General features: G+C 69.5%; 39 protein-coding genes and 1 pseudogene (1 of these 40 running past the window's edge). 27 read left to right on the top strand and 13 right to left on the bottom strand.

Annotated features, from left to right (window positions below):
* The 9 genes from IPG61_12795 to IPG61_12755 all read right to left on the bottom strand — a co-directional run.
* A protein-coding gene (locus IPG61_12795) for a hypothetical protein (protein MBK6734933.1) crosses the window boundary here: on the bottom strand, window positions 1–512 show its start. The gene continues 631 nt to the left of window position 1, outside the view; only the first 512 of its 1,143 coding nucleotides appear in the window; its start codon is at window positions 510–512; its stop codon lies beyond the left edge, outside the window.
* Between the two features lie 179 nt (window positions 513–691).
* The gene (locus tag IPG61_12790; protein MBK6734932.1) at window positions 692–1,798 is read right to left on the bottom strand and encodes a hypothetical protein; all 1,107 of its coding nucleotides are present in this window, start codon (window positions 1,796–1,798) and stop codon (window positions 692–694) included.
* A 183-nt stretch (window positions 1,799–1,981) separates the two neighbouring features.
* The gene (locus IPG61_12785) at window positions 1,982–2,968 is read right to left on the bottom strand and encodes an NHL repeat-containing protein (GenBank protein ID MBK6734931.1); all 987 of its coding nucleotides are present in this window, start codon (window positions 2,966–2,968) and stop codon (window positions 1,982–1,984) included.
* Between the two features lie 308 nt (window positions 2,969–3,276).
* Entirely contained in the window at window positions 3,277–6,411 is a 3,135-nt protein-coding gene (locus IPG61_12780; protein ID MBK6734930.1) for a cytochrome c3 family protein, read from the bottom strand.
* A 29-nt stretch (window positions 6,412–6,440) separates the two neighbouring features.
* Window positions 6,441–7,766, bottom strand: coding sequence for a peptidyl-prolyl cis-trans isomerase (locus IPG61_12775; protein ID MBK6734929.1), 1,326 nt, complete (start codon window positions 7,764–7,766; stop codon window positions 6,441–6,443).
* Window positions 7,763–8,827, bottom strand: a complete 1,065-nt coding sequence (locus IPG61_12770; GenBank protein ID MBK6734928.1) for a hypothetical protein — start codon at window positions 8,825–8,827, stop codon at window positions 7,763–7,765. Before IPG61_12770 ends, IPG61_12775 begins: the two co-directional genes overlap by 4 nt.
* Window positions 8,827–9,420, bottom strand: coding sequence for a hypothetical protein (locus tag IPG61_12765; protein MBK6734927.1), 594 nt, complete (start codon window positions 9,418–9,420; stop codon window positions 8,827–8,829). Before IPG61_12765 ends, IPG61_12770 begins: the two co-directional genes overlap by 1 nt.
* Before the next feature lie 54 nt (window positions 9,421–9,474).
* Window positions 9,475–11,676 carry a hypothetical protein gene (locus IPG61_12760; protein MBK6734926.1) on the bottom strand — a complete coding sequence of 734 codons (2,202 nt, stop codon included), beginning with the start codon at window positions 11,674–11,676 and terminating at the stop codon, window positions 9,475–9,477.
* A gap of 199 nt (window positions 11,677–11,875) precedes the next feature.
* Complete coding sequence (locus IPG61_12755) at window positions 11,876–12,730, bottom strand: hypothetical protein (GenBank protein MBK6734925.1); 855 nt, start codon at window positions 12,728–12,730, stop codon at window positions 11,876–11,878.
* Between the two features lie 319 nt (window positions 12,731–13,049).
* Here IPG61_12755 and IPG61_12750 point away from each other — a divergent pair, with 319 nt between their 5' ends.
* The 7 genes from IPG61_12750 (at window position 13,050) to IPG61_12720 (ending at window position 26,357) form a co-directional block, all read left to right on the top strand.
* Complete coding sequence (locus tag IPG61_12750; GenBank protein ID MBK6734924.1) at window positions 13,050–13,547, top strand: hypothetical protein; 498 nt, start codon at window positions 13,050–13,052, stop codon at window positions 13,545–13,547.
* A gap of 20 nt (window positions 13,548–13,567) precedes the next feature.
* Window positions 13,568–18,298 carry a HAMP domain-containing protein gene (locus tag IPG61_12745; protein ID MBK6734923.1) on the top strand — a complete coding sequence of 1,577 codons (4,731 nt, stop codon included), beginning with the start codon at window positions 13,568–13,570 and terminating at the stop codon, window positions 18,296–18,298.
* Window positions 18,295–19,014 carry a DUF4159 domain-containing protein gene (locus tag IPG61_12740; GenBank protein ID MBK6734922.1) on the top strand — a complete coding sequence of 240 codons (720 nt, stop codon included), beginning with the start codon at window positions 18,295–18,297 and terminating at the stop codon, window positions 19,012–19,014. The genes IPG61_12745 and IPG61_12740 overlap by 4 nt, the downstream gene beginning before the upstream one ends.
* Before the next feature lie 11 nt (window positions 19,015–19,025).
* Window positions 19,026–22,700 (top strand): hypothetical protein, encoded by a 3,675-nt coding sequence (locus tag IPG61_12735; GenBank protein MBK6734921.1) that lies wholly within the window; start codon window positions 19,026–19,028, stop codon window positions 22,698–22,700.
* Between the two features lie 77 nt (window positions 22,701–22,777).
* Entirely contained in the window at window positions 22,778–24,778 is a 2,001-nt protein-coding gene (locus tag IPG61_12730) for a tetratricopeptide repeat protein (GenBank protein ID MBK6734920.1), read from the top strand.
* Window positions 24,779–24,834: 56 nt separating this feature from the next.
* Window positions 24,835–26,067 carry an asparagine synthetase B gene (locus tag IPG61_12725; protein ID MBK6734919.1) on the top strand — a complete coding sequence of 411 codons (1,233 nt, stop codon included), beginning with the start codon at window positions 24,835–24,837 and terminating at the stop codon, window positions 26,065–26,067.
* Between the two features lie 104 nt (window positions 26,068–26,171).
* Window positions 26,172–26,357 carry a hypothetical protein gene (locus IPG61_12720; protein ID MBK6734918.1) on the top strand — a complete coding sequence of 62 codons (186 nt, stop codon included), beginning with the start codon at window positions 26,172–26,174 and terminating at the stop codon, window positions 26,355–26,357.
* Between the two features lie 73 nt (window positions 26,358–26,430).
* On the opposite strand, the gene IPG61_12715 is transcribed toward IPG61_12720, so the two are convergent.
* Entirely contained in the window at window positions 26,431–27,240 is an 810-nt protein-coding gene (locus IPG61_12715) for a CPBP family intramembrane metalloprotease (protein MBK6734917.1), read from the bottom strand.
* A gap of 112 nt (window positions 27,241–27,352) precedes the next feature.
* On the opposite strand from IPG61_12715, the gene IPG61_12710 reads away from it, so the two are divergent.
* The 11 genes and pseudogenes from IPG61_12710 (at window position 27,353) to IPG61_12660 (ending at window position 43,411) form a co-directional block, all read left to right on the top strand.
* Window positions 27,353–28,108 carry an HAD-IA family hydrolase gene (locus IPG61_12710; GenBank protein MBK6734916.1) on the top strand — a complete coding sequence of 252 codons (756 nt, stop codon included), beginning with the start codon at window positions 27,353–27,355 and terminating at the stop codon, window positions 28,106–28,108.
* Window positions 28,105–29,829, top strand: a complete 1,725-nt coding sequence (locus IPG61_12705) for an NAD(P)H-hydrate dehydratase (GenBank protein ID MBK6734915.1) — start codon at window positions 28,105–28,107, stop codon at window positions 29,827–29,829. The genes IPG61_12710 and IPG61_12705 overlap by 4 nt, the downstream gene beginning before the upstream one ends.
* Window positions 29,826–30,835 (top strand): annotated as a pseudogene (gene tsaD, locus IPG61_12700) (tRNA (adenosine(37)-N6)-threonylcarbamoyltransferase complex transferase subunit TsaD). Before IPG61_12705 ends, tsaD begins: the two are co-directional and overlap by 4 nt.
* A gap of 229 nt (window positions 30,836–31,064) precedes the next feature.
* The gene (locus IPG61_12695; GenBank protein ID MBK6734914.1) at window positions 31,065–32,084 is read left to right on the top strand and encodes a response regulator; all 1,020 of its coding nucleotides are present in this window, start codon (window positions 31,065–31,067) and stop codon (window positions 32,082–32,084) included.
* Between the two features lie 11 nt (window positions 32,085–32,095).
* On the top strand, window positions 32,096–34,369 hold the full coding sequence (locus IPG61_12690; protein MBK6734913.1) for an HD domain-containing protein: 2,274 nt from the start codon (window positions 32,096–32,098) through the stop codon (window positions 34,367–34,369).
* 28 nt (window positions 34,370–34,397) lie between these two features.
* The gene (locus IPG61_12685) at window positions 34,398–34,787 is read left to right on the top strand and encodes a response regulator transcription factor (protein MBK6734912.1); all 390 of its coding nucleotides are present in this window, start codon (window positions 34,398–34,400) and stop codon (window positions 34,785–34,787) included.
* Between the two features lie 9 nt (window positions 34,788–34,796).
* Window positions 34,797–37,427 carry a GAF domain-containing protein gene (locus IPG61_12680; GenBank protein ID MBK6734911.1) on the top strand — a complete coding sequence of 877 codons (2,631 nt, stop codon included), beginning with the start codon at window positions 34,797–34,799 and terminating at the stop codon, window positions 37,425–37,427.
* Between the two features lie 90 nt (window positions 37,428–37,517).
* Window positions 37,518–37,892 carry a response regulator gene (locus IPG61_12675; protein ID MBK6734910.1) on the top strand — a complete coding sequence of 125 codons (375 nt, stop codon included), beginning with the start codon at window positions 37,518–37,520 and terminating at the stop codon, window positions 37,890–37,892.
* Between the two features lie 95 nt (window positions 37,893–37,987).
* Complete coding sequence (gene priA / locus IPG61_12670; protein ID MBK6734909.1) at window positions 37,988–40,132, top strand: primosomal protein N'; 2,145 nt, start codon at window positions 37,988–37,990, stop codon at window positions 40,130–40,132.
* 143 nt (window positions 40,133–40,275) lie between these two features.
* A complete protein-coding gene (locus IPG61_12665) occupies window positions 40,276–42,612 on the top strand; it encodes a hypothetical protein (GenBank protein ID MBK6734908.1) in 2,337 nt (778 codons plus the stop codon).
* 64 nt (window positions 42,613–42,676) lie between these two features.
* Window positions 42,677–43,411, top strand: coding sequence for a T9SS type A sorting domain-containing protein (locus IPG61_12660; GenBank protein MBK6734907.1), 735 nt, complete (start codon window positions 42,677–42,679; stop codon window positions 43,409–43,411).
* Between the two features lie 8 nt (window positions 43,412–43,419).
* Here IPG61_12660 and IPG61_12655 read toward each other — a convergent pair whose 3' ends face one another.
* The gene (locus tag IPG61_12655) at window positions 43,420–44,550 is read right to left on the bottom strand and encodes a 3-dehydroquinate synthase (protein ID MBK6734906.1); all 1,131 of its coding nucleotides are present in this window, start codon (window positions 44,548–44,550) and stop codon (window positions 43,420–43,422) included.
* A 270-nt stretch (window positions 44,551–44,820) separates the two neighbouring features.
* On the opposite strand from IPG61_12655, the gene IPG61_12650 reads away from it, so the two are divergent.
* The 7 genes from IPG61_12650 to IPG61_12620 all read left to right on the top strand — a co-directional run bounded on the left by IPG61_12650 (window position 44,821) and on the right by IPG61_12620 (window position 51,999).
* Window positions 44,821–45,402 (top strand): 2-oxoacid:acceptor oxidoreductase family protein, encoded by a 582-nt coding sequence (locus IPG61_12650; protein ID MBK6734905.1) that lies wholly within the window; start codon window positions 44,821–44,823, stop codon window positions 45,400–45,402.
* Entirely contained in the window at window positions 45,399–45,707 is a 309-nt protein-coding gene (locus tag IPG61_12645; GenBank protein MBK6734904.1) for a 4Fe-4S dicluster domain-containing protein, read from the top strand. The genes IPG61_12650 and IPG61_12645 overlap by 4 nt, the downstream gene beginning before the upstream one ends.
* A gap of 25 nt (window positions 45,708–45,732) precedes the next feature.
* Window positions 45,733–46,908 carry a pyruvate ferredoxin oxidoreductase gene (porA, locus tag IPG61_12640; protein MBK6734903.1) on the top strand — a complete coding sequence of 392 codons (1,176 nt, stop codon included), beginning with the start codon at window positions 45,733–45,735 and terminating at the stop codon, window positions 46,906–46,908.
* A 15-nt stretch (window positions 46,909–46,923) separates the two neighbouring features.
* On the top strand, window positions 46,924–47,865 hold the full coding sequence (locus IPG61_12635; GenBank protein ID MBK6734902.1) for a pyruvate ferredoxin oxidoreductase: 942 nt from the start codon (window positions 46,924–46,926) through the stop codon (window positions 47,863–47,865).
* Window positions 47,866–48,206: 341 nt separating this feature from the next.
* A complete protein-coding gene (locus IPG61_12630) occupies window positions 48,207–50,804 on the top strand; it encodes an aminotransferase class V-fold PLP-dependent enzyme (GenBank protein MBK6734901.1) in 2,598 nt (865 codons plus the stop codon).
* Between the two features lie 120 nt (window positions 50,805–50,924).
* Window positions 50,925–51,407: a MarR family transcriptional regulator gene (locus IPG61_12625; protein ID MBK6734900.1), complete on the top strand. Its 483-nt coding sequence runs from the start codon at window positions 50,925–50,927 to the stop codon at window positions 51,405–51,407.
* Entirely contained in the window at window positions 51,400–51,999 is a 600-nt protein-coding gene (locus tag IPG61_12620) for a YceI family protein (GenBank protein ID MBK6734899.1), read from the top strand. The genes IPG61_12625 and IPG61_12620 overlap by 8 nt, the downstream gene beginning before the upstream one ends.
* A gap of 67 nt (window positions 52,000–52,066) precedes the next feature.
* Here IPG61_12620 and IPG61_12615 read toward each other — a convergent pair whose 3' ends face one another.
* On the bottom strand, window positions 52,067–53,215 hold the full coding sequence (locus IPG61_12615; protein MBK6734898.1) for a methyltransferase: 1,149 nt from the start codon (window positions 53,213–53,215) through the stop codon (window positions 52,067–52,069).
* Window positions 53,216–53,356: 141 nt separating this feature from the next.
* On the opposite strand from IPG61_12615, the gene IPG61_12610 reads away from it, so the two are divergent.
* Entirely contained in the window at window positions 53,357–54,688 is a 1,332-nt protein-coding gene (locus IPG61_12610) for a UTP--glucose-1-phosphate uridylyltransferase (GenBank protein MBK6734897.1), read from the top strand.
* 130 nt (window positions 54,689–54,818) lie between these two features.
* On the top strand, window positions 54,819–56,516 hold the full coding sequence (locus IPG61_12605) for a response regulator (GenBank protein ID MBK6734896.1): 1,698 nt from the start codon (window positions 54,819–54,821) through the stop codon (window positions 56,514–56,516).
* A 49-nt stretch (window positions 56,517–56,565) separates the two neighbouring features.
* Here the strand turns inward: IPG61_12605 and IPG61_12600 are convergent, their stop codons facing one another.
* Complete coding sequence (locus IPG61_12600) at window positions 56,566–57,528, bottom strand: crotonase/enoyl-CoA hydratase family protein (protein MBK6734895.1); 963 nt, start codon at window positions 57,526–57,528, stop codon at window positions 56,566–56,568.
* Window positions 57,529–57,671 lie beyond the last annotated feature (143 nt).

The raw sequence follows: 57,671 nt of genomic DNA, 5'->3' as shown, positions 1-57,671 counted from the left end.
TTCCCGTGCGGGTCGTGGCAGCTGGTGCAGCCGAGTGCGGCGGACGGAAAGGTGCCGCCCGGGGCGCGGTTCCAGCGGCTGTCGGCGGCCAGGCCGAGCGCCGGCGAGACGATGCTGTGGCCGGCGGCCTCGCCTGCCAAACGCGGAGCGGGGGCCGTCGCGTCGTCGTTGAGGTTGTCTTCGAGCAGGAAGACGAAATTGCCGGCTCCCAGTTCGCGGGGGGGATTCAGTGGGTTCAGGCCCATGACCCCGCCGTCGCCGTGGCATGTGAGGCACAGGTCGGTCGATGAGGCGGCCAGCAGGAGGGGGCGCAGTCCGTCAAAGGCGACCTGTCCGGGAACGGCATCGTGCATGACGTGACAGCGGGCGCAGGAGCCGACGCCGCCGTCGTGGAAGGCCGTGGCTGCGCCGGGCGAGGTGGGGACGGCCAGGCACGCGAGAACCGACAGCACCACGCGGGCAATCGAGTGTGTGCGTCGTGCTGGAGCGATTGTCGGTTCCAGGAATCGCATCGGCACATATCCGTCGCGTGAAAGCGGCCCAATTCGCGGCGCCCGGGAGATGGGGGCCTGTCCGTGACCATCCTTATCATACCATGCCGCCGGCGCGGAATCCAGCGGCTGCCCGGAAGAAAGGCCCCGCGCGATTGCTCGCGCGGGGCCCCGGGAATCGCAGTCAGGCGTGGCGTGACTTAGTGGGTCGCGCCGGCGTGGTCGAACTCGTCCTTGGCGTGGCACTTGTTGCACAGCGAGCGCTGGTTGGCCACGAAGGTGTAGTTGTAGTACTTCCGGTCGACGTCCGTCTGGATGAAGCCGACGTCGGTCGTCAGCGGGTGCGACAGGGAGATCAGGTTGACGGCCATGTCCCAGCGCGCGATGTCCGCGAACGGCGAGGCGTGCGCACGGTGGCAGGTCAGGCACATGACTTCGTCGGTGCCCGTCGGGCCCTGCGTGTAGTTCGCGGGGTCGGCGGTCGCCAGGTCGACCGAAGCGGCCTCGAAGGGCACCAGGCCCCAGTACGACGTGGCGGCATCGCCGCTGCTCAGGTCGTCCGAGCTGACGTACGCGTTGTAGGTCGCCGCGACGGTCGAGCCCATGGAGCGGGTCGGGTGCACGAAGTTGGCCGTGTTGTTGTCATGCAGCGTGGTGTGGCAGTTGGCGCACCACATGCTCATGCCGCTCTTGTAGATCGTGTGGTCGGTGTTCGTCTCGACGCCCGGCTGCGTGCCGTAGGTGTTGCGCGAGTTGCCGAGGGCCAACGGGGCCGCGTTCGTGAACGCATAGCGGGTGCCGTCGTACTTCGGGCCGGCGCCGGCGCCGTACAGCAGGCGGAAGTTCGTGTTGCCGTGCGGGTCGTGGCAGCTGGTGCAGGCCAGGCGCGAGCTCAGGAAGCTGCCGCCGGGCGCGTTGGCCAGCGTGGCGTCCTGCGCGATGCCGCGGGCCGGCGAGATCACGTTGTGGCCGTGGCTGTCGCCGGTGCTGCTCAGCGTCGCGCCGCGCGACACCCAGCTGAAGGTGCGGGTGACCCAGTAGTAGTCGCCGCCGGGGCCGAAGCCCTCGCCGTTCTTGAACTGGCCGTAGCCGGCGTGGCAGCGCAGGCAGGTGTCCGAGGGATTGCCGGCGTTCAGCAGGTAGGCGTTGCCGTTCGGATGAGCGGTGTCCACCAGGGCGCCGTTCTGGCTGTTGTGCATGGTATGGCAACCGGCGCAATAGGCGACGCCGGCGTCATGGAACGCCATCACCGAGCTGGCCGACAGACCGAGCGTCAGCACAAGGGCGATCTTGATGAAAGTCTTCACGAGTGAGCCTCCAAGTGCAAGTTTACTTGTCCCGCGAGACGGGACGTGAACAGTTCGACTACCGGTTGCGGGCCGGGCGCCGGATTTCCGGCCAGGCCTGCGGTGAACGTTCCAACCTCCTCACGTCCGAACGCCTCGTGACTTCGCGATTCCCCAATCGGGCCCGGCCACGGCCGGGCACTTCTATTCAACAGTCCCGGCGGCCAGGACGCTGAATACCTGCACGCGACCGCGATAGCCCTGCGCCACGAAGAGGTGGCCGCTGCCGTCAGTCGCGATCGAAACCGGGTGGTAGAAGGCCCCCGGCGCGTCGCCGATCGAACCGAACTCGCTGATGAATTCCTGATCTGCCCCGAAGGCGAGGATCTTGTGGCGCATCTGGTCGAGCACCAGCAGGGTCCCGCCGGGCCCTTCGGCCACGGCCACCGGCGCCACCATCCGGCCCGGCGACGAACCGAAGCGGCCGAACGTGGACCGGACTTCGCCGTCCTCGCCAACCAGCACGATGCGGTGCAGGTTGCTTCCGGGCACGGCGTAGGAACCGTCAGCCAGTTCGACAGGGCGGCCGAGGCCCATTTCAAGGTCGCCGGCATCGGCTTCGGGTTCGGCGATGACCTTGGCCCACATCACGTCACCGGTGGCCGCGTCGTGCTTGGCCAGCAGTCCCGTCGTGCCGTCGATGGTGACGTAGTTGCCGTCGCGGGCGACCAGGACGTGGTCGGGGCGCCAGTCGTCGCGCGGCGCAGCGGCCGTCCAGCCGTCGGGCTCGCCGTAGACGTCGAGGCGCGCGAGCGTATAGCGCGTCCCGTCGGCGAGCGTGACTCCCAGCAGGCGGCCGGCGTGGTCGATGGCGCCGTCGTCGGGCTGCGAGAGGCCCGCAAAGCCCGTGGTGCGGAAGGTCTCGATGCCGGCGCCGTTGAACACGTGCAGGATGCCGTGCGCGGCGTCGGTCACGACCACGCCGCCCGAAACGACATCGCAGGTGACCGAAACCGGGAGCAACCGGCCGTCTTCGTGCCGCGTGAGATCCAGGGCGCGCTCGTAGCGGAACTCGACGGCAGCGCTGGCGGTACCCGCGCCCAGCACCAGGCAGGCGCCAAGGACGGTTGTTAAGGTGCCAACGTTCCGCAGGGGGAAACGGGCGAGCGCTGTCGGGCGAATCCGGGGCATTTGTCACGCTCGCGTCATGGGCCGGGGTCGCGGGGGCCCCCTGGGAGCCCACTTGGAGGTCTCGAGGGCCTCCTTTTGTCACGGATATATCATATCACACAGGCGGCACATGTCAACCACCACGCTAAAAAAAAAACGTGGAACGCACGTATGTTTATGACTTTCGCTATCAAAATCTAACTTGCTGTCATGTCGACATCTAGGTCACCTGGAAGGCCGACGGCCCGGAGTCGCGGTGATGTCCGCTGCCCCGGGCCGTCCTGCCGGAACCTTCCGGCAAAGGCGTGAAAACGGGTCCGTGCTCCTGATCAGCCCCCTGTCCGCAACTTGTCCGTGTGGCAGCCGATGCAAAGCTTGCCCTCGGGGTCGTCACGCAGGAAGCGGACGAACGAACTGCCATGCGGGTCGTGGCAGCTGTTGCAGGTCATCTTGCGTCCCGTCCGGGGATCGACCGTGTCCTCGCCCATCGGGTGGTCGACATGGTCGCGATAGGTGTGGCAGTTCAGGCACACTTCGGGCGCGGCCTTGCCGTCCACCTCGGCGGGACTCAGGTGCGGGTCATGGCAGGCGGTGCAGTCGCGCCCGTCCACCTGCGGGTGGCGATGGGCGGCCGTGCGGTTCCCGTCGACCTGCTCCTGGTGACAGGTGGCGCAGACCACCGCCTGGCGCGCCGGCAGCAGCGGCGCCACCGGTCCCGTGTGGGGGGCATGGCAGACCGTGCAGGCCTTCTCGCCGACAATCGCCCCGTGCGGCTTCCCTTCCTTCAGGCTGGCCGCCAGGCCGGGGTGACACGACAGACAGAGCGCCGGCTGGGGCTGCTTCGTGGCGACCGCCGTGCCGGCGTGGCAGGCGGCGCAGTTGCCGGCGCCGAACGGCTGGTGCACGTGCTCGTGCGGGAGGTTGGCACGCTTGGCCGCATGGGGCGCGTGGCAGCCCGAGCAATCCGCCTTTTCCACCGGGAACCCGCGATGCTTCGCCGGCAGGGTGGAGGCGGCGTGGCACTTGACGCACAGGACGCTGGGCTCGTCGATCAGGCTCATGGCGACGTTGCTGCCGTGCGGATCGTGGCAGCGCGTGCAGGAGCCGGTCCGCAGCGGGGCGTGCACCACCGGCCACTTCTTCAGTGCCTCGATGGATTCGTGGCAACTCGTGCAGAGCGTCGAAGCAGGCTTGACCAGCAGCTTCGGCTCGGTCGAAGCGTGCGGCGCGTGGCAGGCCTCGCACTTGCCGTCGCGAACCGGCGTGTGGGCCAGTTCAGGTTTCGGCGCCAGGTCGGAGGGCGCATGGCAGTCGGCGCACACATCGCCTGTCCGCTTCGACGGCAGGAGCGCCGGCCCGCGGGCCACGTGCGGATTGTGGCATGACGAGCAGTCACCCTCTGCGAAAGGCGCGTGCACCGTCTGGCCGGCGGCAGCCGGCTCCGGCAGGCCGTCGTGGCACTGCAGGCAGGTCTGGCGCTGGTCGGCGATCGGTGCGGCACCGTCGTGGCACGAGGCGCAGTCGCGGTCGCCGAAAGGCGGATGCGCCGATGCCACCAACAGGCCACGTCCGGCTGAATGGTGCGGCTCGTGGCAGCCCAGGCAGTCCATGCCCTGCGGATCACGCCCGAGATGGCTGGCCGTGAATCCGGCGCTCTTCTCGTCGTGGCAGCCGAAGCACAGCGCAGGCGCAGGCTCGCGCAGGAACCCGGCGCCCTGGCCTCCGTGGGCCAGATGGCAGTCCAGGCATCCGTCGCGGCTGGGCGGGTGGATGGAGGCGGCGTCCTTCGGAGCCGCGACATCCTCGTGGCACAGGGCGCACAGCTTGCCGGCCTCGGCGGAGAGAAGGGCCTTCTGTCCGGACCGGTGCGGGTCGTGGCACGCCGTGCAGTTGCCGGTGGCGACCGGCTCATGGCTTCGCCACCCGGCGCCGGCAGGGCTGCCGGTATCGTGGCAGGCGGCGCAGGTCGCGGCCAGCGGTTGCCGCAGCAGGCCGCGCTCCGGGCCGCCGTGGGGCAGGTGGCAGTCGAGGCAGGCGCCGTCGGCCGCGGGCGGATGCAGGGTGCCCCCGGCCGGCAGCTTGCCGAGGTCGGCGTGGCAGTCGGCGCAGAGGGCCGCGGCCGCCTTCTTCAGCAGTGCGGGCTGCTCCGCGGTATGGGGCTGGTGGCAGGCCAGGCAGTCGCCGCCCTTGGCCACGGCATGAGGGTACTTCGCCAGTGTCTCGAGCTGCACCTTGGTGTGGCAGCTGAGGCAGAGCGTCCCGACCGTGTCGACCAGAAGGGCCTTGCGCTCGGAACTGTGCGCCTCGTGGCACACGGTGCAGTCACGCTTGACCAGGGGCGCGTGGACGACGGCCGGCGGCGTGGCGCCGGCGACCGGCAGGATACCGGTATGGCAGCCGGCGCACAGGACGTTCGTTTCCTGCTTCAGCAAGCCCTTGTTGTCGGCACCGTGGGCACCGTGGCAAGCCGTACAGTCGCCGCCGCTGGCCGGGGCGTGACGCACCGGCCGCAGGAACGACGACTCCTCGTGGCACTCCAGGCACATGCGCTTCTCGTCTGCGACGAGCAGGGCCGGGCGTGAACTGCCGTGGGGCGCGTGGCACTGGCCGCATTCCTTCGCGGCGGCCGGCTCGTGCGGCATCTTGAAGGCCGCAGCCGGGTCGTCATGGCACTGCAGGCAGAGTTCGGCGGCCGGCACAGTCAGTGCGGCACCGCCGGCGGCGTCGGCCGCGTGGCAGGCGGTGCAGTCGCCGTCGACCATGGGCGCGTGCCTGACGGCGTGCAGCAATCCCTTGCTGTCCGAACTGTGCGGATCGTGGCACGAAACACAACCTGCCAGGCCGCCCTGCCCGCCATGCACGCGCGTGAGCTTGGCACGATCGGTATGACAGCCGAAGCAGAGGTCGTCGCCCTCGCGGATGAGCAGGCCGGCGTGGGCCGAAGCGTGGGGATCGTGACATGCCGTGCAGCCCTCGCGCGCGAGGGGCTTGTGGATATTGCGGCGCTGGAAATTCGCGGCCTCGTGGCACGCGTAGCACGACTGGGCGCCGGCGGCCTGCAGCAGGCCCGGCTGCCCCGACCCATGTGGGTCGTGGCAGCCCGAGCAGTCACCCTGCTTCAACGGTTCGTGCACCACATTCCGGCGCGTCACATCCGCGAAGCCCACGTGGCAGGGGAGGCAGAGCTCACGGCCGGTGCCCTGCAGCACCAGCTTGCCGATGACGCCGTGCCTGCGATGGCAGCCTTCGCAGTTGCGCGCGCCGAACGGCTCGTGGGCGTTCTTCGTCGGCGTCTGCTTGATCGTCTCCTGGTGGCAGTCGACGCAATTCTTGGCCTTGAAAGCCCCGGCTGCCAGGGCAGACCCGGCCGGGACCGCCAGCAGCATTACCAGCGCCGCGACTGCCGCGGCACGGGGCAGGCGAAGGGCGGTCGCGCCAGCTGCGTACGTTCCGTTGCGATGCACGTTGATGCCTCCTGCTTGAATCAAGGCTGCTACGGCGCGGCCGCGGGCTGCGGCGCGGCGGGCATTTCGGCGACGACCCGATTGATCGCGGCTTCCGCACCGGGCAGAACGGCGATGGGGGACTCGGCTTCGAGCCGGGCCAGGATCTCGATCATCTGCTTGCGCATGGCCTCCTGGCGCATCGTCGCCAGGATACGGTCGCGGCATTGCGCCAGGGGCAACGGCTGGCCGGGCTCGACCTCGACGACCTGGGCCACGACCCAGCCTTCGGGCACCTCGTACGCATCGGGCGTGAAACCGACCTTCAGGTCCGCCGCCTGGATGCCCATCTGCTCGGGGAACAGCCAAGTTTCGGGGAACGGGGGCGGCCCTTCAACCGTGCGCTTGTCATTGGTCGCCAGCCAGCGCACCGAGGCGCCCTTCAGGATCCGCTCGCGGAGCGCGGCCGCGTCTTCCTTCGACTTCGCCTTCAGGCTGGCGAGCTTCATGCGGGGCTCGGACATGAACTCCGACACGTGCTGACGGTAGTAGTGGGATACCTCGGCATCGGCGGGCGCGAAGTCGAGCTGGGTCAGCACGCGCAGGGTCTCCTCGAGGATCGCGGCGCGCTCGAAGCGCCGGTAGAGCATCTTCATCCGCGGGGCCTGGTCCATCTTCTGCGCCCGGATCTGCCGCGCGGTGACGGCATCGGCCAGGAACTCGCGCATGATCTCGTCACGACGCTGCGCGGCCTCGGGCTTGCCCACCAGGCCGTGGAACTCGGTGAAGCGCAGCTCGCGCGTGAAGTCGGCGACGGTGAACGTGCGGTTGCCCGGCAGGCGGCCGAGCACTTCCGAGCTGTCACGAAGGCGCTTCTGCATGGCAAGGTCCGCCGAACCGTAGTCGAGCGATTTCAGGAGCACGGAATCGACCGACGCGCCCCAGGTCTGCGCCAGACGGTCGAGGTAGGACTGCACGGCCGCCCGTCGCGCGTCACGGTAGTCCGCACGGGTCTCGGGCACCGCCAGGGCCACCGAGTCCAGCAGGGCTTTCATGCACTCCTGGCGCACCACGGACCAGGCCTGGTTGCGCACGACCGATTCCTGGTCCAGGCCCATGCGCAGGCCTTCCTGGACCAGCAGCTGGTTCTGGGTCAGGCGTCGCAGGATGGGTTTGGGATCGTCGAGCTTGAGCGGGGCATTGGCGGAGTTCCGGCTGTTCATCAGCGCGAGTTCGATCTCCAGGTCCGTCGTCGTCAGCGTGTCCGGGCCGACCACGGCCAAGGGCACGATTTCGTCGGCTACGGCGAGCGGGCCCGTGTGAAGGAGGACTGCGGCCGCCAGGCCGCCCAGGAATCGGATGCCGCGTGGGTTCATGATGCCATCTCCTGTAGGAAGCCATGGAAACGCGACCACGCCTCGTCGGCGGCGGTGCGGATCCGTTGCAACGAGGTCAGATTCTTCACCAGGCCGAACCAGCCGTGCACCGTGCCGCCAGGCAGGTGCGTCGAGGTTGTACCCAGCACAAGGCCGCTGCGGAGGTCGAGAAGTCGGAGGCTGAACGTGAACTCGGACAGGCTCGACCGCCGCGCGCCTGCGTTCTCCACGAATTCGGGAGACGGTTGCGTCCGTGCGGTGGCGTCGAACGAGACGATCTCCGGAACGATGGCCCAGGAGACGCCGCATCGCTCCATCAGGACCGCGCGCGCCTTGCCGTCCAGCCGCTCGAGGTTACAGCCCGCTTCGGCGACGGCGCCGGCCACCAGCGCAGGGTCGAGCGGGCGCCAGCGGCCGTCCGCCAGCGCCGTGGCCAGCAGGCTCGATGTCGCAGCATGCGCCGCACGCGGATCGGTTCCCACCGCGCGGGCCGGCAGGATGACCAGCACCGGGCCGGTACCGGCATTCGCCAGCTTCGGCATGGCGTCGCGGAGCGTCGTGGACAGCGCCTTCTGCCAGCCGGCAGGTCCCACTTCCGCTTCCGCCAGCCCGATGCCGAGCAGGCTGCCGTCACTCGTGGCGATCGCGCGTGCGCTGGTCGTCAGGTGGCTGCCTTCGACCTCGAGCGAGATGGCCACGAGAACCGAGGCGCCGGTCCCGCCGGCAACATCCGCCAGGAACGCCGGGCCGAACGATTGTCCCGTCCGCACCACATGCCTCTGTACGAGCGACTCGGTCTGGGCTCGATCGACGACCATCACGCCCTGCGCGTAGAGCAGCGCTGCCGACAGGTCGAGCGAGGCCCGTCGCATCTCGCCCGCGGTGGCGGGCAGCGAGGGAGACGGTCCGCCCGAGAGGTGCACGATGACGGCGGCTGACGTCGGCGCATCGGCAGCGGCCCGGGCCGTCGGAGCGGCGAGCGAAACGGCGAACGCAGTCGCGAGTCCTGCCAGCAGCAGGACCGTGACCGGGCGCTTCCGGATGCCGCCGGCCGGGTGCATCAGAACAATGTCCCGAGGGCCGCGCGCACGTTGGCGCGTGCCACGTCGTAGCTGCTCGCGCTGCCGCCGCCGAAGAGCTTGCGACCCAGCGAGGCGCCATCGGTGCGGACCTGGGATGACCAGACGACACGTCCGGTCTGCGATTCGCACAACTGGTAGGTCGCCGTCACGATCTGCGTGGGGTTGCCGCCGCCGCGTTCGGCGCCGTACTCCTCGACCGTGGCGAAGAAGATCGCGTCGGCCTGCAGGCGCTTGCCGAGCGCCATGACCTGTTCGGGGCTCAGGATGGAGTCCGGGTGCAGTTTCAGTTCCGCCACGGCGGCCAGCATCTCGCCGCGGTCGACGACTTCGACCTCGTCGCGCTCGAGCAGTTCGGTCAGGAAGACCGACTGCACGCGCTGGCTGCCGAAGATGTCCTGGCTCAAGTTGTAGAAGGGATAGACCGCGACGCGCCGGATGAAGCTGAAGTCGACGTCGTCACGGATGAACTGGCTGGCACCGGAGCCGCAGCCGCCGGCCGTCAAGGTCACCGTCATGGCCAACGCGAGGGCCAGCACTGCCCGGAGCCCCTGCCAACGTCGCCTGCTTCGCATCGCTCGTCCTTTCGCATGGCCGATGGCGGCCGCGCCAAAGCTGGGAAAAAACCGTCAGAATGTCCAGTATCCACGGGCCTGGAAGCTGAGCGGCCGGCTTATGCGCCCATCGAACTTCTCGTAGTGCTTCTCCACGCCGGCCGACAGGAAGAGCCGTGGGCGTGCCTGCCAGTCCACCGTGGCGCCGCCGCCCCGGCGCAACTGATCGATGCGCGAGTCCTGATAGTCGTTCGCCTGCAGGGACAGCAGCACGCTGCCGCCCTGCAGCGGAGTCCACGAGGCCGAGTGGCGCAGGGTCCAGTCCCGGCGATCCCGGTCCTGGCTCGTGTACTGGCTCCAGACCGTCAGCAGCGGTGCGATCTCCCAGTGGGCGTCGATCTGCGTCGTGTTGTAGCTGGTGAAGCCGGGACCGGCTTCGCGCCCGACCCAGCGGTTGGCGCGGCTGATGTCCAGGCGCAGCCCGGGGCGGGGGGCGCTGCGGATCTCCGACGTCATCACCCAGCTGTCCGAGTCGCTGAGGCCGGACTCGCTCGTGCGCCAGCCGCGCGTGACGCGCTGGCTGAACGCAAGCGCCGGCGCTGCGCGCCAGGTCGCGTCGGCGGCGACGGACTCGGTCGTGTAGCGCGCATCGTAGTTGTCGTCGGCGACTCGCGACCAGGCGAGACGCGCCGACAGGCGTCCGATCGCCTGGCGCGTCAGGGCGAGCATCTGCGAGTTGGAATCGGATCCGTAGCCTGACGGGCTTTCCTCGTCGGCCCACTGCGCCTGGGCGCTGGCCAGCCAGGTTCCCAGGCGCCAATTCGCGACGGCGCCGTGGTTCCTGCGATCGAGGGTGCCGCCGTCGCCCGACTGCGTGCGCCGGTCGAGCATGGTGTTGAAGCGCAACTGCAGGCGCGCATGCGGCCGGTAGTCGAGTTCGCCCTGCAACAGGGTCCGGTTCTGCTCCTGGCGCGATTCAGGCGGCGTGTCGGTGACCGCCTGCCGCACCTCGAACTCCGTCACGAAGAGGTCGCCCATGGTGGGGCCCAGCTTGCGATCCACGAGCTTGAGGCGGCGGTGCGTCAACGTGGCGGGGAAGGTGATCTCCCAGCCCTGGTCGCCGGTCTCGAGTTCGACGTACCGCGCGCTCCACGTACCCGGCGGCAGCGGCTGTCCCCAGTCGCTGTTCTCCGCGTCGTCGTTGACGTACAGGTCCCATTGGATGATGTCGGCGATGAACGTCAGGCGGCGATCGACGTACAGGAAGGCGGCGTCCATCGCCACCGGTTCGCCGAAATCAAGGTAGATGTTGCGGTAGTCGCCACCGTAGTCGCGGCCGCGGACAGCATTGTCGCCGAGGTTGATCACCGTCGACGTCGTGCGGTCATTGTCGTACAGCGCCGAGACGGCTTCCGGCTGCGCTTCGAGGGGATCCAGCAGCGACGGCGTGTCGTCGATCCAGAAGCCGCCCGCCGTGGGCAGCAGGTACTGCAGGCCCGACGTTCCATCGAAGCGGTCGCGCTGGCGGAAGCGGCTGTGCAGCATCGTCCAGGCGGCACGTCCCCGCCCGTCGGCGAAACCGCGGTCGCCCTGGTAGGTGAACTGCGTCGTCGTGAATGACGTGCGCAGGCCGGTCGTGACCGACCTCAGGTCGACCTGGGAGAGGCGCGCCTGCAGGTTGTCGTGCGCGGTCGCCTGCCAGCGCGCGCTGGCACTGCCGACGGTTTCCCGGTTCTCGCGGTCGGCATCCACGCCGCGGCGCCACGAAGTGCCATGGTTCCAGTTCAGGTCGACGTCGAACGGGCCCCGGCGGGTCGTCGACCACAGGCCGTACTCGAGACTGTCGTCCCGGAGGCTGGGCGCACCCGCTACATCCTGGTCCGCACGGTTGGCCCGGCCGTAGAGGTTTGCCCGCACGCCGGCGGCGTTCCACGACAGGCTGGCGGACGGTGTCTGGACGACAAGGCGGTTGTCGACGGTGGCCCCCGCTGCGGTGCCGGACAGGTAGTCGCGCCGCGCCAGGTACTGGAGCTGGAACGTCGACCGCCCCCACAATTCGCGCATTTCCTCGAGGCTGTAGAGCTCGCGACGGTCGTCGCTTTCGATGGTCTGGTCGCCGGAGCGGCCTTCCTGGTGGGTGGTGCGGATGTCCACGCGCCCGTCGAGGGCCAGCACGGTGCCGGGCACGGCCGTGCCCGCCAGCCAGGCGGCGCAGGCGGCAGCGGCCCGCAGGCGGGCGGCTCGGGCAGACCAGGAGGGGGCTTGCGGCGGCAGCATCGTGGTGTCCGCGGCCTCGGCTGGGGGTCTGTCGCGCCGGGGGCGGCGGCGCCGACCGTCTGCCGTGGGTGCCGCGGTTCGCGTAACCCCTTGTTGGCAGACGTGTTTTCAACTCGCTGAGTTAAAAAATAACAAACAGGACGAAAATAAGCAATCATGAACTTTGGAAACCCTAGCAATATCTGGGGAAATACCGGACCTATTCGACCGCCATCATCGTCGCCATCAGTTCCCGGGGCACGGGCGACGGCTTGGCGTTGCGGAGCTTGTGGCACCCGAGGCAGAGGTCGTAGGGCTGCTCGAAGGGCACGAGCAGGTCGGCCGTGGCGGCCGTCAGGCTATGGCAGGTCTGGCACTCGATGCGCCCGTCGAACAGCCGCAGCCGCGGGTCGAGATCGGTGCGGAGGGTGCGTTCGTCGCTGCCGCTGCCGGCCACGACCGCGACGCCCAGCGGGTGGGTGGCGTGCAGGTTGAACGTGAGCATCTGGCCATCGGTCTCGCGAAGCCACGGCGAGTCCGTTCCGGCGGCATGGCAGTTGAGGCAGCCCTGGCTCGGCGAAGCTTCGGCCAGCTGGGCGGCATCGCGGTGGTAGAGGCCCGCAGCCGTGCGATGGGCGGGCGAAAGGTTGCCCAGGGACGAGCCCTCGGCATGGCAGGCCGCGCAGTGTCCCGGCAGCGCTCCTGCCAGGCGTGCCGCACCGGCCCTGACGTCACCGACAGCCGTCTTGATGAGGCCCGGCTCGTGGAACGAATGGCACCCGGCGCAGTCGGCCGTGGGGTCGCCGTGGAAGCCGAGCGCGGTCCCGGCGCCGCCCGTCGGGCGCTGGCGTTCCCGGTGGCATTCCCGACAGGCCCGGGAACGCGGGTCGGGCCCGGTATCATGGGTCACGGCCAGGGCGCGGATCGCAGCGCGCCCATGGCACATGGAGCAGGAGATCCCGTCGTGGGGATTGGCCGGTGCCGTGGCGGCAGGTCCCGCGGCCGCCGGACCGGCAGCCAGGACCAGGAAGATGGCGGCCGCAAGGGCCTGTTGCTGGCGCACGATGGTGTTCATGCCAGCGGACATCGGCGGTGATTTGTTGTTCTTTAATCATATTTGATGTTTTGGAATCACCTTCTGGACAGCAGGTGTCCCTGAAAGGGGGCAGTGCCGAATCTGCCGGATACTTGGTCCGTCGATCATGGTAGGATAGCGACGCGGAATCCCATGGTCCGCAGGCGTTTGTCGGGCTGGCGGGCTGATGGAAACGGGGCCGGTCTGGCACGTGGCTTGCGATTCCCCGGGTTTCCGGGAAAGTCGGGACTTTCCGCCCCGGAAGGGGTATGACCGGGGCGGGCTGGGGACATCACCTTCAGAGGGGTCCATGCGGGACTTGTCCGACATCGTCATGTACAGGCCCGGCGGTTTCGCCCGGGCGGGGCTGGCCCTGGTGGCCGCCGCCGTGTTGGCGACTGCTTTGCAGCCGGGGACCGCGCAGGGACGGGACGCGGGACGTGACCCCAAAGCCGCCGAGAGCGCGGGTCCGGTATTCGCCCGCATTGCGAGCGCCTTCGAGGACAGCGATGCGGCGGCGCTCGCGGCCCTGGTCCATGGTGAGGGTCTGCGGGTCACGGGCCACAACGAACGGGCCGGCGAGTACAGCCCGGCGCAGGCGGTGTATTTCTTCCGCAATCTTTTCCAGGCGCAGAGGACCCTCGTCTTCGCCTTCCGCAAGACGCAGGATGATGCGGCGGGCGGCTTCGCCCGGGGCATGGCTGACTGGAAGCGCCGCCGCATCGACTCCGAAACGGTCGTCGAGCAGCAGATCGTGCTCAGGCTCGCCCGCGACGACGGCCAATGGCGGCTGGTCGAGATCAACCTGATCCGTTAGCCCACGCCAGGAGGCGACGCTTGAACTGGTCGGGTGTCCGCGCGGCGACCGCGGTCGGGGCGCTGGCTCTCGCGGCGCAGGGCGTCCTGCTCGTGGTGGCCGCGCGCGGTGACGGCGCCCTGACGCTTCCCTGGCGCTGGACACTGGCCGGCCTCTCGTTGCTCGTGGTCGGAGCGGCGGTGGCCCGGCGACGTGAGCGCGGAGCCGTACCGGTGCTGGCCGCGACCTTCGTCTTGGCAGCGGCCCTCGCCAGCGGGGCCCAGAAGCTGGCGCCCCCGGCACGCGTGGACGCGGGAGCAACGGTCGAGGCGGCTTCACGTGCCGGAACTTCCCGCGACGGCGCTTCCCCTGTCGATGCATCCATTGCCGACTCCTCATGGGCGGATCTGGTCCGGAAAATCGAGGCCTGGGGCGACGCACTGGCCCGCGACATGGCCGATCCCGCCCTGGTGCGCACCGGCGGCGCCCATTTCCGCTTCCTGGCTCCGTTGCCTTCGCGCTGGCTCGATGAGGAAGGGGCCGATGCCCCGGCCCTGGCGGCGGCGGTCTGGCGCGACGGCGTGCGCGTGGGCTGGACGCGCCAGGTCGTTCCCCTTGCCGGTGCGGCGCCGACGGCGCCGATGCCCGAGAACCGACTGCTCGCCTATCGCGGGCAGTGGTACCTGCAACGTCTGGTTCCCGCGGCTGACGGACGCCTGCTCGAACTGCAGCTGGCCATGCCGGATCCCGCGGTGTCGTGGCGCGGCGCCCATGTCGTCGTGGAATCGTCCGCACTGAGGGTCGAGCCCGGGGTGCTTGAACGCGACCTCGATGGCGACGCCTCGCCGCTGACCGTGCGCCTGCGGCCCTCTGATGGCGTTGTGCCGGCCTGGTCGCGTGCCCGCGTCATGGCGGCGCTCCAGGGCGCATGGGTGCTGCTGATCCTGATCGCGGCCCGACGCCCCGGCGACGGGCGGGCGCTGCTCGCGGCAGCCTGGATCGGCCGCGCCTTCCTGGCTTCGGCGGACCTGCGCCGGTGGCTCGTGGCGTCGTTTCCCGGCGTGGAGTATCCCACCGCACCGGCCGATTGGGCCTCGCTGATCGATCCGGCCTACTTCGCGACGCCGGTCGCCGCCGGCTGGTTCGCCTCGACCGCGGACGCGCTTCTCACGGCGGCGCTGCTGGCGGTCACCGCCTGGCACCTGCGACGGGTGGCGGGGCCCGACGACGCAGCGGCAGGGTCGACGCCTCGGTGGCGATTCACGCCGGTGGCCGTCGTGGTGGGCTTCGGGGCCCTGGCCGGAGGCCTCCTGCCGGCGTGGCGCTCCCTGGCCATGCTGATGGCCGAGAACGCGAACGCACGCCTGATCGGCCCGGGCGTCTCGCTCTCGTTCCTCACGTTCTGGGGACTGCACGTGGCCCTGCTGCTGGTCGCATTGGCCACGCTGTTCCTCCTTGCCGCTGCCGCGACGCGCGCGCACCGATCGGTCGCGATGCGGCTGCCGTGGCCCCTGGCGGCCGTTGCCGTTGCGTTCGTCGCCGCAGGCGTGGCGATCTGGCCTCTCCGCCAGACGCTGGCCGGGACCTGGCCCGTGGCGTTGCTGGCGGCGGCCTTGTGGGCGGCCGCTGCCTGGGCCGGGAAGGCGCCGGCCGTTCGCCGCGCGGTCTGGCCGGTCCTGCTGCTGATCGCCGCACTGTGGAATTATGCGGCACTGCTGCATGTGCACGAACGGGCGGAGCGCAGCTGGGTCGAGCGCCGTGCGCAGCAGATCACCGAGGCGGATCCCGGTTGGATGCGCTTCCTCGTGCAGAGCGTGCTGGTCGAGATGCAGGAGGCCGACCAGTTCGCGCCCGCCGGACGGCCGTCTGGATTGTGGCGCGACGAGGCGGCCTGGCGCCTGTACCGCGATTCGGCACTGTTCGACCTGACGTATCCCGGGCTGGTCGAGATCCTCGATGACGCCGAGGCTACCGAGAGCCTGTTCGCGGCGGGATTCCTGCGCGACTTCCGCTACGAGACGCTCGCGCGTTCGGAGTGGCTCACCGCCGATGGACGTTCGGCGGAACCCGGCGATGCCATCGCCTTCCAGACCGAGCGACGACTGTACAGCGGCGGCCACGAGGAGATCCTCGTCGCCGAGGTGGCGCGCCGCGCCGGACGCGGATGGCTGCGCGTCGAAGTGCCGCTGCGATCCTGGCGCCTTTCCACCCTGGCTCCCGCGGCGGGCGACCTGGGCAGCCCCGGCGGCGACCGCTATCGCCCGCGCCTTGAGGTGGACCGTCCCGCGCTGCTGCTGCTGGCCGACGATGGCGGCTGGCGCGGCTCCGGGCCGGAGGGCTTCCCTGGGGCCGAGAGCGACAACGTGGTGGCCGAATTGCGCGACGGCCGGCGCGAGTGGGCCGTTCTCCGCGTCGGGCAGGCCGACTGGTTGTGTCGATGGACGGCACTGCCGCCGTCAGCGGCGCGCGCTGCGGGCGAGGGCTTCCTCGTCGGGATCAGGCGCGCGACGCCGGTCGAGAGGCTTCTCGATGTTTCGCGCCTCGTGCTGGTGGACGTGATGCTCATGGTGGGCCTCGCGGCATTGCTGCGGGTCTGGCGGATTCGACGCGGCCGGGGGCAACCGCGCTGGCAACCCGGCTTCCAGGAAAAGTTCGGCGCCGGTTACCTCGCGCTCGGCCTGCTGTTGCTGCTGGTGGTCGGCGTCTCGGTGGACCGGGTGGGATATGACCGCGTGCGCGCCGAGGCGCGCCAGCAATCCCGCGAAGGCCTGGCGATGGCCCTGCAGCAACTGGGCGGCCTCCTTTCGGATGAAGCGCGTGCGCTGGCCGACAGTGGTCGCCTCGACGACCTCGCGGATGGGAGTGCCCGTGCTGCAGGGTCCGCGGATCCCGACCTGGATCGTGTCTCCCTGTTCCGAGACGACGGGAGCCTGCTGTTCGACGGCTCCGCAGGACTATCCGGCGATGATGCGCGCGAACTGCTCGAGGCGGTGCGATCGGCGCCCGTCGTCATCTTGCGTGACGACGATGATCTCCTGGCGCTGGTGGCGGTGCCTGTCGCGCTCGGCGGCAGCCGCGACGGATCGCGGGCAGAGGGGCCGGTCGGCGGCCCCGGGCATGGCGGCGTCGTGAACGACGGCGTGCTTCTGCTGCGGCAGCGGCTCGACGGCGCGCTGGTGGCGGGCCTGGCCGAGATCCTGCGTGGCGAAGTCACGGTCGGATTCGACGGGATGCCCGTGCTCGCCAGCCATGCCGAGGGACTTTTTGCGGGCGAGCGCGCGGCGCTGCTGGACCCGGGCCTGATGGCGACGCTGTTCGATCATCCGCAGGGCCCCGGCCTCGCGTCGCCGCCGGGCCGGCCCTTCGCCTGCGATGCGGCGCAGCCACTGCCCGCCTTCGCGCGCGATAGCGACGGCCGATTGGTGCGCAGTGCGGCTCCCGCCGTTCTCAGTGTCTCGTTCCCGGGCCGCGAACGCGAGTTCGCCGCGCAGCGACGCGCCAACGTCCTCTTCCTGGCGGGCCTGGCCAACCTGATCCTCCTGACCGCACTGCTCCTGGCCGCGCTGATGTCCTGGAGCCTGTTCCGCCCGCTGCGCGTCCTGATGGGGGCGACCAGATCGCTGGCGCGCGGCGATTTCGCCGCGCCGCTCCCGCCATCCGGTCACGATGAGGTCGGGCGGCTTTCCGCGGCTTTCGACGCGATGCGGGGCCAGTTGCGGCACGCGCAGGCTGACCTGGCGGCGCGCGAGCGGTTCCTGACGACGGTGCTCGAGCGGGTCACGGTCGGGGTGGCCGTGCTGGGCCCGGACCAGGAGCTGGTGGTCGTCAATCCGGCCGGACGCGACATCCTCGGACGATTCTGGCCCGGCACGTCCGCAGCCGAAGCGGCCGTGCGCCTTCATGCCGGGCTGGCTGGGCAGGGGCTCGGCGGCAAGGCGGCGGGGGAACTGGTGGGCGGCGCCGGGCGCTTGACCCTGCGCGGCGCCGTTGCGCCGCTGGACATCGCCCAGCCGGATGGCGACCGCATGATCGTTTTCGAGGACGTCAGCGAGTTCCTTGCCACCAAGAAGCTGGCGCTGAATGCGGAACTGGCGCGGCAGGTGGCACATGAGATCAAGAATCCGCTGACGCCGATCCAGCTCTCGGTCCAGTTGCTCGGCCAGGCCTGGAACGATCGTCACCCCCAGTTGGACCGGATCGTGCCCGATACCGTCGACCGCGTGCTGGCCCAGGTGGACCTGTTGCGCAGGATCGCCTCCGAGTTCAGCCTGCTCGGCCGGCCGGATGAACTGCCGTTGGCGCCGGTGGACCTGCCGGCGCTCGTGGCGCGGGTGACTGCCGCCTATCAGGGGGCCGTGGGCGTGGAGGCCGCGGCAGCGCCGACGGCCGGGCTCGCAGGCGGGAGCGTGCCGCCTGTGATGGCGCACGAGGAGTCGCTGCTCAAGATTCTCGGCAACCTCATGCAGAACTCGCTCGATGCCGCGCGGCCCGGCGTACCACCGGTCATCGAGACTCAGTGGCAGGTCAACGGCGACCGGGTGCAGCTCCGGTGGCGTGACAACGGCTCGGGCCTGCCGGCAGACGTGGCTGATCGCCTGTTTGAACCGTATTTTTCCACCAAGAGCAAGGGCACCGGACTGGGCCTGGCCATCTGCCGGAGCCTGGCGGAACGGATGGGCGGAAACATCGGGCTGGCCAACCGGGTCGACGGGCCGGGCACCGAAGCGGTGCTTGAACTGGCTGCGGCCGGGTTGACGGGAGTACGCGGATGAACGGGGCGCACGAAGCAGCACGAACGGTCCGTGGGCGAGTCGCCGCGCTGGCGTGCGCATGCCTGGCAATCCTGGTCGCGGGGTCCGCCCGGCCGCTGGGCGCCGCCCCTGATGCCGGTCCCGGGCTGATCCAGGTGGCGCGCCTGCAGTATGGCGGTGGCGGCGACTGGTACTGCAACCCGACGAGCCTGCCGAACTGGCTGGCGCTTTTCACGGCGAGGACCGGCATCCCGACCGCGCCGCGTGAGGCGGTCGTCACGCTCGACAGCGAGGACCTGCACCGGTACCCGTTCCTGTACCTGTCCGGCCACGGGCGCATCGCGCTGACGCCGCGCGAACTGGAGGCGCTGCGCCGGTACCTTGATGCCGGCGGATTCCTGTGGGCCGACGACAACTACGGCCTGGACGAGTCGTTCCGCGCGACCGTGGCCGAACTGTACCCGGATGCGAAGCTGGAGCCGCTGGGCAGCGCCCACCCGCTCTACCATTGCTACTACGACCTGCCCGGACTGCCGAAGGTCCACGAACACGACGGTGACCCGGCGCAGGGCTTCGGCGTCATGCGTGGCGGCCGACTGGTCATCCTCTACACATGGTCCTCCGACATCGGAGACGGTCTCGAGGACCCGGATGTGCATGGCGACCCGGCCGATGTGCGCGAAGCGGCTGCCCGCATGGCAGTCAATGTGCTCACCTGGACCCTGACGCAACCCTGAACAGGCACCCGATGACACAGGGAACGACAACCCCGGCAATTTTCGATCTCGAGCGACTGCGCCGCCGGGTGCGGCAGCGCGTGTTGCTTCGCGGGCTGCTCGGCTGGATCGCCGTGACGCTTCCCGCGGTGATCGCCGTGGTCTGGATGGCCGGTGCCGAGGCGATGCGTGGCGGCCTGATCGCCGCCGGCCTGAGTCTGGGGCTCCTGGCATTCCTGGCGCTCGCCGCTGCACGGCTGGTCTGGCGTCCGTGGCGGCGATACGCGGACCGTGCCCTGTTTGCCGCCGCAGTGGACGCCAAGGGTTCGTTCGCCAATGTGGTCGTCGCGGCCGAGGAAGCTGCGCGGATGCCCGAGCGCTGGTCCGCAGGCGATGCCGTGGCCAGCGAACTGGCGCGCCGGCTCGACGCCGCGGCCACGACGGCGCTGTCGTCGTTGTCGCCGACGCGCGTGGACCCGGATCCGGCACGCGGGCGACGACTGGCCGTGGTGGCGCTTGCCGCGATTCTGGCCGTGGCATTCGGCGCGTTCCAGCCCGCGCGGGTGGTCCGTGGCGTTGCGCTGCTGACCAGTCCGTTCGGCGGCGGCAACACGAGGGCCGGGGCTGCCCTCGTCGCCGAACCTTCGGCGGCCTGGGTGGTCGCCGGGGGCAGCGTGCAGCTGGCGGCGCTCGACTACGCGCCGGACGCCGCCGTGGTCCAGGCGGAGGTTCGCTTCGGTGAGGCAGCCTGGTCACGTGTGTCGGCAGTGGCCGGGCCATTGGAGGCGCCGACGGCAGCCGGCGGGCCGCAACGGCGGTGGCGGACTGCCGTGACCGACGTGCGCGAGGATTTCAGCTGGCGATTCCGGCGCGGCGAGACGGTGACGGCCACAGGCCAGGTTGTTGTGCGCCGGCCGCCGCTGCTGGCCGGACTGTCGGGACGCATCACCCCGCCGTCCTACATGAAGCTGCCGGTCATGAACGTCGAGCGCCTGCCGTCATTGAGCGAAGTCCCGGCCGGCAGCCGCGTTTCGTTGACCGGTCGCCTGGGGGGCGAGAAGTCGGGAAGCCGTCTCGCCGCGGCCTGGCTGAACACCGCTGCGGGCGACAGCCTGCCGATGGTCGTCGACGGCGCCGGCATTGCGATCGACCTGACGGTCCACAGCGAACTGGCGTTCACGGTCGGGCTGCGCGACGACTACGGACTGGAGTCGCCCGAACCGCTGGGCTATCGCCTGGCCGTCCTGGCCGACCATCCTCCGCAGGTGGATCTGTCCCGGCCGGGCGACGACGGGCTGTTGCCGCTGGACGGACGCCTGACGCTCCTTGTCGAGGCCACCGACGATTTCGGCCTGAGGCGACTGGAACTCCTGGCCGGCACGGGCGGGGATCGCGGAACAGGGCCGGATGCGCCGGGACGCACGGCCTTCGGCCCGGAAGCGACGGGCACGTGGCTGACGTTGCGCACCGCGGTCGGGGAACTGCGCCTCAAGGTGCGCGATCTCGCTGCGGGCGACGCGCCCTTGCGCGCCGCGCTGGCGCTGGAGATCGAGGCCGGCGACCTGGAACTGGTTCCCGGCGACGTCCTCGAGCTGGTTGTCGAGGCACGCGACAATCGATCTCCCGGCGACGGGCAGGTGGCGCGCTCGACCGTCCTGCGCCTGGCCCTGCCTTCGGCCTCCGATGTGCTGGCAGCGCAGGCCGAGTCCGCGCAGCAGGGCCGCGAGGAACTGGAGGAAGCGCGTCGCCGTGGCCGGCAACTCGACGCCGACCTCGAGCGGCTGGCCCGGGAACTGATGAAGAACCCGGTGCCCGACTGGGCACGGCAGCAGGAGATCGAGGCAGCCGTGCAGCGTCAACAGGCCCTGCAGCAGGAACTGGCGCGTGTGGCCGAGGAACTGCGGCGGCAGATGGAACAGCTTGCGGGCGGCAAGCTTACCTCGGAAGCCCAGCTCGAACGGGCTGAACAGCTGGCCGAGCTTCTCTCGCCGCCGGATGCCGATCAACTCGCGGCGTTGCTCGAAAAACTCGAACAACCCGGCGGCCAGGTGGCTCCTGACCAGGTGGCCCAGGCCATGGACGAGGTCGCCCAGGCGCAGAAGGACATGGCCCGCCGGTTGGACGCGGCACTCGCCACGATGAAGCGCATGGCCGATGAACAACGGTTCGAAGGATTGACGTCGCTGATCGAGGACATGATGAGGCGACAGCAGGAGCTGGCCGAACTCAGTCGCGACCTCGAGGCCAAGCGCGAAGGCGCAGACCCGAAGGCCGGGAGCAGCGAGGAATCCCCATCCGCGGACGAGCTCGCGCGGCGACAGGAAGCCCTGGCGGCGGAGCTCGAGCAGCTTCGCGAGAAGCTCGAGCAGGCGCTGGCCGAACAAAGCGAATCGGTGGCCGGGGAGAAGAGCCCCGACGGCGAGCAGGGCGAGTCCGGGGAAAAGAGCGAGTCCGGCGAGAAAGGCGAGTCCGGCGAGAAGGGCGAGAAGGGCGAGAAGGGCGAGAAGAAGGACACATCAGCGCAGGAGAAGGCGCTGCGCGAGGCCCTCGAGAAGCTGAAGAAGCAGCAGTCCTCGGGCAGCATGGGGAGCGCCTCGGAGATGCTGCAGAAGATGGACCCGGGCGAGGCGGCGAAGATGCAACAGCAGGCGCTCCGGGATCTCGGTTCGCTCTACAGCGTCCTGGTGGCGTCGCAACAGGCGATGCAGGCGGCGATGAAGATGGAACAGGTGTCGTCACTGCGTGGCCTGGCGGCCGACCTGCTGGCCTTGTCCGCGCGGCAGGAGGAACTGGGCAACCGCATCCCGCCGCAGCTGCAGGATGTGCGCAACCTTGAGTTGACGCGCCAGCAGCACCGGCTGCAGAAGGCCGCCGTCGGCACGCGTGAACGCCTGGCCGGGCTGCTCGAGGAAGCCCCGAACCGGATCCTGAAGCTGCTGGAAAAAATGGACGGGCTCGTCGAGTTGATGGGCGGCGGTGTGCGTGCGCTCGACGAGGGACGCGCCGCTGAGGCGCGGGACCAGTCCGGGCGCAGCCTCGCGGAATCGAATCGCATCGTCATCGGCCTGCTGACCGAAGCGCAGATGTCCAGCAGTGGGGGCGGCGGTGGCGGCGGGCAGCAGTCGGCCAGCGAGCAGTTGCAGGAACTGGCGCGCCAGCAGGCCGAACTGAACGGGGCCACCGAGGAGTTGCGGCGCATGTTGGCCGATCGCGGCATCAGCCAGCAGACCCGGTCGCAGATGCAGCGCCTGGGCGAGCAGCAGGGCGAACTTGGAAAGGAACTGGCCCGGCTCACCGAGCAGGAGCGTGAACGCCCGGCCGGGGAGGGTGCGCGTCTGCTCGGCGACATGGAGGAACTGGGTCGCCAGATGGAACGGGTGGGCGACGACCTCGGCGGCGGGCAGGTCGACCAGGAAGTCCTGCTGCGCCAGGACCGGATCCTGGGCCGGCTGCTCGATGCCCGCAATTCGGTGCGCGAGCGCGACTACAGCTCCCGCCGCGAAAGCCGCACCGCCAGGCGCACGTTCGACGCGCAGAAGGGGCGCGATGGCGCAGCGGACACGGAGGGCGGGGCCTCGGCGCTGCAGCGTTACCAGCGCCTCGAGGATGCGCCGCTCGAGTACCGTGACCTGGTGCGCCGCTATTTCGCGGCCATCGATTCGCTCCAGCGCGTGATGCCGCCGGGCCGTGACGGGGTGTTGCCATGAACCGGTGGTGCATGCATCCCCGTCGCCGGGTTACGGCGGCGTTGGCGCGCCGCGCGCCGCGCTGCGTGAAGTCCTGTGTGGCGTTCTGCTTCGTGCTGGCGGTGTTGCCCACAGCCATCGCGTTGGCCCAGGACGGTGGGCGGGCGCCGGGACTCCCCGAGATTCCCGGCTTCCCGCAGGAGAGAATGATGCGCCCCCAGACGCTGACCGGCGTCGATGTGATCGAGTTGCGGCGACGGCTGAGCGAACTGGACCGCCTGCTGGTGCTGGGCAGCGCCGCACGTGCAGCGGCACTGCTCGACGAACTGGCCCAGCATTCGGCACTGACACGCGAGCTCGTGACGCGACGCATCGAGTTGGAACAGTTGCGGGGCGATCATGCGGCGGCCGCCGCGCTCTGTCGCCGGGCCGTGGCGGAACAACCGCTCAATCCGTCACTGTGGCGCGAACTGGCATCGTCGCTTCTGGCCCTCGACCAGCCCGATTCGGCACGGCTGGCCCTGGATCGATTCCTGGCCAACAGCCCGAATCTCCGCAGCTCGGGCCTCGTGTCGGTGGAAATGCTGCGCGCGGCCGGGCGCCCGGTGGTGGCCCTGGGGCTGATCGATTCGTTGCGCGTGGTGCTGCGTGAACCGCGGTTCCAGGGTCTTGAGCGGGCCGCTGTCCTCCTGGCGGTCGACCGGCAGGAGGACGCAGCGGATGAAGCCCACGCCGAGCTGGTGTCCGGTCCCTACAACCTGGCGTTGTTGCGCACGGCGCTGCTGGAGGGGCCGTACAAGCGCGGTCTCGGCGACCGCTTCCGCGCGCGGTTGCTGGCATCCGCGCAGCGGCCCGACGGTTCGGCGGCGGCGCTCGTGCTGGTGGCCAACCTGATGGTAGTCGAAGGACAGGCGGCTCCGGCGGTGGCGCTGGTGGCGCCGCTGGCGACGCGGCCCGACGGTGCACTGCTCCTGCTGCAGAACGCGGTGGTGCTGATGCGCGAGCGTGCACAGGATGTTGTCGACGCCCCGGCCACCGCCGCGGCCCGGCCGTCCATGGCGTCCCCATCGGCCATCGAGGCCCAGGCGACCATCGATTACCTGCTCGGGACGCTGGATGCGCTGAGTGGCGCCGCGAGCGGCGCGCCCAGCCTGCGTGTCCGCGCCGCCGACCTCCTGGCCGAGACCTGTGAACTGGCGCTCGGGCGCGGCTTGCTGGGTCCGGATCCGCGGGCGGCTGCGGTCCGGTTCGACGAAATTCTGGCCCGCGTGCGCGCGGTGAACCCGGGCAGCGAGTTCCTCTACTCGTCGCGGATCCGGCTGGCCACCTATCGCCGCGACGTGCTCGGCGAGGCGCGCGAGGCGGCGCGCGGGCTCGAGAGGCTGGCCACCGACATGAACCTGCCCACCGAAGGGCTGGCGATGGTGCGTCTGACCCTGGGCGAGTGCTACCTGGCCGCGGGAGACACCGCGCGCGGGCGCCAGGTCCTGACGGCGCTGGGGCGCGATCCCGAGTTCAGGCAGGCCGGTGGTCATGCGCACTACCATCTGGCAAGACTCGACCTGGCCGAGGGCCACTACGCGACGGCGCGGGATCGCTTCGCCGTCATCGCCCTCGACAACCCGGCGGCGCCCTACGCCAACGATGCGCTCGACCTGGGCCTGGCCCTGGCCGAGGAACTGGAGAATCCCGGCGGCGGTCCGACGATCCTGCAGTGGTACGCGCAGGGGGTCTATGCCGAGCTGACCTCGCAGCCGGCGGCGCGGCTGGCCGCGCTGGAGCGATTCGTCCAGGAGGCGACGGCGCGACTTGACACTTCCGAACCGCAGCACCTGCTGGAGCGTGGGCGCTTCGAACTGGCCAAGGCACTCGTAGCGGCAGGCCGGCGCGACGAGGCGGCAACGCAGCTCGAGGCGATCGTGGCGCAGCACCCGCGTGGGCGCTTTCCCGGCGCAGCGCTGCAGATGCTCGGGCGATTGCGGCTGGAGGACGGCCGCAACGACCTGGCCCGCGAGGCATGGGAGCGGCTGCTGGCCCAGTATCCCGGCTTCCTGTTCAGCGACGATGTCCGGGACGAACTCAGGAGGTTGCCGCGTTGAGGAAGCGCCCTGCCTTGTTCACGCTGCACCCGGTGCTGGCCCTGCTGGCACTGTTGATGATGGCCGGTGCCGCCGCTCCTGCGCGCGCCGAACGCTGGCTGCTGCTGCCGATGGACCTGGTCCAGCGCAACCACCTGCGTGCCTACGGTGTCGCTTTCCACACGCTGCAGGCCGGTGACAAGGTCAACTGGCTGCTCAACTACCGCGGCGGCAGCTTCCTGCTGAAGGACACGCAGAGGGCGCGCCTCGATGCGCGGCTGCTGGGTGTCGATTTCGAGGAACTGGGTGATGATGATGTTGCGGCCATCCGCGCCGTGGTCGCGCAGGAGAACATGGACGACGTGCTGCTGGAGAAGCCGCCGCGCATCGCCGTCTACAGTCCGCCGTACATGCAGCCGTGGGATGATGCGGTGACGATGGCCCTCACCTATGCCGACGTTCCCTACGACACGGTGTACGACACGGATGTCCTCGGCGGCCGCCTGCGCGAATACGACTGGCTGCACCTGCACCACGAGGACTTCACCGGCCAGTACGGGAAGTTCTACGCCAGCTTCGGGCTCGAGCCGTGGTACCTGGAGCAGAAGCACTTCCAGGAGGAACTGGCGAAGACCCTGGGCTATGCCACGGTGTGGCAGCAGAAGCACGCCGTTGCGTTGACCATTCGCCAGTACGTGGACGGCGGCGGCTTCCTGTTCGCGATGTGCTCGGCCACCGACTCGATCGATATCGCCCTGGCCTGGCTGGGCACGGACATCGTCGGCGAGCCCTACGACAACACGCCCGTCGCCCCGGACTGGCGGTCGAAGGCCGATTTCGAAGGCACCTTCGCCTTCGAGAATCTCAAGCTCACGACCAATCCCATGGTCTACGAGTACTCCGACCTCGACACGAGCGACTACGCGCAGATGCGCGGCGCCGAGGCGGACTACTTCACGCTCTTCGCCTTCGCCGCCAAGTACGACCCGGTGCCGGCGATGCTCACGCAGAACCATGTCAACGTCATCAACGGGTTCCTGGGGCAGACCACCGGCTTCCACCAGCGGTTCCTCAAGCGCTCGGTGGTGGCGCTGGCGGCCGTCGAGGGCACCGACGAGGTGAAGTACATCCACGGCAAGCGAGGGCAGGGGACCTTCACGTTCCTGGGTGGGCACGATCCCGAGGATTACCAGCACCGCGTCGGGGATGAGGCGACGGACCTGGACCTCTACCCGACGTCGCCCGGCTATCGGCTGATCCTGAACAACGTGCTGTTTCCGGCGGCGCGGCAGAAGCCCAGGAAGACCTGAGCCGGGTTCGTTATTTTATCGAGACAAATACCATACGAATTTGATATGCTTTGCCCCGGGACCGGCCCGGCGCCCATGCCGGGAACCCGAGGGAGGACGTGAGGATGGAGTATCCTGATTGCAAGAAGTGCGGCGAGGGCATGCTCCTGCCGCTGTCGGATTACGGCCGCGACGGCGCAGCCATCCATTACAAAGCCTGGGTTTGCCACAATCCGGGCTGCGGGTTCAGCATCCGCATCGACAACGGCGAGATCAGCTTCGGCAAGGGGCTGCGCGAGTCGGCGAAGTAGCGGTTCGGGGGTGGGCCGGCCGTGCGGCGGCCGGCCTTCACCGCAGATCCGGCGATACCGCGATGGCGCCTGGTCAGGGTGCCGCCGCCCGCCGCAGCCAGCGGCCGACCAGGACCAGCATCACCAGCGAGCCTGCCGCCAGCGCCAGGTCCACCGGCGTCGGTGTCGTCGGCTCCGCGCCGGCCGGACCTTCGGCCACCATCACACCCAGCGAAATCCCGTTGTGAACGGCGTGGGCCAGCCAGCAGGCGGTGAGTGAACCGGTCGCCTCCCAGATGAACGCCAGCATCAGGCCGACGCCGATCAGCCCCAGCAGGTACCAGGGCTCCCCGTGCACCAGTCCGAAGACGATGGACGAGGCCGCGATCGCCGGCCAGGGTCCCCAGGTGCGGCTGAAGACGCGGTGGATGAGCCCGCGGAAGATGATCTCCTCGGCCAGGGGGCCGCAGATGACGACGGCGAAGGCCGCGACGGCGATCTCCGTCGCCGAGACCGGCAGGTTCTGGGTGTAGTTCGCCAGCCACTGCGCATCGACCGGATGCAGCTTCAACGACAGGTAGGCCAGCAGCGAACCGGGCGCCAGCGCGGCCAGGGCCATCAGGACCGCGCCGGCGGCGGCCACCGGCGTCGGCCGGTCCAGCCCGAAGTCGTGGGCCCGGCGCCAGCGCCAGCGCCAGCCGAGCACCAGCAAGGGCAGGAAGACGCCGCCGATCGCGCCCGCCGCCACGGGGGCGAACAGGCCGCCGACGCGGTCGTACCAGGCCAGCTGGAAGGCGAAGTTGCCGAGCACCAGCAGGAAGGCCAGGGCCAGCACGCGGCCGCGGCTCCAGCTCTCCCAGAGGCCGGTGGCGGTTGTGGCCCGCAGGTTGCGCAGGTCGAACATGGGGGCCGGTTCCTTCGGCGCGGCGCGGGGCCGCCGATTGGCGCAGTGGGGTGGCCTCGCCGGATGTGCATTCGGCGGGAGAAAAGGTTAGTATGACCCGCGGGATTCGCCAATGAAAGGTGCCGGTGTGGCAGCACGCGCGATCGATGCGGTGATCTTCGACCTCGACAATACCCTGACCGACTTCATGAAGGCGAAGGAGGAATCCATCGCCGCCGCGGTCGACGCCATGATCGACACCGGCCTGCCGGTGAAGAGGCGCGAGGCCATCGACGGCATCTTCGCCATCTATCGCGACAAGGGCATCGAGCATCAGCGGGTGTTCAACTTCTTCCTCGAGCAGACCATCGGCCGTACCGACGACCGGGTGCTGGCCGCCGCCGTGATCGCCTACCGGCGCGCGCGCGATGCCTCGCTGGTGCTCTATCCGCACGCCAACTTCGTGCTCAATCGCCTGCTGAAGGACGGGTACAAGCTGGCCGTGGTCAGCGACGCACCGCGGTTCGAGGCCTGGCTGCGCCTGACGGCGCTGGGTCTGCAGCACGCCTTCGATGTGGTGCTGACCTTCGACGACACCGGGCATCGCAAGCCGGACCCCGAGGGCTTCCGCATGGCGCTCGAGCAGCTAGGCGTGTCGGCGGACCGGGCCCTGGTCATCGGCGACTGGAAGGAACGCGATATCCTGGGCGGGCGGAACGCGGGACTGCACACGGTCTATGCCCGCTACGGCGACCTCTATTCGCAGTACGCCGACAAGGTGGCCGGGCAGGGGCCCGAGCCGGACTATGTGGTCGACGACCTGATGCAGCTGCTGGATGTGCTGGCGAAGCTCAACCAGGGGACGACGGACGAAAGGGCGCGGGCATGAGGGTGTGCACGGCGAAGCAGATGGCGGCCATTGATCGTGCCACGATCGACGGCGGCGTGCCGGCCTCGGAACTGATGGAACGCGCCGGCCGGGCCCTGGCCGACCACGTGCTGGAATTCGTGGCCGAGCACGCCGACAGCGGGCACGGGCACGATCATGGCCACGACCACGGCCACGACCACGACCACGCCCACGCGTGCGGCGACAGTGCCTGCGAAGGGCACGAGGGCGGTAGCGACGAGGCCGGCGGCGCCACGGTGCTGGTCGTCTGCGGCAAGGGGAACAACGGCGGTGACGGCCTGGTCGTGGCGCGCCTGGTGCACGAGGAAGGACTGGCCGCGATCGTGCTGCTGCTGGCCGGGCCGAAGGAACTCTCGAAGGAAGCACTGAAGAACCTGGAGCGCCTGCCCGATGGCGTGGAGGTCGTGGCGCCGCCGCCCGAGGCCTGGGTCGAGGCCTATGACGAGTTGTCGGGAGAGGCGACGGTGGTCGTCGACGCCGTGCTCGGGACGGGCAGGCAGGGCGCCCTGGGTCGTGAACTGGCGGCGCTGTTCCGCGCGATGAATGATGCCGCGGTGCCCACGCTGGCGGTGGACGTGCCGTCCGGCGTGAACGGTGACGACGGCACGGTCGATCCCGTGGCCGTGGCGGCCGACGTGACGGTGACCATCGGGCTGCCCAAGCTGGGCCTGCTGCTGCCGCCGGGGCGCGACTACGCCGGTCGGCTCGAGGTCGTGGACATCGGCTTCGACCCTGCGGTGTGCGGGAAACTGGCGGGACCGTGGCACTGGCTGCAGCGTCAGGACTACCTGGGCCTGCTGCCGCCGCGCCCGACGTCCGTGCACAAGGGGCAGTGCGGCAGCCTGGTCGTGCTCGCCGGCTCGCGGGCCTACGGTGGCGCCGCGCACCTGGCCGCCCTTGGCGGCCTGCGCTCGGGTGCCGGGCTGGTGACCGTGGCGGCGCCGGCCGGGCTCGAGACGGCCCTGCGCGTGGCGCTTCCTGAGGCCCTGGTTCGCCCGCTGGCAGAGACTGCAGCCGGGACGCTGGCGCCGCCGGAAGCGCGTGACGTCGACGCCCTGCTGGCCGGCGCCGACGCGCTCGTGATCGGGCCGGGACTCGGCGATGATCCCGCGACCGATGCCTGGGTGCGCGACCTGCTGCTGCGCTCGACCTTGCCGATGGTCGTCGATGCCGATGGCCTCAATGCGCTGGCGCGCGGCGGCGTGACGCCTGCCTTTGGTGGCCGCCAGGTGGTCCTGACGCCGCATCCCGGCGAATTCGCCCGGCTGGCGGGACTGCCGGTCGCGGAGGTCGCGGCGCGGCGCCTGGAACTGGCGGCGTGGGCGGCCGACACCTGGGGCGCCGTGGTTGTCCTCAAGGGCTCGCCGGCCTTCATCGGCGTGCCCGGCGAGGGCGCGTTCGTCAACGCGACCGGCGACGATGCTCTGGCGCGCGGCGGCTCCGGCGACGTCCTGGCCGGCCTGATCGCGGGCCTCCTGGCGCAGGGGCTTCCGGCCCGCGATGCGGCACTGCTTGGCTGCTATGTCCACGGGCTGGCCGGCACCGCGGCAGCCCGCGAGATGTCGAGTCGCGGCGTGCTCGTGCGCGAGGTCGCCGCCGCGATCGGGCCGCAGTGGCTGGCCCTCGAACGCGAGGCGAGCGGTGTGGCTGAACTGCGCGAACGGCTGTGGCCCTCGCTGCCGCCGGAGGGTGCGCGGTGAAGGTCCTCGGCATCGAGACGTCCTGCGACGACACCAGCGTGGCCCTTTACGACAGCGGGCGCGGTGTCTCGGCCAACCTGCTCAGTTCGCAGGTCGACCTGCACGGCGTGTTCGGCGGCGTGGTCCCCGAGCTGGCCAGCCGCGCGCACCTGGTCAACCTGCTGCCGATGGTCGACCTGCTCATGGAGCGGCAGCAGCTGCGCCTGCGCGACCTGGACGGCGTCGCGGTCACCGCGGGACCGGGGCTGCTGGGGGCGCTGCTGGTGGGACTGTCGACGGCCAAGGCCCTGTGCTTCGCCGCCGACCTGCCGCTGGTCGGCGTGCACCACCTCGAAGGGCATATCCTGGCCAACGCCCTGACCGCCGACCTGGTGCTTCCGGCGACCGTGCTCATCGTTTCGGGCGGCCACACCGAGGTGGTCCACATGCCCGAGGTCGGCGTCTACGAACGGCTCGGCGGCACCCTGGATGATGCCGCCGGCGAGGCTTTCGACAAGACGGCGAAACTCCTCGGCCTGCCGTATCCGGGAGGCCCGCCGGTGGATGCCGCCGCACGGCGCGGGCACCCGGGACGTTTCACCTTCCCGCGCCCGCTCATGAGCGACAGCCGCACGGTGTTCAGCTTCAGCGGCCTGAAGACCGCGGTGCGCACGGTTGTCGAGGCGCTGCCGCGGCCCTCGACGAACAGACCATTGCCGATGTCTGCCTGGAGGCCCAGGAAGCCATCGTCGATGTCCTGTGCCACAGGCTGTTCCAGGCCGCGCGCCGGAAGCGCGCCCGCGCCGTGTACCTGGCCGGGGGCGTTGCAGCCAACGGCAGGCTGCGTGAGCGCATTGCCGACGAGGCGGGGCGCCGGGGGCTGCACTTCCTGCCGCCCGAGCGTGTCTACTGCACCGACAACGCCGCCATGATCGCCTACGCCGGCTGGTGCCACCTGGCCGCCGGGCGCACCGATCCCCTGTCCCTCGACAGCTTCGCGCGGGCGCCCCTGGCCTCCTGGCGCTGACACCTGCCTGCCGGAGACGACCGCGCCGGCACCTATTTCGGGTTCCCGTCCTCAAGATCCAGCCCGGAACAGCCGAATAGCAGGGGGAACCGGACCACCGGGATCGCCGTCGGCAACGGACGGCCGTGGTCCGAATTGCCGTGCTGGCATGCGCTTTGCGTTCCGGTGCGATGATACCGGTGTCCCGTCGGGACCCGGTGGTGCTTCGCCTCTCAGACCGGGGATGTCGATGGCCGCCAAAGCCCGGATTCTCGTCGCCGATGACGAGCCGCACATCCGGAGAATCCTCCAGTTCCTGCTCGAACAGGAGGGTTTCGAGGTACGTCTGGCCGAGGACGGTGAAGAAGCCTGGCAGGCCGTGGCCAGCTTCCGACCGGACCTCGTCCTGCTGGATGTCATGATGCCCCGCCGGGACGGATTTTCCGTCCTCGAGATCATTCGTGCCGGGTTCGAGACGGCACGGCTGCCGGTGATCCTGCTGACGGCCAAGAGCGACGCCGCCGACAAGGTCCTCGGCCTGCGCGGCGGAGCCAACGACTACATCGTCAAACCCTTCAGCCACGACGAGTTGCTGCTGCGGGTGAGCAATCTACTTGAAGCCACGCGCCGGGAGCGGGAAGCCAACCCGCTGACCGGGCTGCCGGGCAACCGGGCGATCGAGCGCGAGATCCAGACACGGCTGGGCCGGGGCGACGACTTCGCGCTGATGTACGTCGACATCGACCGCTTCAAGAGCTTCAACGACCACTACGGCTACGCGCGCGGCGATCGCGCCATTTCGTACACCGCCGGCGTCCTGGTCGGCTGCGCCCAGAAGTACGGCCCCGGAGGGGTGTTTGTCGGGCATGTGGGCGGCGACGATTTCGTGGTTGCGACCGCGTCGGAAGGCGCCGGCGAACTGGGTCGCCGGATCATCGAGGAGTTCGATGCCGGCGTGGTGGCCCTGCACGACGCGCCGGACGCGGAGCGGGGGTATCTCGAGGTCGAGAATCGGGCCGGTGTCCGCGAACGATTCCCGCTCATCGCGCTGACCGTCGCCCTCATCACCGACGTCAGGGGCCGCTTCACGCATCCGGCCGAACTGAGCGACACCCTGGCCGAACTCAAGAAGTACGGCAAGGCGAACCCCCGCAGCGTCGTCGTGCGCGAGCGCCGGACGCGGCTGGGGGATCCCGAACTGATCATGACCTCAGGCACGAGCGCGGGCATCCCTGGCCCGGGCTCCGACGACCCGACACCGAAGTCCTGAGGCGAGGCGTCATGCAGACCATCACCTCCACACCGAGTGAAAGGGCGCGCGACGTCAATGCCGTCGCGGAGTTCTGGTCGCGCCTGTCGCTCGCCGGCGAGTCGCCGCTCGTGGTCGACACCATGGAGGCGGCGCTGGAGTCGTTGCGCCTCGTGCCCGGCTCGGCAGGCGTGGCAGTGGCGATCGACCCGCTGCAGGCCGCGGCCCTCGACGCCACCTGGGACACGGGCCGGCCCTGGTGCCTGGCCACCGCCCCGGACGGCAGTTCCGGCTGGAGCGCGCCGGCGGGCGGATGGCCCGCCGTGCGCTCGGCCGCAGCCGGCCGCAGCAACTGGTCGCAGGCGCCGCTGGCCGGCGCGGTGACCGTGGTGGCGGCCGGTGAACCGCCCGTCATGGTTCTGGCGATGGCGGGCGAAGCGGGGCCCGCAGCCGACGCGGCCCGACGGCAGGTGCTGGCACCGGTCGCAGCCTCGGCGATGGCGGCACTCAGTTCGCTGGCGGCACTGGCGGCGCTGCAGGCGGAAGTGGTCCGCCTGGCCGGCGAGAATCACGCCCTGGGCCGCCTGAACCGGCTCCAGGGCCGGTTCGTCGCCATGGCCAGCCACGATTTCAATGCGCCGCTCACGGCGATCACGGCCTACACCGAGGTGCTCCTGGGGCAGGTCGGCAACGAAGGCTTCCCGCACGCGGTCGAGTTCCTCGGTGTGATCCGCTCCGAGTCCGGCCGCCTGCTGCGCATGGTCGACCGCATCCTCGATTTCACGCGCGTCGAGTTCGGCCCGCAACTCATGACGCTCGAACCGGTCGAACTGTCGACGCTGGTTCACGAGGCCGTGCGCGCCCTGGCTCCCTCGAGCAACGCCCGCGGCCTGCAGGTGGCCGTCGAAGCGCCGGCGTTCCTGCCGCGCGCCGAAGTGGACGCCGACCTGATCCGTCAGGTGATCGTCAATCTGCTCGGCAACGCCGTGAAGTACACGCCCGCCGGCGGACACGTGCGCATCGTGCTGTCCGAGGAAGAGGCCTCCGTCGCGGTCAGCGTGCAAGACGACGGGCCCGGCATCCCGAGCGAGGACATCCGCCGCATCTTCCGCGAGTTCTACCGCGCCGAAGGCGCCGCGCAGCAGGCGGAAGGCTCGGGGCTCGGCCTGAGCATCGCGCGGCATATCGTGCAGTTGCACGGCGGGCACATCGAGGCGCGTCGCCTGCCGCAGGGCGGCAGCGAGTTCCGCTTCCTGGTGCCGAAGGAAATGGGCGAGCTGGCTGCCATGCCGCAGGTGACCGGACTGCAGGTGTCGCCCGAGAAGGCGTCGCAGCTGATCTCGGTGGTGCTGCGGACGGTCGCCGAGCTGTCCGGTTCGCTCGCGGTCGTGTTGATGCTGGGCGATGGGCGCGGCGCGCTGGTGCCGGTCGGCTCGCTTGGCCTGCGCCACGAGACGCGCCGGTTGCGGCCGGTCATCCTGACCGAGGCCTGGCGTCGGTTCCTGCTCGACGGGCGTGCGCAGAGGGATCCCGGCTCCATCGTCGGTGACCTCAACCTGGGCGCTTCCGGGGACATGGAGGAACGCCTCTACTGTCCGCTCGTTGACGGCGAGGAGCCTGTGGGCGTGATCATCGCCGGGCGCCGAACCGGCGAGGCCGGCTATGGCGCGCCCGAGCGCCAGCAGCTTGAGGTGCTGGCGCGCATCATCACGACGGCGCTGCGCCACTTCGAGGGCAACGAGCAGCGCGTGCTGGAGGCGTTGCAGGTTCTCCTGCAGACGCGCCGCACCGGCATTCCGACCTCGACCCCCGAAGCGCTGCACCTGGTGGCGCGCCTGGCCCGTTCACTCGGCCTGGGTGTGCCGGATGCGCGCCGGCTCCTGTATGCCGCGACCCTGCACGACGCCGGGATGGCGCGCGTCGAGGACGAGATCGTGCTGGGCGCCGCGCCGCTGAGCTGGGATGAACGGGACGAAGTGGACCGACATGTCGAACAGGGCTGCGACCTGGTCGCGCCGCTGCTGCCGGATCCCGCCGTGCGCAGCCTCATTCGCCACCATCACGAACGCATGGACGGCAGTGGCCATCCGGACGGCCTGTCCGGCGAGAGCATCCCGCTGGGGGCGCGCATCCTGGCCGTCGTCGATGCCTGGTTCTCGTTGACCAAGGACAGGCCCTTCCGCACCGGACTGGATCCCGCGGCGGCAATGGCCGAGATCCGTGCCAATGTCGGCACGCAGTTCGATCCGCACGTCGTCGATGCCTTCGAGGAACTCATGGCGACGCCGGAGTCCGGGACGACCTGAAATTCGACCAGCAGCCCGAGGAGCGAGCATGGCCCCGCGCCCGAGAATCCTGATCGTGGATGACGAGAAGCCCATCGCCACCCTGCTGGCGCAGACCTTCGCCAATGAAGGATTCGAGGTGGCGAATGCCCACGACGGGATCGACTGCATGAACAAGATGGCCTCGTTCCAGCCGGACGTGGTGATCATGGACATCATGATGCCGAAGCTGGATGGCGTCGATGCCACGCGCCTGATCCGACGCAACCGCATGCAGGGCGGCACGCTGATCGTGGCCCTGTCGGCCCGCGCGGACGAGGAGACGAGGGCCCGCATGAAGGAAGCCGGCGCCGACCTGTTCATGCGCAAGCCCTTCGTGATCGCCAAGCTGGTGGATCGCGTCGGTCGCATGCTGGCCGCTCGGTCGGGAAAGGTGTAGGCACCGTCAATGCCCTCGGCACGCGTCACAGCCCGCTTCGCTTCGCTGCTTGCCGCCATGGTGGCGGGCGCGGCGCTGCTGGCTGCCGTACGCGGCGACGGGGCGATGACCGCGGTCGCCGGCATCCTGCTGGCCGGGCTGGCCGGGCTCCTGCGCTGGCCGATGTCCCCTGTCGCGGCGGCCGCGGACACAGTGACGCCTGGTGTCGGTGAAGCCGACCCCGCTGCCCCGTGGCGTGCGAGGGTCCGCGCACTCGAGCGTATCCTGGCCGCCTCGAACCGCCTGAACTCGACGTACGCGCGCGGTGAACTGGCCGACCGGGTGGTCGCGACCGTGGTCGAACTGGGCGGCTTCAGGCGCGCATACCTGAGCCTCTGGGACGACACGGTGCATGCCTTCGTCGCCCGCTCCTTCGCCGGTCTCGATGCGGAAGAGGTGGCGGCGCTGGCGGCCGCTCCCGTCCCGCTGGGCGTCTTCGCGGAGTTGACGTCCCCGCAGCACCGCTACTCGAACTGTTTCCTGGTGCCGGGCGGCCCCGGCACGGACCAGACGGCTCCGGCGGCCGGGCCCTGGGGCAACGGCCTGCGCCTGGTGGCGCCTCTGGTCGCCGCTTCCGGTGAACGATTCGGCTTCCTGTGCCTTGCCGACCCCGTCGACGGTCGCGTTCCCGATCCCGACCGCCTGCGCCTGCTCGAGTTCCTGCTGCAGCAATCGTCCACGGCGCTGGAATCCGCGGAGATCTATGACCGGCTCGCGGCCCGCAACGCCGAACTCTCCGCGGCGTCGCGCAAGCTCGACAGCCTGGCCAAGATGAAGCGCAATTTCGTGGCGAACGTGAGTCACGAACTGCGCACGCCGCTCACCTCGATCTCCGCCTACAGCGAACTGCTGCAGTCGAACCTGGACAGCCTGTCGGGTGAATCGCTGGCCGAGTTCCTGCGCGTGATCCACACCGAGAGCCAGCGGCTCGGCGGCGTGATCAACGACATCCTCGAGATCAGCAGCATGGAGAAGGGGCGTCCGGCTCTCCACACGGCCGAGGTCGACCTGGCGCAGCTGCTGCGGCGCCAGTCGGAAAGCTGGTCGCGCCGGGCACATGAGCGTGGTTTGGAACTGGTTGTCGAGTCCGGCGAGGCGCCGATCTGGCTGCCTGCCGACCAGGTCCTGTTGCGCCAGATGCTGGACCATCTGGTCGACAACGCCATCAAGTTCACCTCGGACGGCGGCCGCGTGACGATCACGGTGAGCGAAGCCGGCACGGCGGCACGCATGACCGTCGAGGACACGGGCATCGGCATACCCGACGACAAGCTCGGCGAGATCTTCCAGTCGTTCTTCCAGGTCGATGGTTCCGCCACGCGCGCCCACAACGGGCAGGGCGTCGGCCTGGCGATCTGCCACGACATCGTGCAGCATCACGATGGCCGCATCTGGGCGGAGAATGTCGAACCGAAGGGCGCGCGGTTCACCGTGCTGTTGCCGCGCCGGGCGCCGGTCGTGCTCAATCGCGAGCAGGAGAACGTCGGTGCAGGCGGCCTCGAGCCGGGCGAGTTCCTGCAGCGCCTCATGCACTGGGTCGGCGGCAGTCTCGGCGTGCAGACGGCTGCCTTGATGGTCCCGGACGAGGACGGGCAGGCGCTGGTGGTCCGTGCCGCCATCGGCTTGCCGGGTGCGGTGGTGCAGGGCGCCCGCCTGCGTCGCGGCGCCGGCTACGCGGGTCGTGTCTGGGCGACCGGTCGTACGTTGCTGATCACCGACCTCAACGCCGGGCCGGACGGACCGCGTGAATCGAACGAGCCGCGCTACACGACACCGTCGCTGCTTTGCGTCCCCCTGCACGAGGGTGATCGCTGCGTGGGCGTCCTGACGGTCAACAACAAGATCGACGGCACGGCACTCGACGACGACGATCGCCTGTTGATGGAGGGCCTGGCGCCGCGCGTGGCCGGGCTGCTGGAGCGTTTCGCCTCCTGGAACCGCGAAGGGCTCTCGCTGCAACAGGTCCGCTACGCCCTGAGGGCGACGACAGCCGTCGGCCAGCCCTGTCGCGAGAGCCTGCACGGTATCTGCCGCGAGATCTGCCTGGCGACGGCGCGCCGGCTCGGCTTCGACCAGGAGGACCTGGCGGCGCTGGCGTTCGCGCTCCCTTACTACGACGTGGGGCTCAGCCGGGTGCCGCCGCAGCTGCTGGCCCGGGCGGGACGACTCGATGAAGCGGAGGAAAGGCTGGTCCAGGGTCACGTCGCGGCCGGCCTGGAGATCCTGGCGCCGCTTGCCGTGGATCCGCGCGTCCGGCGCCTGATCCGTCACCACCACGAGAATGTCGATGGCACCGGCTACCCGGCCGGCCTGGCCGGCGAGGCCATCCCGGTCGGGGCGCGCCTGCTGCGGTTGACCGACACCCTGGCGGCCCTGCTCAGCCGGCGGCCGTGGCGCGGCGCCTGGACCCTGGAAGCGGCCACAGCCGAGCTGCGTGACCATTCCGGCAGCCGCTACTGTCCGCGGCTGACGCCCGAATTCCTGGTGGAAGTGGACTCGCGGCGCGAACGCATCCTTGCGCTGCAGGTTGACGCGGGCATGGCCGGCGAACTGCGTCGCCCCGTTCTCGATCGTGAAGGGATGGTCTCGGTCCGGGACTAGGAACCGGACCGCGTGCGACCCGGGCTCAGGTCCGTCGGTCGCCTGCCGATAGATGCCGATAACCGAACCGCTGCCGAGGAGGACCGAGACGTGCGCAGGATCCTGATCGCCGACGACGAACACAACATCCGTCATATCCTGGACTTCAGCCTGAATGTCGAGGGCTTCGACGTGATCTCCGCGCAGGACGGGGAGGAAGCCCTGGAGCTGGCTGCCAGCGAAGCGCCCGACCTGATCATCATGGATGTCATGATGCCCGGTTGTGGCGGTGTCGAGGCCTGCCGGCGCCTGAAGGCCGACACGCGCACACGGAATATACCGGTCATCCTGCTGACGGCGCGCTCGAGTCGCGAGGACCGCGAGGCGGGCGAAGCGGCCGGCGCCGCGGAGTACGTCACCAAGCCTTTCAGCCCCCAGAAGGTCATCGACCTGGTGCAGTCCATCCTCGGTGTGGCCCAGGAGTAGCCTCCGGCGGCAGCAGCGATCTCGAACAGGGCGTGGATTCGGGGACCGGCAGCCGCCGGTCCCTTGCTGTGCCGCAGGTGCGGCACGGCGTGCCGATGGACGCACCCGCCGTGCCGCGCTACCATGCCGACCCCGGGACGCGAATGACCATCGAGAGGGAAACGATGACGGCGGGTGGACAGAAGGTGGCAGGGCAGGGTCCGCGGTCCGTGCAGCGCCTCGAAGTGGCGCTTCCCGTGCCGCTGCCGCAGACGTTCACCTACCTGCACCTGCCGGGCGTGGAGCCGTCGTCGCGCGTTGTGGAAGCCGGCGACCTGGTCGAGGTCGTCTTCGGGCGTCGAAAGCACGTGGTGGGCCTGGTGGTACAGGCCGACGCGCCCGCACCGCCGCAGGCGCCGGCCGAGCCGGCGGAAGGTTCGGCGCCGGCGATCCGGCTGCGCGACATCACCCGCGTGCTGCCGGTCGAGTACCGCCTCGTGGGCGAGCGGCGGCGCCTCGCCGACTGGCTGGCCACCTATTACGCCTTGCCGCTGGGCGAGGTCGTACCGCTGTTCCACCCGCCCTCGCCGGGCACGACCGTGCGCCAGGGACGCCGCGCGGCGCCGGCGGGCTACCCGACTGTCGACGGCGCCGTGACGCACCTGACGACCGCACAGCAAGTGGCCGTTGACGACGGTCGGCAGCGCCTGGGCGGCCGCACGTTTTCGGCCGTGCTGCTGCACGGCGTCACGGGCAGCGGCAAGACCGAGGTCTACCTGACGCTGATCGCCACGGCGCTGGAGATGGGGCGTGGCGCCCTGTTCCTGCTGCCCGAGATCGCGTTGACGCCGCAGACACTGTCGCGCATCGCCGCGCGATTCGGCAACGATGTCGCCGCGGTGCACAGCGGGTTGTCGGCCGGGCAGCGCAGCCGCGTCCATGAACAGGCGGCACGCGGGGAGACGAGGGTCGTGGTCGGGCCGCGGTCGGCCCTGTTCGCCCCCGTGCGCGATCTCGGCCTGATCGTCGTCGACGAGGAACACGAGAGTTCCTACAAGCAGGACGAGAAGCCCCGCTACCATGCCCGCCACGCCGCGCTGGTGCGCGGGCGCGAGTGCGGCGCTCTGGTGGTGCTCGGGTCGGCCACTCCCGACCTCGAATCCCTCGCCAACGCGCGTGACGGCCGCTACGGATTGTGGGAACTGCCCGAGCGCATGGGTGTCCCGCTGCCGGAGGTGGCGATCGTCGACGTGCGCGGCGCCGCCTCGCCTGACGGAGTTTCGCCGGAGCTCGATGCGGCCGTTTCGGCGGCGCTCGAACGCCGTGAGCAGGTCATCCTGTTCTACAATCGACGCGGGTTCGCCCGTTCACTCCAGTGCGCCGGCTGCGGCACGGCCGCTGCGTGCCCCGACTGCGACATCGCCGTCACCTATCACCTGCGCCCGCGGCGCCTGCTCTGCCACTACTGTGGCCACACGCGACCGGTGCCCCCATCGTGCGAGGAGTGCGGACACGCCGCGTTCCTGCCCTCGGGCGCGGGTACGGAACGGCTCGAACTGCACCTGCAGGGGCGCTTTCCGCAGGCGCGTCTGCTGCGACTGGACCGCGACACCACCTCGGGGCGTGACAGCCATCACCGGATCCTCGGGGCGTTTGCGCGAGGCGAAGCCGACATCCTGCTGGGGACGCAGATGGTGGCCAAGGGGCACCACTTCCCGGGCGTGTCACTGGTGGGCGTGCTGGCCGCCGACGACGGGCTGGCCATGCCGGACTTCCGCGCGGCCGAGCGCTCGTTCCAGCTGCTGTCGCAGGTCGCCGGGCGCGCCGGCCGCGCGGCGCAGGGGCAGGTCATCCTGCAGACGTGGCAACCGGAGCACCCGGTCATCGTCGCGGTCGCGAGCCACGACTTCCGGGCTTTCGCGGCGGCGGAACTGGATGTGCGCCGGACGCTCGGCTACCCGCCCTACCGGCGGCTGGCCCGGGTCGGCATCGCCGCCCGCGCACAGGCCGAGGCGGCCGCAGCCGCCGCCGCGCTCGGAGGCGCCCTGCGCGAGCAGTTCGCCGGCGATGCCATTGTCGTACTGGGACCGGCGCCGGCCGTCTTCGAGCGCCTCATGGATCGCTACCGCTTCCAGGTGCTGCTGAAGGGCGATCTCCCGCTGCGTCACAAGGCCTGGCTGGCCGGCTGCCTGCGCACTTTGACGGTCAGCTTCCCCGGGGTGGAGGTCATGCTCGACATCGACCCGGTCTCCTCCTATTGAGGCCCGGGCCGGACCGGATTCGCGGTCGACGGCGCACCATCGGTTCTGTTATCATCAAAGATCAAGCTGGAACCGGTGGCGCCCGGAGGGTGCCCCGGGTGGGTGTGCCGTCGCCCAAGCTGCCTTTCTGAAAGGACTTCCGGATGCTCCGCTTAGCCCGCCCGCTGGCCGTCGTCATTCCGCTTTTCCTGTTCGTCACGCTGGCGGGGCTGCTGCCGGCCGTGGCCGGGGCTGCCGACCTGGATTCCCTGCGCCGCGAGATCGAGGCCAACGGCTGGTCGTTCACCGTCAACGACCATTTCACGTCGACCCTCACCGAGGCCCGCAGGGCCGGACTGCGCGGCTACGCGCCGCCACCGGGGTACGACAAGGAACTGGCGAGCCACCTCGTGATCCTGCCGCAGGACAAGACGCTGCCGTCCAATTTCAGCTGGGTCGACCAGGGCGGCGTCACCCCGGTCAAGGACCAGAGCTCGTGCGGCAGCTGCTGGGCGTTTGCGGCGACCGCCGAGCTCGAGGCCCACATGAAGATCCGGTACGGCGTGACGCTGGACCTGTCGGAGCAGCAGGTGGTCTCGTGCAACAACTACGGCGCCGGCTGTGACGGGGGCTGGGCGGATGCGGCCTATGCCGTTTTCCAGCAGAAAGGCGGCGTGCTCGAGAACTGCCACCCGTACCTCACCGCCGATCCGCCGCAGGCGCCGTGCCTCCAGGACCAGTTCCTGAAGTTCGCCTGGGTCACGGGCTACCGCTATATCAGCAACAACGTCACCCAGATCAAGACGGCGCTGCTCGATGGTCCCGTATGTACAGGCATCGATGCCGACGCGGCATTCGAGGCCTACGAGAGCGGCTGCTTCGATTCGCCGGGCAGCTACGTCAACCATCTCGTGCTCATCGTGGGCTGGGACGACCGCGCGTGCGGCGGCAACGGTGCCTGGCTGATCAAGAACAGCTGGGGTCCGGGCTTCGGGCAGTCGGGCTACATCTGGGTGCAATACGGCGCGGCCCGCACAGGGAATGATGTCACGCAGTTGACCTGCGCGCCGCCGACGACGGCCTTCGCGATCGATTCCCTGCTGGGCACCGAGCCGTTGATGGCCGGCGCCACCGTGCCGGTGACCTGGTCGACGTCCGGCGCGGGCGTGGGCACGGTCGACCTCAGGCTCGGCTGGGACGGCCTGTGCAGCGATGTCGTGATCGCCGCGGGCGTGCCCAATACGGGACACTACGACTGGGTCGTTCCCAACACCTCGGCAACCGCGGCGCGACTGTTGATCAGCGCCTCGGCCGGCACGCGCTACGGCTACGAGTTCGCGGACCGGCCGTTGCAGATCGTCGGGCACCGCACGCGCTACGTCAGTGCGGCCGGCAACAACACCGCGCCCTACGAAACGCCGGCGACAGCGGCGCATTCCATCGCCGACGCCGTGGCCGCGTGCGCCGGCCATGATACCGTCCTGGTGGCCGGCGGCGACTACACGTCGCGCATCACCGTCAGTTCCACCGTCCGGCTCCTCGGCTCCTGGAATGCCGCATTCACGGCGCAGGATCGGCTGGCCCACCCGACGCGCGTCGAGTGCGGTGGCTCGGCACTGCGGTTCAACGCGGCCGCCGGCGACTTCTCGCTGGTGGACAACTTCGTGTTCGAGAACTGCTACGGCGGCAACGGCTCGGCCCCGGTGCCGGGGCAGCATGGCGGCGCGATCTTCGTCCAGGATGCGGCGCCGACCATCCGCAACTGCGAGTTCCGGAACAACCGCGCGGCACTCGGATCGAACGTCGGGTACGGTGGTGCCATCTGCGTGCTCGGCGGGCAGCCAAGCGTGGATTCCTGCGTGTTCACCGGCAATCGCGCCACGCGCGGCGGTGCCATCAGCGCCATCGGCGCTGAGGTTGCCATCACCAACTGCACGTTCACCGCCAATGCCTGTGCCGACAGCGCCGACGGCTGCTTCGGGGCCGCACTGCACGGCCAGTCATCGCAACTGGACGTGGTCGGCGGGAGCATTGACGGCAACGGCTCCTGTTATCGCGGCGGCGCCATGTACATTGCCGGCGGCGCGGCAACGCTCACGGACGTCTCGGTGAAGGGCAATCGCGCACGCTTCGGCGGCGGCGGCTTCGCGGTTGCCGGTGGTTCGCTGGAACTCGCGCGCGGGCTCGTCGAGGGCAACACCGTCGCCCTGGGCAACGGCGGCGGCGCCGAGTTCGAGGGCGGCCTGATCGCCGCGCGCAACACGATCTTCCGCGGCAACCGCGCACCCGGTCTCGGCGGCGGCATCGTGGGACTGGGGCTCGGCGGTTCGATCGAGAACTGCCTGGTCGACGGCAACAGCGGCGGTTCGGTGGGCGGCTTGCTGGCGACGGCCTCCGGTGCGTTGGCCGTCCGCAACAACATCGTCGTGCGTAACGCCGGCGGTGGCCTGACTGTGGTGGGGGCAGGCGCCGCTGCCGATTGGAACAACGTCTGGGGGTAATCCCGGTGGCGACTATCCCGCCGGATCACAGCCCGGCGCCAACGATCTGGGGCGCGACCCGCTGTTGGCGGCCGCGCCAGGCGATTGCGCCCTCGGCGAGCATTCGCCCTGCCTGGACCGGGGCGATCCCGAACCGGCCTGTGCCGACCCCGACGGTTCCCGGGCCGATATCGGCGTGCATGGCGGCCCCGGGGCCGTCATGGTGGCCCCGCCCGCGGTGACCGGGGCGGCCGTCACGGCGCTTGGCGGCGGGCACATCCGCCTGAGCTGGACGGCGTCACCAGCCACGGACATCCACCACTACGTGGTCTATCGCGACTCGGCGTCCGCCTTCGTGCCGTCCCCGGCGAAGGCCGTGTCGATCGTGGCGCACCCCGCAGTGCAGCTGGAGGAGGCGCCGCCGGCCGGGCCGTGGTACTACGTGGTCTCGGCCGTCGATGCGACCGGCCACGCCGGCGGCTTCAGCGCGCAGGTCGCCGCCTGGTCTGCGGCGACGCCGGTACCGGACGCCGGGTTGCCCGCGGCGCTCGCGGTCGCCTCGGTCAGGCCCAACCCCTTCAATCCGCGCACCGTGGTTTCGTTCGACGTGCCGCGCACCGGCACCGTCCGGTTGGCGATCCACGACCTGCGCGGCCGCGTGGTGCGGCGCCTGCTCGACGGCAATCTGGAAGCCGGCCGGCACGAGGTGCGATGGGACGGCACGGACGAAGGCGGACGGCCGGCTGCAGCCGGCGTCTACCTGCTGCGCCTGAGGCAGGGCGACGAGGCGGTCTCGTCCAAGCTGGTACTCGCGAAATAGGGTCGGGCTCAATCGAGCCAGCGGATGAGGTCAGCCGTCTCGACGCTGCCCTCGAGGTCGAGTTGACGCAGGCCACGGGGCAGGACCCAGCGCACGCGGCCGCCCTTGCGCTTCTTGTCGGCCTGCACCAGCCGCTCCAGTTCCGCAGCCGGGGGCGCCGCGCAGCGCGTGGGCAAACCACAGGCGTCGAGCAGTTCGTTCACGCGGACGGCGAGAGTCAGTGGACACAGGCCGCGGTCGGCGGCGATGCGGAAAACGACCGCCATGCCGATCGCCACCGCCTGGCCGTGCGTCAGGGGTGATGCGGAGCCGGCGCTGTACGATTCCAGCGCATGCCCGAGCGTGTGGCCGAGATTCAGGGCGCGACGCGGTCCATGCTCGTGGAAATCCCTGCCGACGATATCCGCCTTGACCGCCGCGGCACGGCCCACCCAGGCCCGCCAGGGCAATGCTCCGAGCACACCGCTGACGGCCTCGGCATCCGGACCGGATTCCGGGCCGAACATCCTGCGCAGTTCATCCCCCGACAACTCGAGCTCGACGAACAGCCCCGGGTCGCCGATCACGGCGGTCTTGATCATCTCGGCCAGTCCGTCACGCCACCCGGCGCGCGGCAACGAGACCAGGAATCCGCAATCGACCATGATGCCGGCCGCGGGATGGAAAGCGCCGACCTGGTTCTTCAGCCCGGCGGCGTTGATCGCCGTCTTGCCGCCGATGGCGGCATCGATCATGGCCAGGAGCGTCGTCGGCACGCTCACCCAGCCGATACCGCGCTGCCAGGTGGCAGCTGCGAATCCCGCCGCATCGAGCAACGCCCCGCCGCCGATGCCGACGATGGTCCCGTCGCGCGGCACGGCGCGTTCGGCCAGCCAGGCGTAGATCCCCGCCAGCGTCTGCAGCTGCTTGACCGGTTCCCCGCCTGCCAGCACCAGCGTGCCGGAGCGGTCCGGGTCGCAGCCGTGCTGCAGTTGCTCGAGCCACGCCGGCTGCAGGCGGGCCACGGCTTCATCGACGATGTAGACCGGCGGCGGCTGGGGGATGAACCGCGACAACTCGAGTGCGGCCAGCGGGCCCAGGACGATACGGCTCGGCTGGCCGTCGAGAACCATGTCGATGATGCGGGATTCGTGGCTCACTGGCTTCCCTGTCCGCAGGCCCGGGTCGCGCGCAGCGCCAGCGACGGCCAACCGGGTAAGTCCTTGATTTGATTGTAATTTTCATTGTCGGCGCGTTAACAACCAGCCGCGTTTTGGTTTGTTTCGCTGCTGGCCCGACACTACCTTTGCCGCGTCCGATGGCAGAATCTACAACGGCGGCGGCCCGATTGCCACGGTGGCCGCGCGCGCCATCAGTCGGCAGGACACTGCCGGCACGCGACAGGAATGCAAGAACAAGGAGTGAGGCGCATGTCAGGTAAGATGGTCGAGATCCGCTGGCACGCCCGCGGCGGCCAGGGCGCCAAGACCGCTGCCATGTTCCTGGCCGAAGCGGTCCTGACGAAGGGCAAGTACGGGCAGGGATTCCCCGAGTACGGTCCCGAGCGACGCGGCGCGCCGATGCGCGGCTTCACGCGGATCTCCGACATCCCGATCCGGCGCCACTGCATGATCGAGAACCCGGGTATCGTCATCGTGCTCGATTCCAGCCTCCTGGACAGCCCCGCCGCCGGCGTGACTGCCGGGACCGCGGCGGGCACGGTTTTCCTGGTCAATACCACCGACGCGCCTGCCGTCGTCAGCAAGAAGCTGGGCGTCAAGGGCGCGAAGGTTCATACGGTCGATGCGACCGGTATCGCGCTCGAGACGATCGGGCGGCCCATCCCCAACATGCCGATGGTCGGCGCGCTTCTCGCGGTCAACGACATGTTGAGCCTGGATGAGCTCAAGGGCGCCCTCGTCGAGCAGCTGAGCAGCAAGTTCTCGCAGGTGGTCATCGACGGCAACCTGGCCGCGATCGATCGCGCCAACAAGGAGCTGGTGTCGGCATGAGCATGATCAGCACGAAAGACCTGCACGAGGGCGGCATCATCCGCGAAGCGGGCAATTCCGCCACGTACAAGACCGGCGATTGGCGCACGTTCGTGCCGCAGTTCGTCGCGGAGAACTGCATCCACTGCATGTTCTGCTGGATCTACTGCCCGGACACCGCCATCGAGATCGATGCGTCCGGTCCCAAGCCCGTCATGAAGGGCATCATCCTGGACCACTGCAAGGGCTGCGGCATCTGCGCCCACGAGTGCCCGCCCGCGAAGAAGGGCAAGGCTGCGCTCGTCATGGTCCGTGAAGAAAAATAGGCACCCGCCGGAAAGGAACCGAGGCATGGAGCAGAAACTCGTCGCACTGTCCGGCAATGAAGCGGTGGCCTATGCGTTCAAGCAGGCCCGTCCGCATGTTGCCGCGGCATTCCCGATCACTCCGCAGACGGAGATGATGCACAAGTACGCGGACTTCGTCGCCAACGGCGAGTCGTCCACGGAGATGATCCTGGTCGAGAGCGAGCATTCGGCGATGAGCGCGGCCATCGGGTCCGCTGCCGCCGGCGCCCGCACGTTCACGGCGACGAGCAGCGCCGGGTTCGCGTTGATGTGGGAAGTGGTGTATATCGCCGCCTCGTTGCGCCTGCCGATCTGCATGGCACTGGTCAATCGGGCCCTCAGCGGCAACATCAACATCCACTGCGACCACAGCGACAGCATGGGCGGCCGGGATGCCGGCTGGATCCACCTGTTCAGCGAGAACGCGCAGGAGTCCTACGACAACGCCGTGATGTCCTGGCGCATCGCCGAGCACATGGACGTTCGCCTGCCGGTGATGGTGAACTACGACGGCTTCATCATCAGCCACACCGCCGACGCCCTCTACATGCTGCCGGACGACGTGGCCTGGAAGTTCATCGGCAAGTACAAGCCGGCGTACACGCTGCTGAACCCGGAGAAGCCGATCACGGTCGGGCCCTTGGACCTGACCGACTACTACTTCGAGCACAAGACCAGCCAGCTGGCCGCCTACGACAAGGCCCCGGCGATCATCCAGCAGGTCAGCGACGAGTTCGCCGACCTCACCGGACGCCGCTACGGCTTCGCCGAGGAGTACCGGCTCGACGACGCGGACATGGTGATGGTGCTGCTGGGCTCGAGCGCCGGCACCTGCAAGGACGTCATCGACCAGTACCGCGAGAAGGGCGTGAAGGTGGGCCTGCTCAAGCTGCGCACGTTCCGTCCCTTCCCGGCCGCGTACCTGGCGAAGGTGCTGAGCGGCCGCAAGGCAGTCTGCGTGCTCGACCGCTCGGCCAGTTTCGGCGGCCAGGGCGGCCCGCTGTTCATGGAGACCCGCTCGGCCATGTACGGCCTGCAGGTGCCCGTGCACGGTTACATCTACGGGCTGGGCGGCCGCGACTTCGACCTGAAGCAGGCGGCGACGGTCATCGAGAACCTGCAGAAGGTCGCCGCCGGCGGCGAACTCAAGGACATCAACCTGCTGGGCGTCAGGCTCTAGGAAGGGAGGCACGACATGGCTGTCAATCTCAAGCAGTTGACCCAGAACGAGGACCTCCTGGCCGGGGGCCACCGCGCCTGCGCGGGCTGCACGGGCGCGAATATCCTGCGCCAGATCATGCTGACGGCGGGCCAGGACACCGTCGTGGGCGGCGCCACGGGTTGCATGGAGGTCATCACGACCATCTTCCCGTACACCGCCTGGAAGACATCGTTCATCCACAGCGCGTTCGAGAACTGCGCGGCGACCATCAGCGGCGTCGAGACCGCGTACCGCTCGCTCAAGAAGCACGGCGAGCTGCCGGTGCAGCGCGACAAGATGAACTTCATCGCTTTCGGCGGCGACGGCGGCACCTACGACATCGGCCTGCAGTCGCTGTCGGGCGCCATGGAGCGCGGCCACAACATGCTGTACGTCTGCTACGACAACGAGGCGTACATGAACACCGGCATCCAGCGCTCGAGCGCGACGCCGCTGGGCGCGCATACCTCGACGGCGCCCGCCGGCTCGGTCAAGCAGGGGAAGGAACAGAACCGCAAGGACCTGACGAAGATCCTCGTGGCGCACAACATCCCCTACGTGGCGCAGACCACGCCGTACCACTGGAAGGACCTGGCCACCAAGGTGGAGAAGGCCCTGGCCTGTGACGGCCCCGCGTTCATCAACATCCTCATGCCGTGCACGGTGGGCTGGCACTTCGACCCCGCCATCGGCATGGAGCTGGCCAAGGAAGCGGTCGAGAACAACTTCTGGCCGCTGTTCGAGGTCGAGAACGGTGTCTACACCATCAACCACAAGCCGAAGGACCCGGCGCCGGTGGTCGAGTGGATGAAGAAGCAGGGCCGCTTCAAGCACCTCTTCAAGCCGGGCAACGAGCACCTCCTCGAGGCCAGCCAGGCGACCGTGGACAGGGAGTGGAAGAAGCTGCTCAAGCTGGAGGCATCGACGCAGGACTGAACGGGGCCCCGACGGTCCGTCAGCACATGCACGCAGGGGAGCCCGGGCGGCAACGCCCGGGCTCTTTTCCATGTGCGGCGGCGCCGTTGCCGTGGTCGGGCATTGTCAGCGGGGCGGACGTGACGTTATCGTGGGCAGTTCCTGAACGGAACCGGGCGCCGGGGGAGAGGACCGCATGAACCGTCGCATTCTGGTGGCTTTGGCCATCGCCTTCGGGGGCGCCGTACTGCTCTCGTTCACCGAGGCGCCGGTGCGCACCATCTGGCCGCCGTTGGCCGCCCTGCTGGTGATCGCCACGACGCGCCACGCCCTGGCCGGCCTGCTGGCGGGCGCGTTCGCCGGTGCCCTCATGCTGGCCGGCGGCGACCCCTGGCAGGCCCTACCTTGGCCTGTTCGCCGACCATCTGGCGCCCAGCCTGCGCAGCAGCTGGAAAGTGGGCGCGGTGGCCTTCACGCTGGTCCTGGGCGGCTTTGCCGCCGTGCTCGAGCGCGGGGGCGGCTTCGCGGCGCTCGTGCAACGATGGGTGCGGCCCGGGCCCGGCGCCGCCCGCAGGCTCGAGACGGCCGCAACCGGGCTGGGGATGGTCTGTTTCTTCGACGGCCTGGCCAACAGCATGGTCGTCGGCCGCGTCTGCCGTGAACTCGGCGATCGCAGCGGCGTCCCGCGCGTGAAGCTGGCCTACATCGTCGACTCGACGTCCTCGGCAGTGGCCTGCGTGGCCCTGGTCTCGACCTGGATCGCGTTCCAGTTGTCGATGATCGCCGAGTCCTTCGCCATGGCGGGAAGGCCGGCCAATCCCTATACCGTCTTCCTGCATTCGCTGCCCTACAATTTCCACTGCTGGTTCACCATCGTCCTGCTCTTCGTCGCGGTGAGGGCGCGCTTCCACCCGGGGCCGATGGGCGCGTACGAACGTGCCGCCCTGGCGGGGCGGGCAGGCGGGCCGGCGGCCTCCACGGATGACGGCGGCCAGGTCATGTCGCGGGGCACCTTCGGCCCGGCCGCGCGCGCCACGCTGCTGCCGATCGGCGTGCTGCTCGCGACCTTCCTCGCCGGCTTCGTGGCCCTGGGTGCGCCGCGACCGCTCTGGCCCCTGTCGCGGGAGAAGGTGGTGGCGGCCTTCGGATCGGACGCGGGCCCGCTCGTCCTGGTGCTGGCCGGCCTCGTCGCCACGCTGGCTGCCGTGGCCTGGTACCCTCGCGGGGCGTCAGGGGGGCGCGGGGCGATTCCGGGCGCCTTTGCCGGTGGCGTCCGCACGATGGGCGGGGCGATCTGGATCCTGCTCGCGGCCTGGATGCTGGGCAGCGTGCTCGAGGCGCTGGGCACCGCTCGTGCGCTCACCGCACTGCTGGTGGCCAGCGGCACGCTGGCCCTGATGCCACTGTTGACCTTCGTCACCGGTGCGGCCATCTCCTTCGCGACGGGCACCTCGTGGGGCACCATGGGCATCCTGTTCCCGCTGGCGGTGCCTGCCGCCGCCGCTGCCGGCGGCGACGAGCAGTTGCTTCACGTCATCGTGGCTGCGGTGTTCAGCGGCGCCGTCTTCGGTGACCACTGCTCGCCGTTCAGCGACACGACTGTCGTGACGGCGATCTCCTGCGGCGTCGAGACGCACGACCACGTCGTCACGCAGATGCCGTACGCGCTCATCGCCGCGACCGTGGCCTGCCTTGTAGGCTTCCTGCCGGCCGGGCTGGGCTTCCCGGTTGCCGGGTCGCTCGTGCTGGGGACCGCACTGATCCTGTTGCTGCCGCGACTGTGGCCCGGCGCCGTGACCCGCGGGGGAGGACCGATGAGAGACCTGCGATCCGAGTTCCTGCTGCGCCCGGATGTCGTGTTCCTCAACCACGGCTCGTTCGGGGCGTGCCCGCGACCGGTGTTCGACGAGTACCAGCGTTTGCAGCGTGAGCTGGAGGCCGAGCCGGTCGACTTCCTGCACACGGCGCGCACGTTGCCGGGCCGGCTGGCCGCCGCGCGCGCCGAACTGGCTGCGTTCGTCGGCGCGCAGCGCGACGACCTCGTCTTCGTCCCCAACGCCACCTGGGGCGGGAACGTCGTGGCGCGCTCGCTGCGCCTGTCTCCGGGTGACGAGGTACTCACGACCGATCACGAATACGGCGCCATGGAGCGCACCTGGACCTTCGCCTGCGAAAAGGCGGGCGCGAGCCTCGTCCGCTGCCGCTTGCCCCTGCCCCTGGGCGGGCCGCAAGAGGCCGTCGACGCCGTCTGGCGCGGGGTCAGCAGCCGGACGCGCGTGCTGGTGATCAGTCACATCACATCGCCGACTGCGCTGGTCCTGCCCGTGGCCGAACTGGTACACCGTGCGCGTGAACAGGACATCTTCACCTTCATCGACGGTGCGCACGCGCCGGGTCAGGTCCCGCTCGACCTCGACGCGCTCGGAGCCGACTGCTACACCGGCAACTGCCACAAGTGGCTGCTGTCGCCGAAGGGGGCCGGCTTCCTGCATGTGCGACGGGACCGCCAGGAACTGGTCGAGCCCCTGGCCGTCAGCTGGGGCTGGCGCGCCGACCAGCCCGGGCCCAGCCGATTCGTCGACGAGCACGACTGGACAGGCACGCGCGACCCTTCCGCCTGCCTGTCCGTACCCGCGGCGCTGGCGTTCCGTCGCGAACACGACTGGGATCGCATCATGGCCGGCTGCCGCGACCTGACCCGCGAAGCCCGTCGCCTGCTGCTGGCGGTGACCGGACAGGCCGCTCCGTGCCCCGAGGAACCGTGGCTGGCGCAGATGGCAGCGGTGCCTTTGCCGCCGGTCGACCCGGTGCGCCTGGGCACGGCCCTGCGTGAGCGGCACAAGATCGAGGTTCCGGTGACCATGCACGACGGCAAGCCCTGGTTGCGCGTCTCCCTCCAGGCCTACAACAGCCTGCGCGACATCGAGATGCTGGTCGCGGCGCTGCGCACCGAGCTCTGAGCGCCCAGCCCGGGCTTCCGGCAGCGCCCTGGCCGCCGCGTGGAGCAGGGAAAATAATTGTGGCAACAACTATCGCGCTAACATATAATGGGCCGGTGCCCGAAAGGAAGATGGCCAGGGATGACACTGCGGCAGGAACTCCGGATGAAGCGGAAGTTCAGTTTCCCGGAAGAGGAACTGAACCTGAACCTGCAGCGTACCGTGGGGCTGCTGGGCAAGCCGGTGTACGGCTTCCTCAAGGCCCACGGCCTCAGCCTGGCCCAATACAACATCCTTCGCATCCTGCGCGGACAGCCCGAGCGGCGGTTGCCCTGCCGCCAGATCGGACTGCGCATGGTGACGCGGGAGCCCGACGTCACCCGCCTGCTCGATCGTCTGGAAAAGGACGGGCTGGTGGAGAGGGTGCGTTCGGGCACGGACCGCCGGGTGGTCATGATCTCGATCACGGCGGCAGGGCTCAGGTTGCTGACGGCGCTCGACGAGCCCATGCGGCAGATCCACCGGGACTCACTCGGGCACCTGACCCGGGCCGAGATACGAGAATTGAACCGGCTCCTGGTCAAGGCCAGGCAGCCTTTCCTCGAAGGAGAGGACCATGAATAAGCAGATGCGGCGACTGTTCCCGATGCTGATCCTCGGCCTGTTGACCATGGCGATGCCCGCCCTCGGCGCGGAATACGAGATCGACACCGCGCACAGCGCCATCGCCTTCAAGATCAAGCACCTGACGATCAGCAGCGTCAAGGGCACCTTCGACGACTTCAGCGGCACCTTCACGTTCGACCCGGCAAGCCCCGCCTCGGCAGCGGTCGAGGCCGTCATCCAGACGGCGTCCATCAGCACCGGCAACGAGAAGCGCGACGAGCACCTGCGCGCGCCCGACTTCTTCGATGCCGCGCAGTTCCCGACCATCACCTTCAAGTCGACCGGCCTGACGATGTCGAGCCCGACCGAAGGCATGCTCAAAGGCAACCTGACGATGCACGGCGTGACGAAGGAAGTGGCGCTGGCCCTGACCTTCAACGGGACGATCAAGGATCCCTGGGGCAACGACAAAGCCGGCTTCTCGGCGTCCGGCAAGGTCGATCGCACCGAGTTCGGCCTGTCGTACGGGAAGGTCATGGAAGGCGGCGGGTTGATGATCGGCAACGATGTCGAGTTCAACATCGAGATCGAGGCGACGGCGAAGAAGTAGTCGCTTCCGGCGGTTTCGCCCGAGGGAGTCCGGCCTGGCCGGGCTCCCTTTCCCTTGCCGGCACCGCCTAAGCGGGGCCGTCACCACGGGTGGCGGCCAGGACGACGAACCTCGCATCGCCGTCCACCAGTTCATGGCTGCCGAAGATGCGGTCGATCTTGACGTGGTGCCCAAGGTGGCGATTGCCGACGACCAGCAGGCGGCCGCCCGGGCGCAGCGCCGCCCGCGCCTGCGTGAACAACCGGGCGGCGGCGACATCGGCCACCGCGTGGCCGTCGTGGAACGGCGGGTTGCACACCACCAGGTCCAGCGTGGCCGGTTGCGCATCGGCCAGTCCGTCCCCGACGTTGAATGCCACCCGTGACGCATCACCGAAAACGCCGGCGTTGCGCGCGAGGTTGGCCATCGCGCAGGCCACGGCGCGATGCGATGCGTCGACGCCCAGAACCTGCGCACACGGGCAACGGCGCGCCAGGGCCAGCGCCAGGACACCGTCCCCACAGCCGAGGTCGACGGCCGCGAGCGGCGTCTCCACCGCCGGAAGGTGCCGCAGCAGCAGGGCGGCGCCGCCGTCGAGGCGACCGCCCCCGAAGACGCCCGGTGCACCGCACAGGGCGAGCCCGTCCGCGGCCAGATCGTACCCCGCCGATTCAGGGACCGGTCCGGGGGGCGGCGCCGTGAATCGTGCCGGGCCCAGTCGCGCCTTCTTCCAGCCGGGTGTAGTCGGCGCGGGCCCGATCAGGGACTCGAGCAGCCGCCAGGCGCGGGTCGGCGTGTGCTTGATCATGCCGCCGGCCACGACTTCGGCGCCCGGCGCCAGCACTTCCCGCAACCGTCGCAGCGTGTCGCTGAAGGCGTCGAGGTCCTTGGCAATGCGCACCAGGGCGAGGTCGAAGGGCCCGGCCGGCAGCTCCGTCGCCGGCACGAAGGGCACCGCATCGGCCGCCAGGCCGTTCGCACGGAGGTTGGCCGCGAGGGCCAGGCGCCCCAGTTGCGAGTCTCCCCAGGCCACGGGGTGCAACCCTGCCAGAGCCACACCGAGGGCGCCCCAGTGGTCATCGACCAGGAGCACACGCACTCCGGGCGCCACCGCGTGCTCGCGCAACCGCCGCAGGAAATACTCGTCGGCGGCGTCCCAGGCCTGCAGGCTGTCGGCGGCAATGGCCGGCCAGCGACCGATCGTCAGTTCCCGCCCTTCGAGTGACTGCCAGCCCATCTTTCCCCCGGGCGCTGCCGCCGCGCCACTTCAGCATCGCCAGTTGCCGCCGATCCGTATACGCTGAACCCGGACCCGGAACCCGACCGGAGCGTGACGATGACCCAGCCTGTCGCCGACTTCGCGCCTTTCGACGCCCTGATGCGCCGCGAGGGACTGCCCGAGATCGCGATCCGCACGTTCGCACAGTACTACGCGCAACTGGCCGCCGGCCAGACCGGGCTGCTGCCCGAAGCCGACCTCGAGCCGGCCACCGGCATTCCTGACGCCGAGGCGCTGCCGGCTTCGCTGGCCGCTGCCGGTCGCCGGGCCCTGCCGCACACGGTGATGCTGAAGCTGAACGGCGGCCTCGGCACGGGCATGGGGCTGGAGCGGGCCAAGTCGCTGCTGACGGTGAAGGACGGGCTGACGTTCCTGGAGATCATTGCGCACCAGGCGCGCACGGCGGACGTGCCGCTCCTGCTCATGAACAGCTTCAGCACGCGCGCCGATTCGCTGGCGCTCCTGGCCGGGCAATCGCTGCCCGACCGCGGCCTGCCTGCCGATTTCCTGCAGCACAAGGTGCCCAAGGTGCGCGCCGACGACCTGCGGCCCGCCGACTGGCCCGCCGATCCGGACCTGGCCTGGTGTCCTCCCGGGCACGGCGACCTCTACACCGCGCTGGTTACGAGCGGCGTGCTTGAACGCCTCCTGGCCGGTGGATTCCGCTGGGCTTTCGTCTCCAATGCCGACAACCTCGGGGCGACCATCGACCCGGTTATCCTCGGCCATGTCGTCGCATCGGGCGCGCCGCTGGTGATGGAGGTGGCCGATCGCACGGCGGCCGACCGCAAGGGCGGGCACCTGGCCCGTCGGCGCGACGGGCGGCTGATCCTGCGCGAGGTGGCGCAGTGCCCGCCGGCCGACGAAGAGGCCTTCCAGGACATCGCTCGCCACCGCTACTTCAATACCAACACGCTTTGGCTGGACCTGCCGGCGCTGGATGCGGTGCTGCGCCGCGACGGCGGAATCATGCGCCTGCCGATGATCCGCAACCGCAAGACCCTCGACCCACGCGATCCCGCCTCGCCCGCGGTCTACCAGCTGGAAACGGCGATGGGCGCGGCCATCGAGACGTTCGCAGGCGCCGGTGCCCTGCGTGTGCCCCGGGCGCGATTCGCGCCCATCAAGCACACCAGCGACCTGCTCAACGTGCGCTCGGACAACTTCCTGCTCACGGAAGACCACCGGGTGGTGCCCAATCCGCAGCGGGAGCTGCCGCCCGCCGTGATCGACCTCGATCCGGCCTACTACCGCTTTGTCGACGACCTTGAACGGCGATTCCCGGGCGGCCCGCCCTCGCTGCTTGCCTGCAGCCGCCTGGTGGTCCGCGGCGATGTCCGCTTCGGGCGCGGCGTTGCGGCAAGCGGTGACGTCGTTGTCGAGGCTGCCCCGGGCACGATCCGCGTCATTCCCGATGGGGCCAGATTATGAGGATAATCCTTATGTTGTATATTGTGAATCAACGGTTTAGGGCATAATTGCGGTCAAGGCGCCGCTTCAATGTGCCGAAATCCCACGGTAGCGATTCTCGACCCGGGGTCTCGGTAACGACGAGGCAGCGATGATCTCCCCGCTGGATCCGCAGGACATCGCCATCGACGAGGAGGCAGCGCAGAGCCGCGCCCGCGTGGCGATCTGCCTGATCTCGTTCCTCGTCTTCAGCGGCATCGGCCTCAAGCAGGGTCTCGATCACAGCGTCACCCTGATCCAGGGCCTGGCGACGATCATCAACTACCTCGTGTTCTCGACGCTCTGGTACGCCATGGTACGCCGGCACCCGGGACAGTGGCCGCGCCGCCGCTACGTGACGCTGCTGGCCGACCTCGGCATCATGACGTTCTTCATGCACCTGGGCGGGGCGAAGGTGGCCTCGTTCTATCCCATCATCCTGTGGGTGATCATCGGCAACGGCATCCGCTTCGGGGAACGCTTCCTGAAGGTCGGCATCGTCGCCGGCAGCCTGGGCTTCGGTTCGCTGCTGATGTGGGACGAATACTGGAGCACGCACCTGAACGTCGGCGTGGGGCTGTTCATCGGCATCATCGTCCTGCCGGTCTTCTTCCTGGGCGTGTTGCGGCGGTTGCGCCAGGTGTCCGAGCTGAAGATCGAACTCGCGCAGTCGCGGCTGGCCGACAAGGCCAAGGACCAGTTCCTGGCCACGATGAGCCATGAGATCCGCACCCCGATGAACGGCGTGCTCGGCATGGCCGAGACGCTCAGCGCGACGAACCTCGACACCCAGCAACGAGAGTACCTGCACATCATCACGCGATCCGTCGAGTCGCTGCTGAACATCATCAACGACATCCTCGACTACTCGAAGATCACCTCCAGCAGCCTGGCACTGGAATCGGTGCCGGTCGACCTGGAGCAGGTCCTCGGCGACATCCACTCCCTGCTGCGGACTTCGGCCGAGAACCAGGGCATCGAGCTGGAGTTCGAGGTCGAGCCGGCCGCGCACGGCTGGTTCCTGGGCGATCCCACGCGCATCCGCCAGATCGTGCTGAACCTGGTGGGCAATGCGATCAAGTTCACGCAGCGCGGCGGCGTCCGTGTCACCTGCCGCGCCGGCGAGTTCGCCGACGGCTGCAACCTGGAACTGAAGATCCGCGACAGCGGCATCGGCATTCCCGCCGACCGCCTGGGCGCCATCTTCCGCCAGTTCGAGCAGGCAGATAATTCAACGACGCGGCGCTACGGCGGCACCGGGCTCGGCCTGGCGATCAGCCGCAAGCTGGCGCGCATGATGGGCGGCGACATCGCCGTCAAGTCGACCGAAGGCAAGGGCTCGACGTTCACGGTCCTGCTCCGGCTCGAGCGCACCGAGAAGCCCGTCGCCGTGCCGGTGCCCGAGCCGGCCGTGCTGCCGGACTTCGGCCTGCGCGCCCTGGTCGCCGAGGACAACAAGTTCAACCAGGTCGTGGTGCGGAACCTGGCCAAGCGCATCGGGATCAGCGTGGACATCGCCGAGAACGGTGCCGAGGCGGTGCGGATGGTGGGCGAGGGCGCATACGACCTGGTCCTGATGGACATCCGCATGCCGGTCATGAACGGCTACGAGGCCGCGGCGCGGATCCGCGCGCGCGGTGACGAGATCGCCAGCATCCCGATCCTTGCGGTGACGGCGGAGGCCACGAAAGCGGATATCCAGCAGTGCCTGGACGCCGGGATGGACCAGCACCTCTCGAAGCCGCTCCGCATCGCCGACGTCGCGGCTGCTGTCCAGCGGCTCGGCCTGCGCGCTCGCCAGCTCGCCTAGGCGCCGCCGGCAGCGGACTCCGCTCGAATTCCCGACGGGTACTTCCGCCTCAGGCCCGGCCCTCCAGGGCCGCCGGCGGATCCTGTTCCATCTGCTGCTTCTGCTGCTGCAGGCGCCGGTTCTGGGCCGCCACGAGATGCTCGATCATCCGGAGGTCGCGCTCGTGGAGCCGCAGCGCCGTATCCACCCAGATCTTCGTGATCGTGATGAGCTCCTCGTAAGTCACCGGGTTGATGACCTGCTTCAGGCGATTCATCGCGTTGTGGGCGTTGCCGCGTTTCTGGTGACGGCGGATGAAGTGTTCGACGGCATGCTGGCCGTGCCCGTCCTCGACCACGATGTCGACCAGTCCGAGTTCCTGCATGCGGCGCGCAGTCATCAACTCGCCGCTCATGATGATGCGTTCGGCAACGTCCGGGCTCAGGCGCCGGATGAGGAAGCTGTAGGCGCCCATGCCGGGGATCAGGTTGAACAGCACCTCGGGCAGGCCGAACTCAGCGCTCTTCTCGGCGATGACGACATGGCTCGATATCGCGGCCTCGAATCCGCCGCCGAGGGCGTCGCCCTGGACCAGCGTGATCGTCGTCATCGGCAGCTCGAAGCTGATGCAGTTGGGGTAGAGGACGTCGATGCACGCCTTGGCGTAGCGGAACAGTCCTTCGCGATCCTGGTTGCGGATCATCCCGGCAAACAGCTGCAGGTCGCCCCCCAGGTTGAACACCCCGGGTACGGTGCTGGCCAGGATCATGTAGCGGATGGGCAGCGACTCGCCGTCGGTTCCCGGTCCCAGGTTGACCTGCTCGACGCGATGCTGGAAACGGCGCAGCTCGTCCAGGAGATCGAGGTTGAAGCAGGGCCGCCCGCGCGGTCGCAGGCTGTACCACAGGGCATGCTGCTCCGGGTCGAACCGGACCACCAGTTGGTCGTAGGGGCCCCAGACCCGCGGCAGTCCGTACGGTTGCTTCACGATCGTCTCCCCGGGCGAGGTGGGTTGAGGATCAAAGTCTAGCATTGGCTCCGTCGGGTCGTAAACATTTGCCGGCAATGGATTTGTAGGGATTATCTTTAGAAGATGCATGAGCGTCCGGCACCCATAGGCCTCAATGCCGGTCCGGTTTGGCCGAAACCAAGGGTGGAAAGGACGGCGTCGCGATG

Source organism: bacterium (genome assembly GCA_016703265.1).
Lineage (GTDB): Bacteria > Krumholzibacteriota > Krumholzibacteriia > LZORAL124-64-63 > LZORAL124-64-63 > CAINDZ01.
The sequence above is the reverse complement of the archived record's forward strand: the minus strand, read 5'-3'. Positions and strand labels throughout refer to the sequence as shown.

Excerpts from the sequence above, each read along its gene's own strand:
- IPG61_12785 (MBK6734931.1), bottom strand. The coding sequence starts at position 2,968 with ATGCCCCGGATTCGCCCGACAGCGCTCGCCCGTTTCCCCCTGCGGAAC.
- IPG61_12775 (MBK6734929.1), bottom strand. The coding sequence starts at position 7,766 with ATGAACCCACGCGGCATCCGATTCCTGGGCGGCCTGGCGGCCGCAGTC.
- IPG61_12770 (MBK6734928.1), bottom strand. The coding sequence starts at position 8,827 with ATGCACCCGGCCGGCGGCATCCGGAAGCGCCCGGTCACGGTCCTGCTG.
- IPG61_12765 (MBK6734927.1), bottom strand. The coding sequence starts at position 9,420 with ATGCGAAGCAGGCGACGTTGGCAGGGGCTCCGGGCAGTGCTGGCCCTC.
- IPG61_12760 (MBK6734926.1), bottom strand. The coding sequence starts at position 11,676 with ATGCTGCCGCCGCAAGCCCCCTCCTGGTCTGCCCGAGCCGCCCGCCTG.
- IPG61_12755 (MBK6734925.1), bottom strand. The coding sequence starts at position 12,730 with ATGAACACCATCGTGCGCCAGCAACAGGCCCTTGCGGCCGCCATCTTC.
- IPG61_12740 (MBK6734922.1), top strand. The coding sequence starts at position 18,295 with ATGAACGGGGCGCACGAAGCAGCACGAACGGTCCGTGGGCGAGTCGCC.
- IPG61_12735 (MBK6734921.1), top strand. The coding sequence starts at position 19,026 with ATGACACAGGGAACGACAACCCCGGCAATTTTCGATCTCGAGCGACTG.
- IPG61_12725 (MBK6734919.1), top strand. The coding sequence starts at position 24,835 with ATGATGGCCGGTGCCGCCGCTCCTGCGCGCGCCGAACGCTGGCTGCTG.
- IPG61_12720 (MBK6734918.1), top strand. The coding sequence starts at position 26,172 with ATGGAGTATCCTGATTGCAAGAAGTGCGGCGAGGGCATGCTCCTGCCG.
- IPG61_12715 (MBK6734917.1), bottom strand. The coding sequence starts at position 27,240 with ATGTTCGACCTGCGCAACCTGCGGGCCACAACCGCCACCGGCCTCTGG.
- IPG61_12710 (MBK6734916.1), top strand. The coding sequence starts at position 27,353 with ATGAAAGGTGCCGGTGTGGCAGCACGCGCGATCGATGCGGTGATCTTC.
- IPG61_12705 (MBK6734915.1), top strand. The coding sequence starts at position 28,105 with ATGAGGGTGTGCACGGCGAAGCAGATGGCGGCCATTGATCGTGCCACG.
- IPG61_12695 (MBK6734914.1), top strand. The coding sequence starts at position 31,065 with ATGGCCGCCAAAGCCCGGATTCTCGTCGCCGATGACGAGCCGCACATC.
- IPG61_12690 (MBK6734913.1), top strand. The coding sequence starts at position 32,096 with ATGCAGACCATCACCTCCACACCGAGTGAAAGGGCGCGCGACGTCAAT.
- IPG61_12685 (MBK6734912.1), top strand. The coding sequence starts at position 34,398 with ATGGCCCCGCGCCCGAGAATCCTGATCGTGGATGACGAGAAGCCCATC.
- IPG61_12680 (MBK6734911.1), top strand. The coding sequence starts at position 34,797 with ATGCCCTCGGCACGCGTCACAGCCCGCTTCGCTTCGCTGCTTGCCGCC.
- priA (MBK6734909.1), top strand. The coding sequence starts at position 37,988 with ATGGACGCACCCGCCGTGCCGCGCTACCATGCCGACCCCGGGACGCGA.
- IPG61_12665 (MBK6734908.1), top strand. The coding sequence starts at position 40,276 with ATGCTCCGCTTAGCCCGCCCGCTGGCCGTCGTCATTCCGCTTTTCCTG.
- IPG61_12650 (MBK6734905.1), top strand. The coding sequence starts at position 44,821 with ATGTCAGGTAAGATGGTCGAGATCCGCTGGCACGCCCGCGGCGGCCAG.
- IPG61_12645 (MBK6734904.1), top strand. The coding sequence starts at position 45,399 with ATGAGCATGATCAGCACGAAAGACCTGCACGAGGGCGGCATCATCCGC.
- porA (MBK6734903.1), top strand. The coding sequence starts at position 45,733 with ATGGAGCAGAAACTCGTCGCACTGTCCGGCAATGAAGCGGTGGCCTAT.
- IPG61_12635 (MBK6734902.1), top strand. The coding sequence starts at position 46,924 with ATGGCTGTCAATCTCAAGCAGTTGACCCAGAACGAGGACCTCCTGGCC.
- IPG61_12625 (MBK6734900.1), top strand. The coding sequence starts at position 50,925 with ATGACACTGCGGCAGGAACTCCGGATGAAGCGGAAGTTCAGTTTCCCG.
- IPG61_12620 (MBK6734899.1), top strand. The coding sequence starts at position 51,400 with ATGAATAAGCAGATGCGGCGACTGTTCCCGATGCTGATCCTCGGCCTG.
- IPG61_12615 (MBK6734898.1), bottom strand. The coding sequence starts at position 53,215 with ATGGGCTGGCAGTCACTCGAAGGGCGGGAACTGACGATCGGTCGCTGG.
- IPG61_12610 (MBK6734897.1), top strand. The coding sequence starts at position 53,357 with ATGCGCCGCGAGGGACTGCCCGAGATCGCGATCCGCACGTTCGCACAG.
- IPG61_12605 (MBK6734896.1), top strand. The coding sequence starts at position 54,819 with ATGATCTCCCCGCTGGATCCGCAGGACATCGCCATCGACGAGGAGGCA.
- IPG61_12600 (MBK6734895.1), bottom strand. The coding sequence starts at position 57,528 with ATGCTAGACTTTGATCCTCAACCCACCTCGCCCGGGGAGACGATCGTG.